Origin of the sequence: Streptomyces sp. NPDC051561, from assembly GCF_044454195.1 — a bacterium.
GTDB lineage: Bacteria > Actinomycetota > Actinomycetes > Streptomycetales > Streptomycetaceae > Streptomyces.
The window spans coordinates 56,415-114,085 of sequence record NZ_JBITDM010000011.1 but is presented as its reverse complement, the minus strand read 5'-3'; the positions used below and the strand labels follow the sequence as shown (position 1 = coordinate 114,085).

At 69.8% G+C, this 57,671-nt stretch carries 44 protein-coding genes (2 of these 44 cut by a window edge); 30 read left to right on the top strand and 14 right to left on the bottom strand.

Annotated elements, in window-relative coordinates; translation table 11 throughout:
• The 4 genes from ACIA73_RS24065 to ACIA73_RS24050 all read left to right on the top strand — a co-directional run.
• Positions 1 to 787, top strand: partial view of an MFS transporter gene (locus ACIA73_RS24065; protein ID WP_399440727.1) — the 3' portion only. It extends 533 nt beyond the left edge of the window; only the last 787 of its 1,320 coding nucleotides appear in the window; its start codon lies off the left edge, out of view; the stop codon is at positions 785 to 787.
• Positions 788 to 937: 150 nt separating this feature from the next.
• A complete protein-coding gene (locus ACIA73_RS24060) occupies positions 938 to 2,002 on the top strand; it encodes a Rieske 2Fe-2S domain-containing protein (protein ID WP_399440726.1) in 1,065 nt (354 codons plus the stop codon).
• Positions 1,999 to 2,160 carry a hypothetical protein gene (locus ACIA73_RS24055; protein ID WP_399440725.1) on the top strand — a complete coding sequence of 54 codons (162 nt, stop codon included), beginning with the start codon at positions 1,999 to 2,001 and terminating at the stop codon, positions 2,158 to 2,160. The genes ACIA73_RS24060 and ACIA73_RS24055 overlap by 4 nt, the downstream gene beginning before the upstream one ends.
• Positions 2,157 to 3,128: a PDR/VanB family oxidoreductase gene (locus tag ACIA73_RS24050; RefSeq protein WP_399440724.1), complete on the top strand. Its 972-nt coding sequence runs from the start codon at positions 2,157 to 2,159 to the stop codon at positions 3,126 to 3,128. Before ACIA73_RS24055 ends, ACIA73_RS24050 begins: the two co-directional genes overlap by 4 nt.
• Positions 3,129 to 3,143: 15 nt before the next feature.
• Here the strand turns inward: ACIA73_RS24050 and ACIA73_RS24045 are convergent, their stop codons facing one another.
• Complete coding sequence (locus ACIA73_RS24045) at positions 3,144 to 3,788, bottom strand: MerR family transcriptional regulator (RefSeq protein WP_399440723.1); 645 nt, start codon at positions 3,786 to 3,788, stop codon at positions 3,144 to 3,146.
• Between the two features lie 88 nt (positions 3,789 to 3,876).
• On the opposite strand from ACIA73_RS24045, the gene ACIA73_RS24040 reads away from it, so the two are divergent.
• Complete coding sequence (locus tag ACIA73_RS24040) at positions 3,877 to 4,392, top strand: DUF4188 domain-containing protein (protein ID WP_399440722.1); 516 nt, start codon at positions 3,877 to 3,879, stop codon at positions 4,390 to 4,392.
• Positions 4,393 to 4,984: 592 nt separating this feature from the next.
• On the opposite strand, the gene ACIA73_RS24035 is transcribed toward ACIA73_RS24040, so the two are convergent.
• The 3 genes from ACIA73_RS24035 to ACIA73_RS24025 all read right to left on the bottom strand — a co-directional run bounded on the left by ACIA73_RS24035 (position 4,985) and on the right by ACIA73_RS24025 (position 9,013).
• Entirely contained in the window at positions 4,985 to 6,514 is a 1,530-nt protein-coding gene (locus tag ACIA73_RS24035; RefSeq protein WP_399440721.1) for a helix-turn-helix domain-containing protein, read from the bottom strand.
• 106 nt (positions 6,515 to 6,620) lie between these two features.
• Positions 6,621 to 8,000, bottom strand: a complete 1,380-nt coding sequence (locus tag ACIA73_RS24030) for an FAD-binding oxidoreductase (protein WP_399440720.1) — start codon at positions 7,998 to 8,000, stop codon at positions 6,621 to 6,623.
• A gap of 86 nt (positions 8,001 to 8,086) precedes the next feature.
• A complete protein-coding gene (locus ACIA73_RS24025; RefSeq protein WP_399440719.1) occupies positions 8,087 to 9,013 on the bottom strand; it encodes a virginiamycin B lyase in 927 nt (308 codons plus the stop codon).
• A gap of 186 nt (positions 9,014 to 9,199) precedes the next feature.
• On the opposite strand from ACIA73_RS24025, the gene ACIA73_RS24020 reads away from it, so the two are divergent.
• Positions 9,200 to 10,069, top strand: a complete 870-nt coding sequence (locus ACIA73_RS24020; RefSeq protein WP_399440718.1) for an LLM class flavin-dependent oxidoreductase — start codon at positions 9,200 to 9,202, stop codon at positions 10,067 to 10,069.
• On the opposite strand, the gene ACIA73_RS24015 is transcribed toward ACIA73_RS24020, so the two are convergent.
• On the bottom strand, positions 10,066 to 10,698 hold the full coding sequence (locus ACIA73_RS24015) for a hypothetical protein (RefSeq protein ID WP_399440717.1): 633 nt from the start codon (positions 10,696 to 10,698) through the stop codon (positions 10,066 to 10,068). The genes ACIA73_RS24020 and ACIA73_RS24015 overlap by 4 nt on opposite strands.
• Before the next feature lie 391 nt (positions 10,699 to 11,089).
• Here ACIA73_RS24015 and acnA point away from each other — a divergent pair, with 391 nt between their 5' ends.
• The 3 genes from acnA to ACIA73_RS24000 all read left to right on the top strand — a co-directional run bounded on the left by acnA (position 11,090) and on the right by ACIA73_RS24000 (position 17,482).
• Positions 11,090 to 13,801 carry an aconitate hydratase AcnA gene (gene acnA / locus ACIA73_RS24010; protein ID WP_399440850.1) on the top strand — a complete coding sequence of 904 codons (2,712 nt, stop codon included), beginning with the start codon at positions 11,090 to 11,092 and terminating at the stop codon, positions 13,799 to 13,801.
• 175 nt (positions 13,802 to 13,976) lie between these two features.
• On the top strand, positions 13,977 to 15,677 hold the full coding sequence (locus tag ACIA73_RS24005) for an ABC transporter ATP-binding protein (protein WP_399440716.1): 1,701 nt from the start codon (positions 13,977 to 13,979) through the stop codon (positions 15,675 to 15,677).
• On the top strand, positions 15,674 to 17,482 hold the full coding sequence (locus tag ACIA73_RS24000) for an ABC transporter ATP-binding protein (protein ID WP_399440715.1): 1,809 nt from the start codon (positions 15,674 to 15,676) through the stop codon (positions 17,480 to 17,482). The genes ACIA73_RS24005 and ACIA73_RS24000 overlap by 4 nt, the downstream gene beginning before the upstream one ends.
• A gap of 97 nt (positions 17,483 to 17,579) precedes the next feature.
• Here ACIA73_RS24000 and ACIA73_RS23995 read toward each other — a convergent pair whose 3' ends face one another.
• The 3 genes from ACIA73_RS23995 to ACIA73_RS23985 all read right to left on the bottom strand — a co-directional run bounded on the left by ACIA73_RS23995 (position 17,580) and on the right by ACIA73_RS23985 (position 23,801).
• Positions 17,580 to 18,527, bottom strand: coding sequence for an FG-GAP repeat domain-containing protein (locus ACIA73_RS23995; protein WP_399440714.1), 948 nt, complete (start codon positions 18,525 to 18,527; stop codon positions 17,580 to 17,582).
• A gap of 285 nt (positions 18,528 to 18,812) precedes the next feature.
• On the bottom strand, positions 18,813 to 19,742 hold the full coding sequence (locus ACIA73_RS23990; RefSeq protein ID WP_399440713.1) for an FG-GAP repeat domain-containing protein: 930 nt from the start codon (positions 19,740 to 19,742) through the stop codon (positions 18,813 to 18,815).
• Between the two features lie 177 nt (positions 19,743 to 19,919).
• Positions 19,920 to 23,801 carry a GH92 family glycosyl hydrolase gene (locus ACIA73_RS23985; protein WP_399440712.1) on the bottom strand — a complete coding sequence of 1,294 codons (3,882 nt, stop codon included), beginning with the start codon at positions 23,799 to 23,801 and terminating at the stop codon, positions 19,920 to 19,922.
• Positions 23,802 to 24,220: 419 nt separating this feature from the next.
• Between ACIA73_RS23985 and ngcE the strand changes: the two genes are divergently transcribed.
• The 13 genes from ngcE to ACIA73_RS23920 all read left to right on the top strand — a co-directional run bounded on the left by ngcE (position 24,221) and on the right by ACIA73_RS23920 (position 41,903).
• On the top strand, positions 24,221 to 25,654 hold the full coding sequence (gene ngcE, locus ACIA73_RS23980; RefSeq protein WP_399440711.1) for an N-acetylglucosamine/diacetylchitobiose ABC transporter substrate-binding protein: 1,434 nt from the start codon (positions 24,221 to 24,223) through the stop codon (positions 25,652 to 25,654).
• A 99-nt stretch (positions 25,655 to 25,753) separates the two neighbouring features.
• Positions 25,754 to 26,758 (top strand): carbohydrate ABC transporter permease, encoded by a 1,005-nt coding sequence (locus tag ACIA73_RS23975; protein ID WP_399440710.1) that lies wholly within the window; start codon positions 25,754 to 25,756, stop codon positions 26,756 to 26,758.
• 28 nt (positions 26,759 to 26,786) lie between these two features.
• Positions 26,787 to 27,692: a carbohydrate ABC transporter permease gene (locus tag ACIA73_RS23970; RefSeq protein WP_399440709.1), complete on the top strand. Its 906-nt coding sequence runs from the start codon at positions 26,787 to 26,789 to the stop codon at positions 27,690 to 27,692.
• A gap of 257 nt (positions 27,693 to 27,949) precedes the next feature.
• Positions 27,950 to 29,230 (top strand): extracellular solute-binding protein, encoded by a 1,281-nt coding sequence (locus tag ACIA73_RS23965; RefSeq protein WP_399440708.1) that lies wholly within the window; start codon positions 27,950 to 27,952, stop codon positions 29,228 to 29,230.
• Positions 29,231 to 29,297: 67 nt separating this feature from the next.
• Positions 29,298 to 30,245 carry a carbohydrate ABC transporter permease gene (locus tag ACIA73_RS23960; protein WP_399440707.1) on the top strand — a complete coding sequence of 316 codons (948 nt, stop codon included), beginning with the start codon at positions 29,298 to 29,300 and terminating at the stop codon, positions 30,243 to 30,245.
• A complete protein-coding gene (locus ACIA73_RS23955; protein WP_399440706.1) occupies positions 30,245 to 31,123 on the top strand; it encodes a carbohydrate ABC transporter permease in 879 nt (292 codons plus the stop codon). Before ACIA73_RS23960 ends, ACIA73_RS23955 begins: the two co-directional genes overlap by 1 nt.
• Before the next feature lie 259 nt (positions 31,124 to 31,382).
• The gene (locus tag ACIA73_RS23950) at positions 31,383 to 32,606 is read left to right on the top strand and encodes an ROK family protein (protein ID WP_399440705.1); all 1,224 of its coding nucleotides are present in this window, start codon (positions 31,383 to 31,385) and stop codon (positions 32,604 to 32,606) included.
• A 121-nt stretch (positions 32,607 to 32,727) separates the two neighbouring features.
• Complete coding sequence (locus ACIA73_RS23945; RefSeq protein WP_399440704.1) at positions 32,728 to 33,837, top strand: sugar ABC transporter substrate-binding protein; 1,110 nt, start codon at positions 32,728 to 32,730, stop codon at positions 33,835 to 33,837.
• A 193-nt stretch (positions 33,838 to 34,030) separates the two neighbouring features.
• Entirely contained in the window at positions 34,031 to 34,849 is an 819-nt protein-coding gene (locus tag ACIA73_RS23940; protein ID WP_399440703.1) for an ATP-binding cassette domain-containing protein, read from the top strand.
• Entirely contained in the window at positions 34,846 to 36,159 is a 1,314-nt protein-coding gene (locus ACIA73_RS23935) for a sugar ABC transporter permease (RefSeq protein WP_399440702.1), read from the top strand. The genes ACIA73_RS23940 and ACIA73_RS23935 overlap by 4 nt, the downstream gene beginning before the upstream one ends.
• 236 nt (positions 36,160 to 36,395) lie before the next feature.
• Positions 36,396 to 38,315 (top strand): 1-deoxy-D-xylulose-5-phosphate synthase, encoded by a 1,920-nt coding sequence (gene dxs / locus ACIA73_RS23930; protein ID WP_399440701.1) that lies wholly within the window; start codon positions 36,396 to 36,398, stop codon positions 38,313 to 38,315.
• A 258-nt stretch (positions 38,316 to 38,573) separates the two neighbouring features.
• The gene (locus ACIA73_RS23925; protein ID WP_399440849.1) at positions 38,574 to 40,079 is read left to right on the top strand and encodes an amino acid permease; all 1,506 of its coding nucleotides are present in this window, start codon (positions 38,574 to 38,576) and stop codon (positions 40,077 to 40,079) included.
• A gap of 99 nt (positions 40,080 to 40,178) precedes the next feature.
• Positions 40,179 to 41,903: an ArnT family glycosyltransferase gene (locus ACIA73_RS23920; RefSeq protein WP_399440700.1), complete on the top strand. Its 1,725-nt coding sequence runs from the start codon at positions 40,179 to 40,181 to the stop codon at positions 41,901 to 41,903.
• Here ACIA73_RS23920 and ACIA73_RS23915 read toward each other — a convergent pair.
• The gene (locus ACIA73_RS23915; RefSeq protein ID WP_399440699.1) at positions 41,824 to 42,234 is read right to left on the bottom strand and encodes an NTP pyrophosphohydrolase; all 411 of its coding nucleotides are present in this window, start codon (positions 42,232 to 42,234) and stop codon (positions 41,824 to 41,826) included. The genes ACIA73_RS23920 and ACIA73_RS23915 overlap by 80 nt on opposite strands.
• A 108-nt stretch (positions 42,235 to 42,342) precedes the next feature.
• Between ACIA73_RS23915 and ACIA73_RS23910 the strand changes: the two genes are divergently transcribed.
• A complete protein-coding gene (locus tag ACIA73_RS23910) occupies positions 42,343 to 43,464 on the top strand; it encodes a hypothetical protein (RefSeq protein WP_399440698.1) in 1,122 nt (373 codons plus the stop codon).
• A gap of 154 nt (positions 43,465 to 43,618) precedes the next feature.
• Here the strand turns inward: ACIA73_RS23910 and ACIA73_RS23905 are convergent, their stop codons facing one another.
• Positions 43,619 to 45,751 (bottom strand): 3-hydroxyacyl-CoA dehydrogenase NAD-binding domain-containing protein, encoded by a 2,133-nt coding sequence (locus ACIA73_RS23905; RefSeq protein ID WP_399440697.1) that lies wholly within the window; start codon positions 45,749 to 45,751, stop codon positions 43,619 to 43,621.
• Entirely contained in the window at positions 45,748 to 46,971 is a 1,224-nt protein-coding gene (locus ACIA73_RS23900) for a thiolase family protein (protein WP_399440696.1), read from the bottom strand. Before ACIA73_RS23900 ends, ACIA73_RS23905 begins: the two co-directional genes overlap by 4 nt.
• 613 nt (positions 46,972 to 47,584) lie before the next feature.
• On the opposite strand from ACIA73_RS23900, the gene ACIA73_RS23895 reads away from it, so the two are divergent.
• From ACIA73_RS23895 to ACIA73_RS23870, 6 genes are all read left to right on the top strand, one after another.
• Positions 47,585 to 48,778: a hypothetical protein gene (locus ACIA73_RS23895; RefSeq protein WP_399440695.1), complete on the top strand. Its 1,194-nt coding sequence runs from the start codon at positions 47,585 to 47,587 to the stop codon at positions 48,776 to 48,778.
• A 373-nt stretch (positions 48,779 to 49,151) separates the two neighbouring features.
• Positions 49,152 to 50,669, top strand: coding sequence for a glycoside hydrolase family 3 protein (locus tag ACIA73_RS23890; RefSeq protein WP_399440694.1), 1,518 nt, complete (start codon positions 49,152 to 49,154; stop codon positions 50,667 to 50,669).
• 86 nt (positions 50,670 to 50,755) lie between these two features.
• Positions 50,756 to 51,400 (top strand): DUF1796 family putative cysteine peptidase, encoded by a 645-nt coding sequence (locus ACIA73_RS23885; protein ID WP_399440693.1) that lies wholly within the window; start codon positions 50,756 to 50,758, stop codon positions 51,398 to 51,400.
• 56 nt (positions 51,401 to 51,456) lie between these two features.
• On the top strand, positions 51,457 to 52,296 hold the full coding sequence (locus tag ACIA73_RS23880; protein ID WP_399440692.1) for a PIG-L deacetylase family protein: 840 nt from the start codon (positions 51,457 to 51,459) through the stop codon (positions 52,294 to 52,296).
• A complete protein-coding gene (locus ACIA73_RS23875; RefSeq protein ID WP_399440691.1) occupies positions 52,290 to 53,075 on the top strand; it encodes an ABC transporter ATP-binding protein in 786 nt (261 codons plus the stop codon). The genes ACIA73_RS23880 and ACIA73_RS23875 overlap by 7 nt, the downstream gene beginning before the upstream one ends.
• The gene (locus ACIA73_RS23870; RefSeq protein ID WP_399440690.1) at positions 53,072 to 53,977 is read left to right on the top strand and encodes an ABC transporter permease; all 906 of its coding nucleotides are present in this window, start codon (positions 53,072 to 53,074) and stop codon (positions 53,975 to 53,977) included. The genes ACIA73_RS23875 and ACIA73_RS23870 overlap by 4 nt, the downstream gene beginning before the upstream one ends.
• On the opposite strand, the gene ACIA73_RS23865 is transcribed toward ACIA73_RS23870, so the two are convergent.
• From ACIA73_RS23865 to ACIA73_RS23855, 3 genes are all read right to left on the bottom strand, one after another.
• Complete coding sequence (locus tag ACIA73_RS23865) at positions 53,968 to 55,260, bottom strand: HRDC domain-containing protein (RefSeq protein ID WP_399440689.1); 1,293 nt, start codon at positions 55,258 to 55,260, stop codon at positions 53,968 to 53,970. The two genes, ACIA73_RS23870 and ACIA73_RS23865, sit on opposite strands and share 10 nt — an antisense overlap.
• A gap of 168 nt (positions 55,261 to 55,428) precedes the next feature.
• Positions 55,429 to 56,094 (bottom strand): LuxR C-terminal-related transcriptional regulator, encoded by a 666-nt coding sequence (locus ACIA73_RS23860; RefSeq protein ID WP_399440688.1) that lies wholly within the window; start codon positions 56,092 to 56,094, stop codon positions 55,429 to 55,431.
• 297 nt (positions 56,095 to 56,391) lie between these two features.
• A complete protein-coding gene (locus ACIA73_RS23855; RefSeq protein WP_399440687.1) occupies positions 56,392 to 57,087 on the bottom strand; it encodes a DUF3000 domain-containing protein in 696 nt (231 codons plus the stop codon).
• A gap of 93 nt (positions 57,088 to 57,180) precedes the next feature.
• On the opposite strand from ACIA73_RS23855, the gene hemE reads away from it, so the two are divergent.
• Positions 57,181 to 57,671, top strand: the 5' end (the start) of a protein-coding gene (hemE, locus tag ACIA73_RS23850) for a uroporphyrinogen decarboxylase (RefSeq protein WP_399440686.1). Its footprint extends 574 nt past the window's final position; only the first 491 of its 1,065 coding nucleotides appear in the window; it begins with the start codon at positions 57,181 to 57,183; its stop codon lies beyond the right edge, outside the window.

Below are 57,671 nucleotides of genomic sequence, written 5' to 3'. Positions count from 1 at the left end.
GCTGAGCGTGGTGCTGCTCGGCGTCGGCCTCTTCGTACGACTGAAAGTCACCGAAAGCCCGCTCTTCAAGGAATCCCAGGGCAAGGAATCCCAGGGCAAGGAAGCCCACGCCGGAGAAGCACCGCCCAAGCAGGACGCCAAGGACTCCGCCTCCGCCCCCGCCCAGCTCCCCCTCCTCGAACTCCTCCGCAGGCCCAAGCCGGTGATCCAGGCCTGCTGCGTCGGCATCAGCGCGTTCACCGCCCAGTCGCTGCTGACCGGCTTCATGATTTCGTACGCCGTCACCCACGGCTACACCCGCTCGCAGGTCCTCACCGCGGTCACCCTCGCCTCCGTGGTCGCCCTCTTCGTGCTGCCCACCGCCTCCGCGCTCTCCGACCGGGTCGGCCGCCGCCCCGTGGTGCTCGCCGGAGCGGTCGCCTCCGCCGCGCTGGCCTTCCCGGTGATCGCACTCGTCGACTCCGGGTCGCCCGGACTGCTGATCCTGGCGCTCTGCCTGGGCCACGGAGTCGCCCAGTCCACGATGTACGGCCCTCTGGGCGCACTGCTCTCCGAGATGTTCGGCACCCGGGTCCGCTACACCGGTGCCTCGCTCGGCTACCAGGGCGCCACCCTGATCGGCGCCGGTTTCTCCCCACTGATCGCGAGCAGCCTGCTCGCCGCGTACGACGGCAGCAGCACTCCGCTCGCCCTGCTGCTCTGCGGCGGCGCCGTCATCACCATCGTCACGCTCTGGACCATGCGCGAGACCAGCGATCAGGCCCTGATCGACGACGGCGTGCGGTAGCCCCGCGGGGGAGTGCCCGCCGCTGCCCCCTTTCCGTATGCCGGAAGCGCCCTTGCCCGGCCCGGCCGCGATTCACGAAGCTGCGTGTGCCGGGCCCGCACCCCTCGCAGGACGGCAACTCCCCGCCACCCACTCCCCGAAGGGGCCCCCGTGCCGCACGTCACCCACTTCGCGCGCAACCAGTGGTACGTAGCCGCCTACGCTCACGAGGTCGGCCGGGAGCTCCTCGGCCGGACCTACCTCGGCGAACCGGTCGTCCTCTACCGCACCGAGGACGACCACACGCCCGTCGCGCTCGCCGACCGCTGCGTCCACCGCCGCTTCCCGCTCTCCGAGAGCCGCCTCGAAGGCGACCGCATCATCTGCGGCTACCACGGCTTCACCTACGACACCACCGGCAGCTGCGTCTGGGTCCCCGGCCAGAAGCGCGTCCCGCGCACCGCCCGGGTCGCCTCCTACCCGGTCGTCGAACAGGACGCCCTGATCTGGATCTGGATCGGTGACCCCACCCTCGCCGACCCGCAGCGGATCCCCCGCGCCCGCCACCTCGCCGACCCTGCCTGGACCACCGTCACCGGCATGGAACCCATCGACGGCGACTACGGCCTCCTGGTCGACAACCTCATGGACCTCTCCCACGAGACCTATCTGCACGGCGGCTACATCGGCACCCCCGAGGTCGCCGAGACCCCCATCACCACCGAGGTCGACGAGGACGCCGGAATCGTCCGCGTCAGCCGCCGCATGGACGACGCCGAATGCCCGCCCTTCTACGCCCGTTCCACCGGCATCGAGGGCCGCATCACCCGCTGGCAGGACATCGAGTACTTCGCCCCCTGCCTCTACCTGCTGCACAGCCGCATCGCCCCGGTCGGCGTCCTCCCCGAGCCGGACGGCACCGACCCGAACGCGTTCCACACCGAGATCACCTACGCGATCACGCCCGCCGGCGAGGGCAAGGTGTACGACTTCTGGGCGGTCTCCCGCGACTTCGCCACCGACGACACCGCAGTCACCACCTTCCTCCGCGACTTCAACCACACCGTCGTGATGCAGGACGTCGACGCCCTCAACCTCCTCCAGCGCACCCTGGCCACCGAGCCCGCCGGCTACCAGGAGCTGAGCATCAACATCGACACCGGTGCCCTGGCCGCCCGCCGCATCCTCGCCCGTCTGGTGGAAGAGGGCGCCAAGACGGTCGAGTCCGTCCAGTGACCGCCGCCGCCACCGGTACGGGCAGGATCTACCGCGTCCACTGGCTCCCCGGCACCGACCGCCTGCACGGAACCTGCCACTGCGGCGCCGAGCACACCACACAGGACCCCATCGAGATGTGGGACTGGATGCTGGCCCACCCCGAAGGACACCGATGAGCACCACGCCCGAAATGCAACTAGTGGTATCAGAGACCGAGTTGATAGCCGAGGGCGTCCTCGCCCTCACTCTCCGCCTCCGCGAGCCGTACGGTGCCGAGCTCCCCGCCTGGCAGCCGGGCGCCCACATCGACCTGGTCCTGGACCCTTCCCGTGACCTGGTCCGCCAGTACTCCCTGTGCGGAGACCCCGCAGACCGCCGCAACTGGCACATCGCCGTACTCAACGAGCCCGCCGGGCGGGGAGGTTCGGCGTACGTCCACGGAAAGCTCACCCAGGGCAGCACCCTCATCGCCCGCGGCCCCCGCAACCACTTCCCGCTCCACCCCGCCCCCCGCTACCGCTTCATCGCGGGCGGCATCGGCATCACCCCGCTGCTCCCGATGCTTGCCGAGGCGGAGGCGCAGGGCGCCGACTGGACGCTCCTCTACGGCGGACGCACGCGCCAATCCCTCGCCTACGCAACCGAACTGACGGACCGTTACGGCAGTCGGCGCATCCGCATCGCCCCTCAGTCCGAAACCGGCCACCTAGACCTGTCCGCAGCCCTCGCCGACCCCACGCCCGACACCCTGATCTACTCCTGCGGCCCCGCCCCGCTCCTGGACGCGCTCACCGCCCACCACGCCACCACCTGGCCACCGGGCACCCTGCACCTGGAACGCTTCCAGCCCAAGGAGGCCGCCGAGCAACCCACCGACTCCACCTTCGAGTTGACCCTCGCCCGCTCCTCCAGGACCCTCACCGTCGCGCCCGGGGCGTCCATCCTTCAGACGGTCCGCGCGGCCGGTGTCGACGTGCTGTACTCCTGCACCGAGGGCACCTGCGGCACCTGCGAGACCGACGTTGTCGAAGGCGTCCCCGACCATCGCGACTCGGTGCTCACCGATGAGGAGCGCGAGAGCGGCGAGACCATGCTCATCTGCGTCTCCCGCTGCAAGGGCCCCCGCCTGGTCCTCGACCTGTAGCGCACCTCACGTCCCCTACAGCCCGTACCTCCGCGCCGACTCCTCCTCCTGTGCCAGCCGGTGCAAGGCGTCCAGCGCCGGCCGGAAGAGGATGGCCGCCGCGACCGCGGTCTCGACCCGCTCCGCCTCCGAGTGCCGCGTCTCCACGAAATCGAGATCGCGGATCGCCGCACGATGCATCAACTCGGCGTACGGTGCCATGAGTTCGGCGTCCCACGGATACCCGAGCCGGATCAGCGTGGCCACCGCCACCACCAGTGAACGGTGCACCGGAGACAGTGCGCCTATCTCCCGCGCGGACTCCCAGCCGAGCCGCTCCAGCAGCCGGTCCACCTCCGTCCGCGCGGCCACCGTGGCCTCGTCCTTGTCGTCGTCCGGCTCCGCCCCGTGCGGCAACTCCCAGAGTGCCGCACCCATCCGGATCGAACGGCCGAGGGACTCGTCGTCGACGTGCCCCAGCACCTTCTTCGCCGTCGCCACCGGCAGCCGCCCCACCTGGAGCAGCGCCCGCACCAGCCGCAGCCGCCGCAGATGGCTCTCGTCGTACTCCGCCGTGGTCGCGCTGACCCGGTCGCCCGGCGCCAACAGCCCCTGCCGCAGGTAGTACTTGATCGTCGCGAGGGACACCCCGCTGCGCTCACTCAACTCGGCCAGTCGCACCCTTGTACCTCTCCTTGGGGAGTGCCACTATCCAACCATGCGCTTCTTGGATAGCGCAGGTATCCAACCATCCACCACGGAGGGCAGCATGGCCGGCAAGATCCCCATGGGCCGTACCACCGCAGCCATCGAGGGCGATGCGGTAGTCCTGCTGATCGGTATGCGTATCAACCACTTCTGGGCGGTGCACCACTGGCTGCCGGTGATGCTGTCCATGTTCCGCATGCTGGGCGAGCTCAAGAAGGACCGCAGCAAGGGGCTGTTGAACCAGATCCTCCTCACCGCCTCCCCGCGCACCTACTACGTAGTCCAGTACTGGGAGTCCAAGGACAAGCTGTACTCCTACGCCACCTCCCCGGAGATGTTCCACCACCGCGTGTGGAAGTACATCAACGGCAAGGAACGCCGCGGCAAGGTCCCCGGCCACGTAGGCCTGTGGCACGAGTCCTACATCTCGCCCGAGGGCTCGTACGAATCCATCTACGCCTACATGCCCCCCTTCGGCATGGCGGCGGCCACCGGCGTCCTCCCCCTGGAAAAGCGCGGCCGCAAGGCATCGGACCGCTTCGCGCACCGGGCCGGCAAGGCGGAGGCACCGCAGTAGCCGGTCCGTCGTCGTGCGAGGCCGATGAGTGGGCTCGCCGTCATCGCCACGAGGCGAAGAGGGAGGGGTCCCGATGTGTGGCGCGGTGGAGCTGAGCCCGGCCCCCTCGGACGGTGGCCCGGCACGGGCGGAGCCGGTGGACGAGGCAGGGTTGCGCCGAGTGCTCGGAGACCCGGCTCTCGGCTGGTTCGTGACGAGAGTACGCCGACGGCTGGAGTTGGAGCAGCCGCTCACTGGAACCGTCTCACTGGCCGCCCCGACAGGCCCGCAACGGGCTACGGCAGAAAGGTTGTTGGGTCGGTCCCCGGGCAGCGGGCGCTCTCTCCCCGCCGGACTCGCCCCGGTGGTGACCGCGCTCATCGGCCCCGCCACCCTCCTCGCCCAGGCTCGCGCCCGCGACCTGAGGAGAGCGCCGGTGAGGCCGGCTGATCTCTGCCGGGTCAGTGATGAGCCGCCACATCATCCACGGCAGGGAAACGGCGCCCCTGCTCCAGGGACGCCGCCGACGGCGAGCCGGGCCCTCCCGCACGCCAGCCCCGCAGTCCATGTCCAACACGCCCATGGCCAGAGCTCGTTACCCTGTGCACCCGGGTCAGATGTCCCGGAAGATCTCGATCTGTGCGCCCACCGAGTTGAGGCGCTCCGCCAGGTCCTCGTAACCCCGGTTGATGACGTACACGTTCCGCAGCACCGACGTGCCCTCGGCCGCCATCATGGCCAGCAGCACGACCACGGCCGGGCGCAGCGCCGGCGGGCACATCATCTCGGCGGCGCGCCAGCGGGTCGGGCCTTCCACCAGCACCCGGTGGGGGTCGAGGAGTTGGAGGCGGCCACCGAGGCGATTGAGGTCCGTCAGATAGATCGCGCGGTTGTCGTAGACCCAGTCGTGGATGAGGGTCTGGCCCTGGGCGGTGGCGGCGATGGCCGCGAAGAAGGGGACGTTGTCGATGTTCAGGCCCGGGAAGGGCATGGGGTGGATCTTGTCGATCGGCGCCTCCAGCTTGGAGGGGCGGACCGTGAGGTCGACCAGGCGGGTACGGCCGTTGTCGGCGCTGTACTCGGCGGAGCGGTCGTGGTTGAGGCCCATCTCCTCCAGCACCGCGAGTTCGATTTCGAGGAACTCGATGGGGACCCGGCGAATGGTCAGCTCGGATTCCGTGACGACGGCGGCGGCGAGCAGGCTCATCGCCTCGACCGGGTCCTCGGAGGGGGAGTAGTCGACGTCGACGTCGATCTCCGGGACGCCGTGCACGGTGAGAGTGGTGGTGCCGACGCCCTCGACCTTGACGCCCAGTGCTTCGAGGAAGAAGCAGAGGTCCTGGACCATGTAGTTGGAGGAGGCGTTGCGGATGACCGTCGTGCCGTCGTAGCGGGCGGCGGCCAGCAGCGCGTTCTCGGTGACGGTGTCGCCGCGCTCGGTCAGCACGATCGGGCGGTCGGGGCCGGCCGACTTCTCGACCTCGGCGTGGTAGATGCCCTCGGTGGCGGTGATGTCCAGGCCGAAGCGGCGCAGGGCGATCATGTGCGGCTCGATGGTGCGGGTGCCGAGGTCACAGCCGCCGGCGTACGGCAGTTTGAAGCGGTCCATGCGGTGCAGCAGCGGACCGAGGAACATGATGATCGAGCGGGTGCGGCGGGCCGCGGCCGCGTCCATCGAGCCCATGTCGAGCTTGGCCGGCGGGACGATTTCGAGGTCCTTGCCCTCGTTGACCCAGCGGGTGCGGACACCGATGGAGTTCAGTACCTCCAGAAGGCGGTACACCTCTTCGATCCGGGCGACCTTGCGCAGGACGGTGCGGCCCTTGTTGAGCAGGGTGGCGCAGAGGAGGGCGACGCAGGCGTTCTTGCTGGTCTTGACGTCGATCGCGCCGGAGAGGCGCCGGCCGCCGACCACTCGAAGATGCATCGGACCCGAGTACCCCAGCGACACGATCTCACTGTCGAGGGCTTCACCGATTCGGGCGATCATCTCAAGGCTGATGTTTTGGTTGCCGCGCTCGATACGGTTCACCGCACTCTGGCTGGTGCCGAGAGCGTCCGCGAGCTGCGTCTGGGTCCAGCCCCGGTGCTGACGTGCGTCACGGATGAGCTTGCCGATGCGTACGAGGTAGTCGTCTGCCATGGGGGAAGGCTATCTCAGATATGAGATGACAACCCACTCGAAGGGGCCGGAGGGGTGACGGGCCTGGCGGCCCGTCAGTTCGCTCCGGAGGTTTCTGGCGGGACGGTCAGTCCGCCAGGGGGGCGATGTTGCGGTTGAAGCGGAAGAGGTTGTGGGGGTCGTAGTGGTGCTTGAGGCGCGCCAGACGGGTGTAGTCCGCTGCCTCGTAACCGCTCCTGGTCTGCGACTGAGTGGCCCGCTCGCCGTCCCCGAACTCAAAGAGCAGTGCGCTGCCCCGGGTCCACGGCGCCAGCGCCGTCTTCAGCCGGTGCTGGGCGGCGCGGCTGCGGGCGAGGTCGTCCGCGCCGTCGAGGGGTGTGAGGAGTTGCACAAGGTACGCCGCGTCCCGGTGCCCCACCGCCCCGCCGTCGGCGGGCCCGCGCGAGAACGCCCCGCCCAGGTGACGTACCCCCAGCACGCACATGATGTCCGCGTCCGGGCCCGTCACCTTCAACACCTCGCCGAACGCGGCCTCGTCCAGCGCGTCGAGCAGCACACTCGTGCCGGCGTAGGCGTGCGGGAAGGGCGGCTCGCGGTAGATGTGACCGGACTCGGTGTACGGCATGTCGGCCAGGTCGTCCACCAGTCGCGGCGCCACCGCGCGCAGCGGGGCCACCAGCCGCTCACCCTCCTCGGCGGGGCCGTTGAAGACGATACGGATGTGCGCGATGTACCGGCCGCGCAGGTCGTCGGGGAGCTGGGGCATGTCGGGGTACGGGACGAAGCCGATGGACGAGGTCAGGGTCTCCGGGACGGTCCGCGACCACTCGGCGTACACCCGCGCCAGCTCCGCCGCGTGGACGCCGTCGAAGAGCAGCCCGCCGCCGTAGATCCGGGCGACCGGGAAGAGGCCGATCTCGACCGCCGTCACCACCCCGAAGTTGTGCCCGGCCCCGCGCAGGGCCCAGAAGAGATCCGGGTCGCTGGAGGCGTCGACCGTCCTCAACTCGCCGTCTGCGGTGACGAGTTCGACGGTACGGACATGGTCGGCCGCATGGCCGAACTCGCGGCCCAGCAGCCCGATGCCACCGCCGAGCAGGTACGAGACCGCGCCCACCCCGGGGAACGACCCGTTCAGCGGTGCGAGTCCGAAGCGTCCCGCCTGCTCGACCACCTGCCCCCACCCCACCCCCGCCCCGATCCACGCGGTGCGCGCCTCGGCGTCGATCCGGATGCCGTCCAGCTCCTTGGTGCTGATCAGCACTCCGCCGTCGGCCGCGACCGACAGGCCGTGCCCGGTGGCCTGCACCGCGACGGGCAGCTGGTGCCCGGCCGCGTACCCGACGGCGATCCGCACCGCCTCGGCGTCGTGCGCGGCCACGATCACATCGGGCCGGTGCCGGTACGCCAGTTGGAACCCGGCGAGCTCCGCCTCGTAACCCTCGTCGCCCGGGAAGAACACCGGGCTGCCGGTGCGGGGGAAGTCCTTGGCGGTGACCTTGGTCATGAGTGTGCAGCTCCTCAACCGATCGTCGGTGCAACGGCGTTGTGCCTTCAGCGCCACTGTCCCCCTCGTATGGGACACCTCGCGTCCTACGCGAGCGCGATCCGCGCCAGCTTCCCGATCTCCAGCGCCACCCACACCGCGCCGTCCGGACCGAGCGTGATGCCGTGCGGCTCGCAGGAGGGGGAGGGGAGGTCGTAGGAGTCGATACGGCTGCCGTCGGCGGTGATCCGGCCGACCCGGTTCGCACCCCACTCGGTGAACCACAGGGCGCCGTCGGCGCCGGTCACCAGGGCGTGCGGGCGGGCGGCGCGGTCCGGCAGCGGGAACTCGTCGATCCTGCCGGTGGCATCGATCCGGCCGATCTGCCCGGCCAGGATCTCCACCCACCAGATCGCCCCGTCGGGACCCGCGGCGATGCCGACCGGACCAGCTCCGGGCGTCGGCAGCGGGTGGATCTCGATGGAGCCGCCGTCCAGGCCGATGGAGCCGACCGCATTGGCCTGGTTCAACGTGAACCACATCCGGTCACCGTCCGGACCTGCGACGATGGCCGACGGGAAGCCACCGGTGACCGGCAGTTCGAACTCCGTGACCTCGCCCTCGGCTGTGATCCGCCCGATCCGGTCGGTGTGGAACTCGGTGAACCACAGGGCGCCGTCGCCACCCGCCGCGATCCCGTAGGGCCCGGCCCCGGGGGTCGTCGGAGCGAAGGCGCTGACCGTGCCGTCCACGGCCACCCGGCCGATCCGGTGCCCCTGGAACTCGGTGAACCACAGTGCCCCGTCGGGTCCCGGCACGATCACCGTCGGATTGCCGTCGCCCGCAGCCAGCGGGTACGAGGTCACCTCGCCGCCCGTCACCGGGATCCGGCCGACAGCGCCTTCGTGCACCTTGGTGAACCACAGCGCACCGTCCGGCCCGGCGGCGACCCCGTACGGCCCCGCCTTGCCGTCGGACACCTCGAACTCGGTGATCCGCACGCGGGGGCGGTCGGACGAAGCGTTACGTGACATGAAGTGCGACTCCTCGGAGAGAACGGGGGCGGGATGCCGGACGGGTGGAGGGGGTGCCGGACGGGATGGAGACGGGACGCCGGACAGGACACAGGTGATCGTCACGGACCCCGACTCAGCTTGACATAAGGACAGTTGCCCTTGATTCCTGTTGCCCCCGAATCGGTGGGCGGGCACGATGCCCGGATGCGCTTCTCCGTGAACATCCCCTGTTTCGGCGACTTCGCCGACCCCCGTACGGTCGCCGAACTCGCGGCAGCCGCCGAGCAGGCGGGCTGGGACGGCCTCTTCGTCTGGGACCACGTGCAGCACCGCGCCCACGGCCACCGCCCGTTCGGTGACCCCTGGATGCTGCTGACCGCTGCCGCCCTGGCCACCAGCCGGATCAGACTCGGCACCCTGGTCACCCCGGTCGCCCGCCGCCGTCCACAGGAACTCGCCCGCCAGGTCGCCACCCTGGACTCCCTGAGCAACGGCCGGGTGATCCTCGGTACGGGTCTGGGCGGGCCGGTCGCGGACGAGTTCGCCGATTTCGGCGACACCGCCGGGCCCGTGGAACTCGCCGAGCGCCTCGACGAGGGCCTCGATCTGCTCCAGCGGTACTGGACGGGCCGGCCGGTCGACCACGAGGGCCGCCACTACACCGCGCGTGACGTGACCCTGCTGCCGGCGACCGTGCAGCAGCCCCGGCCGCCGGTGTGGGTCGCCGGATTCTGGCCGAGCAAACCGCCGATGCGCCGGGCGGCCCGCTGGGACGGGGCGGTTCCGCTCTTCGAGACCGCCAAGCACGGCCTCGTACCGGATCTGGGGGAGTTCCAGGAACTGGTGGGTTACGTGCGCAAGCACCGGGTGGCGGAGGCTCCGACCGCGCACCCCTTCGAGTTCGTCCTCGGCGGTGCGACGCCCGGGGACCCGGCGAAGGCGCGTGCGGTGATCGGACCGCTGGTGGACGCCGGGGCGACCTGGTGGGACGAGCGGCAGGACCAGCGCAACGAGGACCTGGACCGGCTGGGCCCGGTCATGCGCAGGGTGGAGCAGGGGCCGCCCCGGTTCTAGGTGCGCCGTTCCGTCCGCGGCTCGGTCGTCGCCGACCCACGCCGACGCCCGTACGCGTACGCGAGGACGCCGAGCATCGGGCCCCACAGGACCAGGGGGGCGTAGGAGGCGTAGAAGTAGAAGGATTCCCAGCCGCCGGCCCTGCTCGGGAAGTCGGCGGGCAGCGGATCGCCATTGGTCTTGGACCGGGTGAGGGTGGTGACGGTCGCGATGACGGTGAAGACCAGGGTCAGGACTGTCGCCCCGATCGTGGCCGGGACGACCGCGGCGGCTGTCGGTACCCGCCGCCCGCGCAGCCACGGCACCCAGCGCGGGAACACCTCGCCCCAGCGGGCGACCAGCCCGACGGCCGCGAACGCGAGGACCTCGGAGAAGAGGGTGAGGAAGACGATGTAGCCGTTCATCGCCCAGTCTTCGATGGCCCCGCCACGTTTGTCCTCGGCGAACAGCACGCCCAGGCGCCAGATTCCGGACGGGAGCACCACCAGCGGCACGGCGTAGGCGACCCGGCGGGCCCAGCGCGGTACCCCTGCGGCGGGCTCGTGAGCCGCACGCCACGCCCGCCGCAGGCGGCCCTCTCCGCGTGGCGCGTGTGCCGGTTCTTCGCCTGTCGTGGTCGGCCTGGCCATGGACATCTGCGCTCCCTGGGTCCGCGGGCCGGTTCGGGCCCGCGCTTCGAGATTCACAGCCGACGAGGCCGGTCAGGATCCTTCCGTGTAAGGAACCGCCTCCGCCGGGCGGGGGAGAGCGACTCCGACTGCTCCACCCCGGGGGCCGGTGTCGAACGCCTGGAGCGAAGGTCGAAGGGCACTGGGCATGACCGCGCGGCGGCCATGCACTAGAGTTATCTCGACATCGAGATATCTACCCAGCGCGCCGCAGTCGCCACTTCTCGGTAAGGGTTACCTAACTAAGCCTTACCTTAGCGGGTCTTCCCGGAGTCGTGGCGGCAGGATTGCTGTATTGCGGTAGAACGCGCACTTTTTTTGACGCGCACATTTTGAACGAATGGAGACTGTCGTGTCGGCGAACAGCTTCGACGCCCGCAGCACGCTGCGCGTGGGTGACGAGTCGTACGAGATCTTCAAGCTGGACAAGGTCGAGGGCTCCGCGCGCCTCCCTTACAGCCTGAAGGTCCTGCTGGAGAACCTGCTCCGCACGGAGGACGGTGCGAACATCACCGCCGACCACATCCGTGCGATCGGCAGCTGGGACTCCCAGGCGCAGCCCAGCCAGGAGATCCAGTTCACGCCGGCCCGCGTGATCATGCAGGACTTCACCGGCGTGCCCTGCGTCGTGGACCTCGCCACGATGCGTGAGGCCGTGAAGGAGCTGGGCGGCGACCCGGCGAAGATCAACCCGCTCGCCCCGGCCGAGCTGGTCATCGACCACTCCGTCATCGCCGACAAGTTCGGCACCGCGGGCGCCTTCCAGCAGAACGTGGAGCTGGAGTACGGCCGCAACAAGGAGCGCTACCAGTTCCTGCGCTGGGGCCAGACCGCCTTCGACGAGTTCAAGGTCGTCCCCCCGGGCACCGGCATCGTCCACCAGGTCAACATCGAGCACCTCGCCCGTACGGTCATGGTGCGCAACGGCCAGGCGTACCCCGACACCCTCGTCGGCACCGACTCGCACACCACCATGGTCAACGGCCTGGGCGTGCTGGGCTGGGGCGTCGGCGGCATCGAGGCCGAGGCCGCGATGCTCGGCCAGCCGGTCTCCATGCTGATCCCGCGCGTCGTCGGCTTCAAGCTGACCGGCGAGCTGCCTGCCGGCACCACCGCCACCGACCTGGTGCTCACCATCACCGAGATGCTGCGCAAGCACGGCGTCGTCGGCAAGTTCGTCGAGTTCTACGGTGAGGGCGTCGCCGCCACCTCCCTCGCGAACCGCGCCACCATCGGCAACATGTCGCCGGAGTTCGGCTCGACCGCCGCGATCTTCCCGATCGACGACGAGACGCTGAAGTACCTGCGTCTGACCGGCCGTGACGCCCAGCAGGTCGCGCTCGTCGAGGCGTACGCCAAGGAGCAGGGTCTGTGGCTGGACCCGGCCGCCGAGCCCGACTTCTCCGAGAAGCTCGAACTCGACATGTCGACGGTCGTCCCCTCGATCGCCGGTCCCAAGCGCCCGCAGGACCGCATCGTGCTGGCCAACGCCTCGCAGCAGTTCGCGCAGGACGTCCGCAATTACGTCGCGGACGACATGGAGGCCGGCAAGGAGTCCTTCCCGGCGTCCGACGCCCCGGCGACCAGCAACGGCGTCCCGTCCAACCCGGTCACCGTGACCGCGGCCGACGGCTCGACGTACGAGCTGGACCACGGCGCGGTGACGGTCGCGGCCATCACCTCCTGCACCAACACCTCGAACCCGTACGTGATGGTCGCCGCCGCGCTCGTCGCGAAGAAGGCCGTCGAGAAGGGCCTGACCCGCAAGCCGTGGGTCAAGACCACCCTCGCCCCGGGCTCCAAGGTCGTCACCGACTACTTCGACAAGGCGGGGCTCACCCCCTACCTCGACAAGGTCGGCTTCAACCTGGTCGGCTACGGCTGCACCACCTGCATCGGCAACTCGGGCCCGCTGCCCGAGGAGGTCTCCAAGGCCGTCAACGACCACGACCTGGCCGTGACCTCGGTGCTCTCCGGCAACCGTAACTTCGAGGGCCGGATCAACCCCGACGTCAAGATGAACTACCTGGCGTCGCCGCCGCTGGTCGTCGCGTACGCCCTGGCCGGTTCGATGAAGGTCGACATCACCAAGGACGCGCTCGGCACCGACCAGGACGGCAAGCCGGTCTTCCTCGCCGACATCTGGCCGACCGAGGCCGAGGTCAACGACGTCGTCGCCAACTCCATCGGCGAGGACATGTTCAACAAGTCCTACCAGGACGTCTTCGCGGGCGACGCCCAGTGGCAGGCCCTCTCGATCCCCACCGGCAACACCTTCGAGTGGGACAACGAGTCCACCTACGTCCGCAAGCCCCCGTACTTCGAGGGCATGACGATGGAAACGACCCCGGTCGAGGACATCGCCGGTGCGCGCGTACTGGCCAAGCTGGGCGACTCGGTCACCACCGACCACATCTCCCCGGCCGGTGCGATCAAGGCCGACACCCCGGCCGGTCAGTACCTCACCGAGCACGGCGTCGAGCGGCGCGAGTTCAACTCGTACGGCTCGCGTCGTGGCAACCACGAGGTCATGATCCGCGGCACCTTCGCCAACATCCGCCTGCGCAACCAGATCGCGCCGGGCACCGAGGGCGGCTTCACCCGCGACTTCACGCAGGCCGACGCCCCCGTGTCGTACATCTACGACGCCTCGCAGAACTACCAGGCCGCCGGTACCCCGCTGGTCATCCTGGCGGGCAAGGAGTACGGCTCGGGCTCGTCCCGTGACTGGGCCGCCAAGGGCACCGCGCTGCTCGGCGTCAAGGCCGTCATCGCCGAGTCGTACGAGCGCATCCACCGCTCGAACCTCATCGGCATGGGCGTCCTGCCGCTCCAGTACCCGGAGGGCGCCACGGCCGAGTCGCTGGGCCTGACCGGCGAGGAGACCTTCTCCATCACGGGCGTCACCGGCCTCAACGACGGTGGCATCCCCCAGACGCTGAAGGTGAAGGCGGGCGACGTCGAGTTCGACGCCAAGCTGCGCATCGACACCCCCGGCGAGGCGGACTACTACCGCAACGGCGGCATCCTGCAGTACGTGCTGCGTTCGCTGATCCGCAGCTAGTCGCGGGCCGCTGACACGCGAAGGGCCGTGCTCCTCGACAGAGGGGTGCGGCCCTTCGCCGTGCGGGGAACGCCTGATTGAGTACCAGAATTCTTAGGCTAGCCTTACCTCTGCTCGTTGAGGTCATCGGGCGTTGAGGTCATCGGGCGTTGAGGCTGTACATCGGAGGAACACAGTGGCGGCGACCGTCCTGACAGGGCGAGACGTACTGAGACGTTCCTTCGCGGGCCAGCGGCGCGAACTCGCGCTCGGCAGCGTGCTGGGGGCCTCGCACCAGGCGGCCGAGGCACTGGTGCCCGTCGTCATCGGCCTGGTCGTCGACCGTGCCGTCGGGCAGAGCGACGGCGGGCTGCTGCTGTGGTGGCTGGCCGCGCTGGCCGTGCTGTACGTCGTCCTCTCCTACAGCTTCCGCTTCGGCGCCCGCGCCTGGGAGCGCTCGGCCGAGAAGGCCGCGCACAAGCTGCGCGTCCGGCTGGTCGACCGTGTCGTCGACCCGCGGGGCGGCGCCACCGAAGGACGCCTGCCCGGCGCGCTGACCAGCATCGCGACCGAGGATGCCCGACGGGTCGGACTGGTCACCATGGCGTCGATCGTGGGTGTCGCGTCCTTCACCGCCGTCCTCGTGAGTGCGGTGGTGCTGGTCCGGATCTCGGTTCCGCTCGGGCTGGTGGTGCTGCTGGGGACGCCGTTGCTGCTGTGGCTCGGGCATCTGCTGGGCAAGCCGCTGGAGCGGCGCAGCCACGGTGAGCAGGAGAGTGCGGCCGATGCCTCGGGCACGGCCGCCGACCTGGTCGCCGGGCTGCGGGTGCTCAAGGGCATCGGTGCGGAGTCGGCCGCGCTCGCGCGCTACCGGGGGACCAGCCGCGACGCGCTCGCCGCGACGCTCCGGGCGGCACGGGCGCAGGCCTGGCAGGGCGCGGTGATCCTGATGCTGACCGGGGTCTTCATCGCGCTGGTCGCGTACGTCGGCGGACGGCTCGCCGCGAGTGGTGACATCAGCATCGGTGAGCTCGTCTCGGCGGTCGGCCTGGCGCTCTTCCTGCTCGGACCGCTCTCCAGCACGTCGTGGATCGCGGCGAAGTTCGCCCAGGGGCGGGCGTCCGCGACGCGGATCGCGGAGGTACTGGGGGCACCACCCGCGGTGCCGGGCGTCCGGGAAGAGCCGGACTTGCGGCCGGACTTCGCCGGGCGGATACGGCTGGAGGGCGTGACCCACGGCAGCCTCACCGCCGTCGACCTCACCGCCGAACCCGGCGAACTGCTGGGCGTCGTCGCGCCCGACCCCGCCGATGCCACCGCCCTGCTGGACTGCCTGGGACGGCGCGGCGACCCCGGGAGCGGTCACCTCGCCCTCGACGGCGTCCGGTTCACCGCTCTGGACCCGGCCCGCATCCGTACCGCCGTCCTCGTCGCCGACCACGACGCCGACCTCTTCGAAGGCACCGTCGCCGAGAACATCGCCGCCGCCGCACCCTCGGGCCGCGACCTGGGCCCCGCCCTGGCCGCGTCCGGCGCCGACGAGGTCGCCGAGACCCTGCCGCAGGGCACCGCCACCCCTGTCACCGAACGCGGCCGCTCCCTCTCCGGCGGCCAGCGCCAGCGCGTCGCCCTGGCCCGCGCACTCGCCGCCGACCCGCCCGTACTCGTCCTGCACGACCCGACCACCGCCGTCGACGCGGTCACCGAAGCCAGGATCGCCACCGGGGTGCGGGACGTCCGCCGGGGCCGGACCACCGTCCTCGTCGTCACCAGCCCGGCCCTGCTCGCCGTCACCGACCGGGTCCTCTTCCTCGAAGGCGGGCGCGTCACGGACACCGCCGCGCACACCGAACTCCTCGACCGCTACGACACCTACCGCACGGCGGTGCTCTCATGACCAGCTCGCTGACCAGTCCCGTCGAGGAGACGCAGGAGGTACGGGAGACGGCCGGCACCGGGCTGCTGCCCGTCGCCTCCTCCGCCCGCACCCGCGCCGCAGTGCGTGAACTGGCCCGCCCGTACCGGCTGCTGGCGCTCGGCGGCTTCGGCACGCTCGTCGTCGCGACCGCGATCGGGCTCCTCACTCAGCCACTGCTGGGCAGGATCGTCGACCTCGCGGCAGGCCGGCCGGGGGGCGTCGACTCGATCACGGTCGTCGTACTGCTCCTGGTGGCCGTCGCGGTGGTGCAGGGCGTGCTCACCGGGATCGGGGTCTCACGCATCGCCCGGCTCGGCGAGACCGTGCTGGCCCGGCTGCGGGAACGATTCGTCGAGCGGGTGCTCGGGCTGCCGCTGGAGCGGGTCGAGCGGGCGGGGTCGGGCGACCTCACCGTGCGGGTCACCGGCGATGTGTCGCTGGTCGCGGACGCCGTGCGCTCGGCGCTGCCGGAGCTGGCGCGCTCGGTGGTCGCCATCGTGCTGACGCTCGGCGCGCTGGCCGTCCTGGACTGGCGGTTCCTGGTGGCCGCGCTGCTCGCGGTGCCCGTGCAGGCGTACACCGCGCGCTGGTACCTGCGGGGGGCGGTGCCCCTGTACGCGGAGCAGCGCGTCGTCACCGGCAAGCTCCAGCAGCAGCTGCTCGCCACCATCGGCGGGGCCACCACCGTACGGGCGCTGCGCCTGGAGCAGGACCACACCGCGCGCGTCACCAGGCGTTCGCGGGCGGCCGTCGACATCACCATGCGGGGCGTCAGGCTGGTCCTCAGCTTCTACTGCCGTCTGCACGTGGGGGAGTTCATCGGCCTGGCCGCCGTCCTCGGCGTCGGGTACTGGCTGGTCCGCGACGGCTCGGCCTCGCTCGGTACCGCGACCGCCGCCGCACTGTACTTCCACAGCCTCTTCGGGCCGATCAACGCGGCACTCGTCCTGCTCGACGACGCCCAGAAGGCCACCGCGGGCCTCTCCCGCCTCGTCGGTGTCGCCGATCTGCCGCTGCCCGAGGAGCCCGCCAGGCCCGCCGCCCCGCAGGACGCCTCCGTCACCGTGACCGGCCTCGTCCACGCGTACCAGGACGGACACCGGGTCCTGCACGGCATCGACCTGACCCTGGCCCCCGGCGAACGCGTCGCCCTGGTCGGGGCGAGCGGCGCCGGCAAGACCACCCTCGCCAAACTCGTCGCCGGCATCCACCGGCCCACCGAGGGCACCGTCCGGCTCGGCGGCGTCGACCTCGCCGCTCTCGGGCCCGCAGCCGTACGCCGTTCGATCGCCCTGGTCACCCAGGAGACCCATGTCTTCGCCGGCCCCCTCGCCGAGGACCTGCGCCTCGCCAAACCGGACGCCACCGACGCCGAACTCCGTGCGGCACTCGCCCGGGTGGATGCCCTGACCTGGGCCGAAGCCCTCCCCGACGGCCTCGGCACGGTCGTCGGCGACGGCGGCCACCGCCTCACCAGCGCCCAGACGCAGTCCCTCGCGCTGGCCCGACTGGTGCTCGCCGACCCGCCGGTCGCCCTCCTCGACGAGGCCACCGCGGAGGCGGGCAGCACCGGCGCCCGCGCCCTGGAGAAGGCCGCCGCCCGCGCGGTCGAGGGCCGGACCGCACTGATCGTGGCGCACCGCCTCACCCAGGCCGCCACCGCCGACCGCGTGGTCGTCCTTGATGCCGGACGGGTCGTCGAGAGCGGGACCCACGACGAACTCCGGGCGGCAGGCGGGCGGTACGCGGCGCTGTGGGAGGCGTGGGCGGGGATGCGGGGCTGACGTACAGCCGCCGAACGCGGCGAAGGGCCGCACCTCCGGACTCCGGAGGTGCGGCCCTTCATAGGGCCTGACGGAGCGGAACCCGAGCCCGACGGGATCAGAACATCAGCCGGTAGCCGTTCATGCCACCACTGGCGATCTTCACCGCGGGCTTGTACGGCGCCACGGCCTTGCCGGTGCCCGAGGCGCGCCACAGAGAACCGTCGTTGCCGCGCCCGACCAGGTCGACTTGGCCGTCGCTGTCGAGGTCGCCCGCGCCGACGAGCAGGTTGAAGTTGTTCCAGCCCTTGCCGATCTGGGTGCGGGCCTTGAACGGGGCCTTGTAGCTGCCGGTGCCCTGGTACAGCCACAGCACGCCGTTGCGGTCGCGGGCGACCATGTCGGCCGTGTTGTCGCCGGTCAGGTCGCCGACGCCGGCGATCTGCGTGTACTGGCCCCACCCGGCGCCGATCTTGATGCGCGAGGTGACCCGGCCGTCGGTGTAGCCCAGGTAGAGCCACAGGACGCCCTGGGCGTCGCGGGCGACGAGATCGTAGCCCTGGCTGCCGGCCAGGTTGCCGGGGGAGAACACGCGGTTGTACATGTTCCAGCCGCCGCCGACGTGGATCGCCTCGGTCTCTCCGTCCGGCCAGGAGTAGAGGTGACCGGCCTTGTCCCAGCCCCAGAGCCCGGTGGCGACCCCGTCGCCGTCGTGGTCGGTCTGGGACGCCGCCTTCATGTCCCCCCACGTGTCGTTGGCGAACTCACGGGGGTTGTAGCCGCCCTTGAAGGTCGGCGTGTACAGGTAGAGGTTATTGCCCGAGACGGCCACCAGGCGCTGGATCACGCCCGCGGCTCCGGGAGCGGCGGCCGCCCGGGGAGCCGCGAGGCGGGCCTGCGGCGGTGCCTGGAGCTTCGTCTGCGGAATCTTGGCGTGCGGCGCCGGGGTGTCCCCGGCGTGTGCGGCACCCGCGGTCGTCCCGATCAGCGCGGCCGCGAGCGCGGCGACGGCGGTCCGGGAGAGGGCGCGGCCGCGCTTGGCGGTGCGGGAGGAGTGGTCAGCCATGCGTGGCTCCGGTCATGAAGAGTGGGGGGGGGGGGGGGGGGGGGGGGGGGGGGGGGGGGGGGGGGGGGGGGGGGGGGGGGGGGGGGGGGGGGGAGGGCGGGGGCGGGGGGGGGGGGGCGCGGCGCCCCCCCCCTGCCTCCCCCCCCCCCCCCCCCCCCCCCCCCCCCCCCCCCCCCCCCCCCCACGACTCGAACAGAATGTGTACACACCATGGTCATGTATCAACTGGTGTGGCGGTAGGGGTAGTTGACGCGCAATATCGCAACGCCTCGTCAGCCCGCCCGATCAGAACATCAGGCGGTACTTGTTCCAGTTCTCCGCGCTGATCTTCACGCCGCCCTTGAGCGGGGTCGTGGCGTTGGCGTTGCCCGAGTAGCGCCACAGCGCGCCGTCGTTGCCGCGCGCGATCAGGTCGGCGGTGCCGTCGAGGTCGACGTCACCCGCGCCGATGATGTTGTTGTGCATGTTCCAGCCGGTGCCGGCCTTGATGCGCGGGCCGAACGGGGCCTTGTAGTCGCCGGTGCCCGGGTGCAGCCACAGGAAGCCGGTGGCGCCGTCGCGGCCCAGCACGTCGGCCTTGCCGTCGCCGGTCAGGTCACCGAGGCCGAAGATCTGGTTGTAGTTCCAGCCGTCGCCCACGCGGATGCGCGAGGTGGACTTGCCGTCGCCGTAGCCCAGGTAGAGCCACAGGACGCCGTTGGCGTCACGGCCCAGGATGTCGTACGCCGAAGCGCCGCCGAGGTTGCCCGGGGAGAAGACGCGGGTGTACATGTTCCAGCCGCTGCCGACCTGTGTGAACTCGGTCTCGTTCGGGCCCGAGTGGTACTGGTAGCCGGCGTTGTCCCAGATCCAGGCGGACTCGGCCGTGCCGTCGGCATCGTTGTCGACCTGGGCGCCGGCCTTGACGTTGGTCCAGCCGGTGCCGGCGATCTCGCGCGCGTCGTAGCCGCCCAGGCCGTTCGGCAGGTGGGAGTAGAGGTCGTCGCCCTCGGAGGTCATCAGGGCCTGCGCCACCGAGACCGCGGCCGGAGCGGCGGCGCGGAGGTTGCCCTTCGGCTGCGCCTTGGCCGGAGCCACGGCCGACTTCTTGAGGGTGGGCTGCGGGTTCTCCGCAGCGTGGGCGCCGGACATGGTGCCCACGAGGGCCGCGGCGATGGCCGCGACGGTGATACGGGACAGGATGCGCCCGTTCTTACGGCCGTTTGTTGTGGCCACGCGTTAACTCCAAAGTCATGAAGAAGCCGTGCTGCACCGGAACGGGTACAGCACGGCTTCAGCAGGTTCAGTTCACGGTATCTTCACATGCCAACTGTCTTGCGAGCACGGTAATTTGAGACCTGTGATTTCCCTGTGACGAAACGCGGACACTGTGGCGAGCGCTATGCCCCGGTATCAGGACAGTAGTTCCACTTCTGCCAGCGTCCCTGTGCTCCCTCCCTGTGCGGTCGGCACCAGTCGGTAGTGCGGGTACGTCCCCGGGTCGGCCACCGTGAAGACCCGGGTCTGCCGGTCCCAGGCGAACGACTCCTTCGCGCGCTGGTCCAGCACGTCCCACTTCTCGCCGTCCCTGGAGCCCTGGAGCACCCACCCGGTGGGCGCCTTGGTGTGATCGGCGGAGGTGAGGGTGTACTGGAGGGCACGCGCCGGGGCGGGCAGCGGGAGCTCTGTCCGAGGGGCCAGCGCCGCCTCGGTGGAGGAGGAGTTGTCGAACAGCGGGCCCTGCGCGGTGAGGGTGTCGGCGCGCGGGTCCGGCGCCTTGTCGTCCCGGGTGATGGAGACGGGGGCCGCCCCCTTCCCCGAGCCCCACGCGGTCGGGCGGTCGCCCATCGCGAAGTCCAGGGTGCCGCCGCGTGCGAGGAGGTCGTGCGGGAGCGCGGTCGAGTTCCAGGCCTTGCCGTTCACCTTCAGGCCCTGGACGTAGATGTTCTTCGCACTGTTCTTCGGGGCGCGGATCACCAGGTCACGGCCGTTGTCCAGGTGCACGGTCGCCTTGGTGAAGAGCGGCGAGCCGACGGCGTACTCCCCACTGCCCATGACCAGCGGGTAGAAGCCGAGCGCGGAGAAGAGGAACCAGGCCGACTGCTCGCCGTTGTCCTCGTCGCCGTGGTAGCCCTGCCCGATCTCGCTGCCGGTGTAGAGGCGGGAGAGCACCTCGCGGACCTTCTCCTGGGTCTTCCAGGGCTGGGAGGCCGCGTTGTACATGTAGGTGGCGTGGTGGGCGACCTGGTTGGAGTGGCCGTACATGCCCATCCGTACGTCACGGGCCTCGGTCATCTCGTGGATGACGCTGCCGTACGAGCCCGTGAACTCGGGGGAAGCCGTCTCCGGGGTGGCGAAGTAGGTGTCCAGCTTCTTGCCGAGGCCGGAGCGGCCGCCGTAGAGGTTGGCCAGGCCGCGGCTGTCCTGCGGGGCGGTGAAGGCGTAGCCCCAGCCGTTGGTCTCCGTGTAGTCGTAGCCCCAGACGCGCGGGTCGAACTTCTCGGAGGGGACCCGCCAGTCGCCCTTGAGGTCGCGGCCCTGGAAGAAGCCGGCCTCGGAGTCGAAGAGCTTCACGTAGTTCTGCGCGCGGTTGAGGAAGTAGGCCGACTCCTCCTTGTAGCGGGCCTTCTTCGTCTTCTTGTGGAGGGCCTCGCCCATCTTCGCCAGACCGTAGTCGTTGAGGTAGCCCTCAAGGGACCAGGACAGACCCTCGTGGGTCTTGGTCGAGGCGTAACCGAGGAACGGCGAGGTGTCCATGCCCTTGCGGCCGACGCCGGAGAAGGGCGGCAGGACGGTGGCGTTCTTCAGCGCCGCCTCGTAGGCAGCCGTCGCGTCGAAGTCCACGCCCTTGACGTACGCGTCGGCGAACGCGACGTCCGAGGAGGTGCCGGTCATCAGGTCCGCGTAACCCGGCGAGGACCAGCGCGAGATCCAGCCGCCGTCCTTGTACTGCTGGACGAAGCCGTTGACCAGCTTCCCCGCCTTCTTCGGCGTGAGGAAGGAGTACGCCGGCCAGGTCGTCCGGTAGGTGTCCCAGAAGCCGTTGTTGACGTACACCTCACCGTCGACGATCTTCGCGCCGGTGTGGGTGGGGGTGTCCGGGCCGGTCTGCGGGGAGAACGGGCTGGCGTACCTGGTCTTCGAACCGACCTTCTCGTGACCGGAGTTGGGGTAGAGGTACAACCGGTAGAGGCTGGAGTAGAGGGTGGTCAGCTGGTCGTGGCTCGCACCCTCGACCTCGACCCGCCCCAGGATGTCGTCCCAGGCCCGCTGCGCCCGGTCGCGGACCCGCTCGAAGCGGGAGTTCGCCGGGAGCTCGGCGGCCAGGTTCTGCTTGGCCTGGTCCACACTGATGAGTGAAGTCGCCAGGCGCAGGGTCACCTGCTTGTCGGCCGACGGTTTGAAGCGTACGTAGCCGGTGACGTCCGCGCCCCCGCCGCCGCTCAGCTTGCCGCTCGCGGTGACCTCCGTGTCGAAGACCCCGTACACGAAGAGCCTGGTGGCGCCGGTGGACAGGCCGCTCTTGACGTCGGAGAAACCGGTGAAGGAGCGGGTCGCCGGGTCGAGGGTGAGGCCGCCGTCGTTGGAGACGTTGTCGAAGATGATGCTGGCGTCGTCACCGGGATAGGTGAATCGCATCATCGCCGCGTGGTCGGTCGGCGTGATCTCGGTACGCAGACCGTTCTCGAAGGTCACCCCGTAGTAGTGCGGCTTCGCGGTCTCCTTCTCGTGGCGGAAGGGGAGCGCGCGGGCCGTGCGGGAGGCGTTCGGGGTGCCGGCCGCGACGGACGGCATCACCTGGAAGGTCTGCCGGTCGCCCATCCAGGGGCTCGGCTCGTGGCTCGCGCTGAAGGCCTGGAGGGTGGGGAGGTTGTCGCTGTTGTTGCCGCGCGCGTAGTCGTACAGCCAGCTGGTGGAACCGGCGTTGGTCACCGGCGTCCAGAAGTTGAAGCCGTGCGGAACGGCGGTGGCCGGGATGTTGTTGCCACGCGAGAACGAACCGCTGGAGTTGGTGCCCCGGGTGGTGTTCGCGTAGTCCGAAGGATTGGCCGGCCGCTTCTGCGGCGCCTTCTCGGCAATCCGCACGTCGTCCAGCCAGCCGCGGAACTTCCCCGGACCCTTCGGGTTGTCGTACGCCACCAGAATCCGGTCGACGGTCTTGCCGGCCGCCACCGCGCCGATGCGCGACTCCTTGTGGTTCCACTGGTTCGCGTACAGCGTCTTGGACGCGCCCTGGCCCTGTGGGGACATCACCGCGCCGTGCTGGTCGAGGGCGCGCAGTTCACTCAGATAGGTGCCATCGGTGAAGGCCAGGTCCACCGACACGTTCGTGGCCGGGTAGTTGAGGTCGGTCTCCTTGCCGTCCTCGCCCGCCGGCAGCGACGGGAAGACCCGGTAGGACAGCTCGGTGTTCCGGCCGACGCGGGTGTTCACGTCGAAGACCTTGTTGTACGAGTAGGCCCGGCCGTCCGCCTTGTGGGTGCCCGCGTACCGCAGCGCCCGCTTGCCCGTGAAGCCCGCGCCCGACTTGGCGGTGGGGGAGCCCGAGGGGCCGCGGTCCACCTGGCTGCGCATGTCCTCGGGAATCGGCGACGAGGTGTCCCCGTTCGAGAACTGCACGTCCGCGAGCTGGAGGATGGGAGCCCCCGCGTTGCGGGTGATCTCCAGCCGGAAGTGCTGGTACGCGGTGTCGTTCTCGAAGGCGTACGACTTGGTCTGGAAGCGGGACGTGAAGGTCTCGTCCTTGCGGGTGTCCAGCGTCTTCCACGTCTTGCCGTCGATGGAGCCCTGGAGGGTCCAGTCCTTCGGATCGCGCTCTGCGGCGTCGTTCGCCGACGTCAGCGCGTACGACACGACCTTGACCGGCTCGTCCAGGTCGAACTCGACCCAGCCCATCGGCAGGAAGCTCAGCCACTTGCTGCCCGGGGTGATGTCGACCAGGTTCTCCTTGACCTCACCACCCGCCGCGTTCTCGGCGCTGGCCCGGAGATTGGTGACGCGGTCGGTGACATTGCCGGGGATGCCCGCCGTGTCGCCGCCGTCCACCCCCGAGGCCCGCTTGCGCCCCTTCGCATCCGTTTCGACGGTGTTGCGCCAGGTCGGTGCCGGTTCGTCCGCCTCGAAGGAGGAGCTGAACCCCTGTGCCGGCGCACCGGGCCGGGCGGGTGGTGCCGGTGCGGCGACGGCTGCCGACGGCGCCAGTGCGGACAGCGCCAGGGCGCCCACCACAAGGCTCGCGAGAGCCGCCGCCGCGCTCCCGCCAGGTCTGGTTCTGAGTCTCGCGCTGCGCTGCATCCGGCAGGCTCCTTTTACTCGGACAACGTTGTCATGAGCTTTCGTACCCCCAGTAGTGAGTCAAGTGTCCAGTGATGTCAAGGGTGTTGTGAAGAGACCCGTTGGACAAAAGTGGCCCGAGATATCCAAGAGGTCTCAACTCGGGAAAGAAGCCTGCTCAACCTTGCTTTCGATCTTGCCCAGTTGGAGGGAAGTGGACTATACCTATCGGCGTCTGCAGTGCCGGAGTAAACCGGTGCGGACCAGGGGGTACGGGGGAACAACGGGGCGGCACGGGAAGCCCCTTCGCGCACCCGTATATCCCGCTGATCATTCGAGTCGACCGACCGCGGTGGCGGGGCCCTTCGCCCGGGAACGCATTCTCGTGCGGGGCAACTCCCTTACACCGCCTGAGTCCTGAAGAGGGCGAGGACTTGAGCATGGGACCCACCAACGTCAACCGTCGTGACGTACTGAAGCGAACGGCAGCCGCCGGTCTGCTCGCAGTGCCCGCAGTCGGTGCCCTCAGCTCCTGCGCGAGCGGTGGCGGCAAAGACGACAAGAAGGCCGAGAAGGGCACCAAGTCCGACAAGAACCCGCTCGGGGTGAAGGAGGACGCCGCGCTGTCGGTGCTCATCTTCAACGGCGGATACGGCGACAAGTACGCCCAGTTCGTCACGGACATGTACACCAAGCAGTACCCCAAGGCCAAGGCCGACCAGAAGCCGACGCAGAACATCGCCACCCAGGTCCAGCCGAAGATCGTCCGCGGCAAGCCCTCGGCCGACGTGATCAACAACTCCGGCGCCGACGACATGAACATCGGCAAGCTGGTCACCAACAAGCAGGTCGCGGACTTCACCGAGCTGCTCGACGCCCCCTCCTGGGACGACCCCAAGGTCAAGGTCCGCGACGTACTGTCGCCCGCCATGCAGGCGATGGGCGCCTTCGGTACCAAGGGCTGCTACCAGCTGAACATCGCCATGACGGCGTACGGCAACTGGTACTCCGACCGCATGCTCAAGGAGACCCTCGAAGTCGAGTACCCCAAGACCTGGGACGCGATGATCGAGGTCTGCAAGAAGGCCAAGGCCAAGGGCATCCAGGGCTGGAGCTACCCCGGCGGCCACCCCCGCTACATGCTCTTCAGCATGTACGGCATGTTCGCCCAGGCCGGCGGCCGTCCGGTGCTCGACGCCATGGACTACCTGGAGCCGAACGCCTGGAAGCACGACGCCATCAAGTCCGTCTTCGAGGCGTTCGAGGAGCTCGTCGCCAAGAAGTACGTCCTCACCGGCTTCGACAGCAAAGAGGGCCACAAGGAGATGCAGGCCGCCTGGACCAAGGGCAAGTGCGTCTTCATCCCTAACGGCTCCTGGGTCGAGAACGAGTCCAAGGACACCACGCCCAAGGGCTTCCAGATGGCCGTCGGCGCGACCCCCTCGCTCGGCAGCGGCGACCCCATGCCGTTCGGCACGCTGTACGCCCCGCCCGGTGAGCCCTTCATCGTTCCCGCCAAGGCGGCGAACGTCCAGGGTGGCCTGGAGTGGATGCGCATGATGTACAGCAAGGAAGCCGCCCAGAACTTCTTCAAGGAAGTCGGCTCCATTCCCGCCGTCAAGGGCGCCATCGACGGCATGACGCTGCCGCCGGGCACCGACAGCGCGCAGAAGGCCATCGCGGCGGCCGGCGACAACATCGTCATCCCGTTCTTCAAGGAGTGGTACAGCGAGCTCTTCGACGAGGACTTCAACAATGTGATGGGCAAATTCATGATGGGCGACATGTCGACCAAGGAGGCCCTGGACACCATGCAGAAGGCCGCCGACCGGGTCGCCAAGGACCCCGACATCACCAAGGTCAAGAAGGCCTGAAAGAAGCAGGGTTGACGCGGACCCGGATCTCGGCGGGTCCGCATCGAAGTACATGACACACGCCCGCTTGCGTGTGTGAACGGGTGAAATCGGAGCGGCATGAGCATTGAGACACGGGCCGTAAAGCCCCCCAACCGGCTGTTGTTCCTGCTGGCAGTTCTCCTGCCGCCCCGATTCACCCCGGAGCGGGTGCGCTACGACCGCAGATACCGCACGCTCGACAAATACCGTTTCATCGCGGGATTCCTGGCGATACCGCTGGGTTTCTACGTCATTTTCGTCATCTCGCCGTTCATCCAGGCGATCTTCTATTCGTTCACCAACTGGTCGGGCGGCTCGGTCGCCGATTTCATCGGCTTCGACAACTACGTCAAGATGTGGAACGACGAGCGGTTCTGGGACTCCACGACCACCAGCCTCACGCTGCTGCTGATCGTCCCGCTGATCACCCTCGTCCTCGGCATGTTCTTCGCGTACATGATCACCGCGGGCGGCAGGCACCGTAAGGGCCAGGCCATCTCGGGCGTCGCCGGCTCCTCGGTCTACAAGGTCGTCTACTTCTTCCCGCAGGTCCTCTCCGTCGCGATCATCGCGGTGGTCTGGGGGCGGGTCTTCAACACCAACAGCGGCCTCATCAACGGCGGTCTGGACAAGATCGGCATCACCGGGCCCGCCTGGCTGGGCGGCGAGTACAGCCTCGCCCTGATCGCCGTGCTCACCGTGATCAGCTGGAGCTTCGTCGGCTTCTACGTGGTGCTGTTCTCGGCGGCCATGGGCGGCATCCCCAAGGACATCTACGAGGCGGCACTGCTGGACGGGGCCGGCCGGGGAACCACGTTCTTCAAGGTCACCCTGCCGCTGACCTGGGACACCGTAAGGACCGGCTGGATCTACATGGGAATCCAGGCCCTCGACTCCTTCGCGATCGTGCTGGTGATGATGCCCGAGCACGCCCTGAAGGTGACCCCGGTCTTCCTCTACGAGCGGTTCCGCGAGGGCCAGTACGGCTACGCCACGGCCATCGGCGTCGTACTGCTGCTGCTCAGCGTGGCGTTCTCGCTGACCGTCATGCGGGTCGGAAACCGCGACCGGATCGAATACTGAGAAGCGAAGACCTGGGAGTCACCGCACCATGACGACACTCGACGCCGGGGCCCGCTCCGACGGTTCCGCCGCATCCATGCCCGCCGCCGCGCCCAAGCCGGCCCGCGAGGGCACCACCCTCAATGTCTTCTCGCACGTCTTCCTCGTCCTGTGGGTGGTGATGGCGGCCGGCCCGCTGATCTGGGTCGCGCTCACCGCCTTCCGCTCCTCGGGCGAGATCCTCGACAACCCGATGGGTCTGCCCTCGTCCCTGCACTGGGAGAACTTCTCCAACGCCTGGACCAAGGCGAACATCGGCGGCTACGCCATCAACTCGCTCATCATCCTGGCCGGTTCGCTGACCGGGACCATGCTGCTCGGCTCGATGGCCGCCTATGTGATCGCCCGCTTCACCTTCCCCGGCAACAAGGCGGTCTTCCTGCTCTTCGCGGGCGGCATGATGTTCCCGGTGATCCTGGCGCTGGTCCCGCTGTTCGCGGTGATGGAGAACTTCCAGCTCCTGGACACCAGGCTCGGTCTGATCATCGCGTACATCGCCTATTCGCTGCCCTTCACCACCTTCTTCCTGACCTCCTTCTTCCGCACCCTGCCCACCGGTGTGCAGGAGGCCGCCATGGTGGACGGGGCCTCCCACACCCGTACCTTCTTCCAGATCATGCTCCCGATGGCCAAGCCGGGACTGGTCAGCATCGGCATCTTCAACTTCCTCGGCCAGTGGAACCAGTACCTGCTTCCGCTCCTCCTCAACAACGAGAACGAGAGCAGTTACGTCCTTCCCCAGGGCCTCGCGGCACTGGCCGTCGCGCAGGGCGCCCGGGGCGACTGGGGTGCGCTCTTCGCGGGCCTGACCATCGCCATGGTGCCGGTGCTGGTCGTGTACGCCGTCTTTCAGCGGCAGGTACAGGCGGGGCTCACCGCGGGTGCCCTCAAGTAACTCGCGAGTACCCGAGTGCGCAGGACCGGACGTCGCCCGAGCATGCCGGGCGACGTCCAAGTGACTTGTTAAGGAACCTTTTTGAAGGCTCATTTCGGCTTGGACACGAAAGTGGTCTAGGCCTGTTGCGTCTTCGCGGAGGCTGAGTAGTGTCTGCGCCACGGAGCAGCGGGGAGATCTTCGCCGAGGCCGGTGGGTCCGGGGCCGACCCCGGGAAGAGACAGCAAGTCGACACTGATGTCGAAGGGTTGGACAGCATGAGGAATCGAGTACTGACCGCTGGTGCGGCAACACTCGTGATGGCACTGGGGCTCACCGCGTGCGGTGGCGACGGTGACGGTGGTGGCGGCGAGGGCAAGGGCAAGACGATCAAGGTCGTCGCCGCCGACTACGGCGACAAGGCCTCCAACGCCTCGAAGATCTTCTGGGACAAGGTCGCCAAGGACTTCGAGGCCGCCAACGCCGGCTACAAGGTGGACGTCCAGGTCATCAACTGGAACGACATCGACAAGAACGTCAAGAACATGATCGCGGCCGGCAACGAGCCCGACATCCTGCAGACCGGTGGCTACGCCGACAAGGTCGCCGACGACCTGCTCTACAAGGTCGACGACGTGCTGTCGCCCGCCACCAAGGCCAACATCGTTCCGGCGTTCGCCAAGGCGGGCGAGGCCAACGGCGCCGCATACGGCATCCCGTGGGTTTCCTCCAGTCGGGTGCTCTTTTACAACAAGAAGGTCTTCAAGGACGCCGGTGTCGCCAAGGCGCCCACGACGTGGGCCGAGGTCGCCGACGCCGCGAAGAAGATCAAGGACAAGAAGGCCGCGGACACCCCGTACGCCCTCCCGCTCGGACCCGAAGAGGCCCAGGGCGAGACCATGATGTGGGAGATGGGCAACGGCGGCGGCTTCACGGACGGCTCCGGCAAGTACACGCTCAACAGCGCGGCGAACGTCGAGACCTTCAAGTGGCTCCAGGACAACCTGGTCAAGCCCGGCCTGACGTACCCCAACCCGGCCAGCACCGACCGCAAGACGGCCTTCGCCGACTTCTCGGCGGGCAAGGTCGGCATGATGAACGGTCACCCGAGCGTCGTCCAGATGGCCACCGAGGGCAAGGTCGACTACGGCGTCGCCACCATCCCCGGCAAGAGCGGCCCGCTGACCAACACCCTCGGCGTGGCCGACTGGACCATGGCGTTCAAGGACGGCAAGGCCGAGAAGGACGCCGTCAAGAAGTTCCTCGACTTCACGTACACCAAGAAGAACCTGGTGGCGTTCGCCGAGATGTACAACTTCATGCCGGTCACCACGGACGCGGTCGCCGAGATGCAGGGCAACCCCAAGCACGAGTCCCTGAAGCCCTTCTTCGAGGCGCTGCCGACGGCGAAGTTCTACCCGGTCAACGACACCGCCTGGGACGTCATCTCCGCCGAGATCAAGAAGACCGGCGGCAAGGCCGCCAGTGACGACCCGCAGACGGTCCTGGACGACCTCCAGAAGAAGGCGGAGGACGCGGCGAAGTCCGCCAAGAAGTAGCCTCCGCCGAGTAACGCGCCGCTCAGGCCGTTCGCTTCGTACGTCGCACTCTCTCCCAGGAGAAACCGTGTCACTCAAGGCCCCTCCGTCCCCCGCCGAGACCGGCGGGGGACGGGGCGGGCGCGCCACCAGGCCGGTGAGCCGCCGCAGCGGACTGGCCAGGCTCGGCCCGCTGCCCTGGATTGCGCCCGTCATTCTGCTGATCCTCTTCGTGGTCGTCTGGCCGGTCGTCGAGCTGGTCCGCACGTCGTTCCTCAATGTCTCCATCTCCGGCAAGGTGCGCGGCAGCGCCGGGACCGACAAGTACGAGAAGCTCTTCTCGGAGAGCGACCTCGGGGCCGTCCTGCTCTGGACGGTGATCTGGACGGTCGTCGTCGTGGTCTGCACGATGCTGATCTCGCTGGCCCTCGCCCAGCTCTTCAACCAGAAGTTCCCGGGGCGTACCGTCACCCGCTGGGCGCTCATCGCCCCCTGGGCCGCGTCGGTCCTGATGACCGCCATCGGCTTCAAGTGGATGCTGAACCAGACCGCCGGTGTGCTGAACACCGTGATGATGGACCTCGGTCTCATCGACGGACCTCAGGACTGGCTGGGCACCGCGTCCACCGCCTGGCCGTGGATGATGGCGGTCGCCGTCTTCGTGTCGCTGCCCTTCACCACGTACACCCTGCTCGCCGGACTCCAGACGATTCCCGGTGAGGTGTACGAGGCCTCGCGCATCGACGGCGCCGGGACCTGGCAGACCTACCGCTTCATCACGCTGCCGATGCTGCGTCCGGCGTTCCTGATCGGCGTGGTCATCAACCTGATCAACGTCTTCAACTCCTTCCCGATCATCTGGGCCATGACCCAGGGCGGCCCCGGCTACGACACCTCCACGTCGATGGTGTTCATGTACAAGCTCAAAGAGACCGACATCGGGGAGTCGGCCGCCATGTCGGTCGTCAACTTCGTCCTGGTCGTGGTGCTCGTGCTGATCTTCCTGAAGGTCAGCCGCTGGAACGAGGAGGACTGATGGCCACCGCTACGGCCGCCCGGCCGAAGACGACGGGCCCCTCCCGCAAGCCCCCCAAGCGCACCTTCCGGCCGCGCACCCTGGTGATCGCCGTGGTCGCATGGGGGATCGCGGCGCTCTTCCTGGCTCCGTACCTGGAAATGATCATCACCGCGCTGCGTCCCAAGTCGGAGCTGCGCGACCGCACTTACCTGCCCTCGTCGCTGGACTGGTCGAACTTCATCGACGTCTGGAAGGAGTCCGAGCTCGGGCAGAACCTCCAGGTCACCCTGCTGGTGGCGGGCGGGGCGACGGTCCTGGTGCTGTTGGTGGCGCTGCCGGCGGCGTACTACACGGCGCGGATGAAGTTCCGCGGGCGGAAGATCTTCCTGCTGCTGGTGCTGGTCACCCAGATGTTCCAGCCGACCGCGCTGCTGATCGGTCTGTACCGCGAGTTCTACCAGCTCGGGATGCTCAACTCGATCTGGACGCTGATCATCACCAACGCCGCGTTCAACCTCGCCTTCGCGGTCTGGATCCTGACCGCCTACATCGGCTCCATCCCCGCGGAACTGGAGGAGGCGGCGATGGTGGACGGCACCAGCCGCTTCGGGGCGATGATCCGGGTGACGCTGCCGCTGGCGCTGCCCGGCGTGGTCACCGCCCTCATCTTCACGTTCATCACGACGTGGAACGAGTTCGCGATGGGGCTGACCCTCACCACCGACCCGGCCAGCCAGCCGCTGACCGTCGGCATCAACAACTTCATCGGTGCCTACACGGTGCAGTGGAACTATCTGTTCGCCGCGTCCGTGGTGGCGATCGTGCCGGTCGTCATCCTGTTCGCCTTCATCGAGCGGCACGTGGTGTCCGGTCTGACCGCGGGATCGGTGAAGTAGCCGCCCCACGTGCGGGTTTCTGGCCGATGTCTGGCTGATTCCCGTACGGTACGAAGCGCCCGTCGACCCCCGGTCGACGGGCGCTTCCGCGTACCGGCACCCTTGGAGGTGGACCCTCTTCGCTCAAGGTCTTGACGGGAGCAGGGAGCAAAGTCTCTGCTTAGGGTTCACATGTTGGAAGAACGGCGGGGCCTCACAGTCGCGGCCCCGGAGCGGACGGCCGTCGTGCCGCCCGCCGGGATCAGGAGTGGATGAGTCGATGGAGACTCCGGGGTCGCAGACGTCTCTGCACCGGGCCAACCTTGAGCGGGTCGTGCGCGCGGTGCGCATGGCGGGCTCGCTGACCCAGGCGGAGATCGCGAGAAGTACCGGTCTCTCCGCGGCCACGGTCTCCAACATCGTGCGCGAGCTGAAGGACGGCGGGACCGTCGAGGTCACCCCGACCTCGGCGGGTGGCCGACGGGCCCGCAGCGTCTCGCTCAGCGGGGACGCCGGTGTGGTGATCGGCGTCGACTTCGGCCACACCCATCTGCGCGTCGCGGTCGGCAACCTGGCCCACCAGGTGCTCGCCGAGGAGTCCGAGCCGCTGGACGTCGACGCCTCCGCGGCCCAGGGCTTCGACCGTGCCGAGCAGCTGGTCAAGCGCCTGATCGAAGCCACCGGCATCACTCAGGACAAGGTGATCGGCGTCGGCCTCGGCGTCCCCGGACCCATCGACGTGGAATCCGGACGGCTCGGCTCCACCGCCATCCTGCCGGGCTGGCAGGGCATCAACCCCAGCGAGGAGCTCTCCGCCCGACTGGGAGTTCCGGTGTACGTCGACAACGACGCCAACCTCGGCGCGCTCGGCGAGCTGGTCTGGGGCGCGGGCCGCGGCGTGAAGGACCTCGCCTACATCAAGGTGGCCAGCGGCGTCGGCGCGGGCCTGGTGATCGACGGGCGCGTCTACCGGGGCCCCGGCGGCACGGCCGGCGAGATCGGGCACATCACCCTGGACGAGTCGGGCCCGGTCTGCCGCTGCGGCAACCGCGGGTGTCTGGAGACCTTCACCGCGGCCCGCTACGTGCTGCCGCTGCTGATGCCGGGCCACGGCCCCGACCTGACCATGGAACGCGTCGTTCAGCTGGCCCGGGAGGGAGATCCGGGCTGCCGCCGGGTGATCGCCGACGTGGGCCGCCACATCGGCAGCGGCGTGGCCAATCTCTGCAACCTCCTCAACCCCAGCCGGGTCGTCCTCGGCGGTGACCTCGCCGACTCCGGTGAGCTGGTCCTGGGCCCGATCCGGGACTCGGTCTCCCGGTACGCGATCCCGAGTGCGGCGCGCCACCTGAGCGTGCTGCCGGGGGCCCTGGGCGGCCGTGCGGAGGTGCTGGGCGCCCTGGCGCTCGTACTGAGCGAGATGGGGGACTCGACGCTTCTTGACACGTCCCGGACGGCCAATTCTTCTGGTACGGACCAACGTTCGGCCCCCGCCTTCACTTAGATAACGAATGGCACCGTTGTCATCTCGTTAAGGGTTTACTCCTTGACGCTATGGCGACGCGCGAGTTGACTTCCTGACACCTCGGCCGCAACGACGCGGCCTCGTCAGGGAGGCAACTCACATGAACGCAATGACGCGTCGCGTCGTCATAGCCACGGCCGCCATCTCGATGGCCGTATCGCTTTCCGCCTGTGGCAAGGCGGGCGAGGGCGACAAGGGTGACGGCGGCAAGGACAGCGGCGGTATGGGCAAGACCATCGGTCTGCTGCTGCCGGAGAACAAGACCACGCGCTACGAGACCTTCGACCGCCCCATCATGGAGGCGAAGATCAAGGCGCTGTGCTCGGACTGTGACGTCAAGTACAACAACGCCGCGCAGGACATTGAGACCCAGAAGAAGCAGTTCGACGCACTCATCACCCAGGGCGTCAAGGTGATCATCCTGGACGCGGTGGACTTCAACGCCACCAAGTCCTGGATCGCCACCGCCGCGAAGCAGGGTGTGAAGGTCGTCGCGTACGACCGCCTCGCTGAGGGCCCGATCTCCGCGTACGTGTCGTACGACAACGAGAAGATCGGCACCCTCCAGGGCGAGGCCCTGGTCAAGGCCCTGGGCGAGAAGGCCAAGGACTCCAACGTCGTCATGATCAACGGGTCCCCGACCGACCCGAACGCGGGCTTCTTCAAGAAGGGCGCGGAGACCGTCCTGAAGAAGGACACGAAGAAGATCGTCTACTCCCAGGACATTCCGGACTGGTCCCCGGACGAGGCGAACAAGAAGATGGGCGCCGCCATCGACTCGCTCGGCAAGGACGGCTTCCAGGGCGTCTACTCGGCCAACGACGGCATGGCCGGCGGCATCATCACCGCGCTGAAGAAGCAGGGCATCAAGGTGCCGGTCGGCGGTCAGGACGCGGAGCTCGCGGGTCTCCAGCGCGTCCTGTCGGGTGAGCAGGCCTTCTCGATCTACAAGCAGATCAAGCCGGAGGCTGAGACCACCGCCGAGATCGCCGTCAGGATCCTCAAGGGTGAGAAGTTCGACGACCTGGCCCCCACCAAGGTCGACAGCATCTCCGGCGAGTTCAAGGCAACCCCGTCCAAGCTCTACGATGCGCAGGTCGTCACCAAGGACAACATCGCGGACACCGTGATCAAGGACGAGGTCTACAAGGCGTCCGACATCTGCACGGCCGACTTCAAGAAGGCCTGTGACGCGGCGGGTATTAAGTAACTCACCTTTCTGGTAAGTGAGTTGAGGCGCGCCCTGTGCGCCGACCGGCCCGCACCCCCGAGCCGGCCCGTACCGAGAAGGTCCTGCGCCCCGCCCCCCCCGCATGGGCGGGGCGCAGGACCGCCCGTCCAGCCCTCGTGCCCCCCTCTGTGCACCCTGCACCACCATCCCCGCCGGTCAGGCGGCGAAGGAGATGATTCACGTGTCCGCTACGCCCGTGCTGGCGTTGCGCGGAGTCTCCAAGCGGTTCGGCGCCGTTCAGGCGCTCACCGACGTAGACCTGGAGATCCAGCCCGGCGAGGTGGTCGCCCTGGTCGGCGACAACGGCGCCGGAAAGTCCACCCTCGTCAAGACGATCTCGGGAGTTCACCCGATCGACGAGGGCACCATCGAATGGGACGGCAAGCCCGTCCACGTCAACCGTCCGCAGGACGCCCAGAACCTCGGCATCGCCACCGTCTACCAGGACCTCGCGCTCTGCGACAACCTCGACGTGGTCGCCAACCTCTTCCTCGGCAATGAGATCCGCCGCGGCTCCGTCCTCGACGAGATCGCGATGGAGAAGCGCGCCAAGGAACTCCTGGACACCCTGTCCATCCGGATCCCGAGCGTCCGTATCCCGGTCGCCTCGCTCTCCGGCGGTCAGCGCCAGGTCGTCGCCATCGCCCGCGCGCTGGTCGGCGACCCGCAGGTGGTCATCCTCGACGAGCCGACCGCGGCACTGGGCGTCGAGCAGACCGCCCAGGTCCTCGACCTGGTCGAGCGGCTGCGTGAGCGCGGCCACGGCGTCATCCTCATCAGCCACAACATGGAGGACGTGCGTGCCGTGGCGGACAAGGTGGCAGTGCTGCGCCTGGGCCGTAACAACGGCGTCTTCGACGTCAAGACGACCTCCCATGAAGTGATCATTTCCGCCATCACCGGCGCCACGGACAACGCCGTGACCCGCCGCAAGGCGCGTACCGACCAGGCTTCGGCCGTGGCCACGGCAACGAAGGAGGACGCGAAGTGAGCGACCTCGCCAAGACCCCCGAGAAGAAGACCCCCGAGCAGGCCACGGCTCCGGAGCCGGCCGCCGCGGCAGGCCCTGCGGGCCCTGCGATCGACCCCCGCCTCCTGGTCCGCGAAGAGGGTTTCAAGGGCTACCTCACCGAGTTCACCCGGAAGGTGCGTGGCGGCGAGCTCGGTTCGCTGCCCGTCGTGGTGGGCCTGATCGTCATTGCCATCGTCTTCCAGACCCAGAACAGCAGCTTCCTCTCCGCCAGTTCCCTTGCCAACATCGCCGTCTACAGCTCCGGCATGGGCATCATGGCGGTCGGTATCGTCTTCGTCCTCCTGCTCGGCGAGATCGACCTCTCGGTCGGCTCCATCGCGGGCGTCGGCGCAGCGATCTGGGCGGTGCTCCAGGTCTCCAACGGCTGGAACGGCTGGGTCGCCATCGCCGTAGCGCTGGTCGCGGGCCTCGCCCTCGGTCTGCTGAATGGTTTCTTCTTCGCCAAGGTCGGCGTCCCGGCCTTCGTGGTCACCCTGGCCGGCTTCCTCGGCTGGAGCGGCTTCCAGATCTGGCTGATGGGCAAGGAAGGCTCGATCAACACCCCGTCCGGCAGTTTCGTCGAGAACCTGACGAGCTACTACTTCGAGGACAAGTTCGCCGCGTACGGCCTCGCCATCGCTGCGATCGCGCTCTACGGCCTCTCGCAGTTCCTGGACAGCAAGCGCCGCCGGGCAGCAGCTCTGCCCGCCCGCCCGACCAGCGAGATCGCTCTGCGCACCGGCGTCGTCGCGGTGCTCTGCCTGGTCGTCGCGTACGTCCTGAACGAGCCGCAGGGCGCCCGCGGCCTGCCGCTCGCCCTGGTCCTCTTCCTCGCGGTCCTGGTGATCGCAGACTTCGTTGCCCGGCGCACCACATTCGGCCGCCAGGTCTTCGCAGTCGGTGGCAACGCGGAAGCCGCGCGTCGTGCAGGTATCAGCGTCGACCGGATCAGGATCACCGTCTTCGGCTTGTCCGGTCTGCTCGCCGCCTTCGGTGGGCTCTTCCTCGCCAGCCTTTCGGGAGGCGCAACGAAGAGCATCGGTGCGAATAACACCCTGATGCTCGTCATCGCCGCCGCCGTCATCGGCGGTACGAGCCTCTTCGGTGGCCGGGGCAAGGTCTGGTCCGCACTGCTCGGCATGATCGTGATTCAGGCCATTCAGCAAGGCCTGAACATGCTCGGCATGGCGAGCGAGATCCAGTACATGATCACCGGCGCCGTTCTCCTCGCCGCCGTCGTCATCGACTCGGTCTCCCGCCGTACGCAGAAATCCGCAGGTCGCGCCTAACGGCATGCCCTTCGGATCAGTCCTGGGCCCTAACAGTCCATGACCTCGTGCCCGGCACCGACACTCCGGTGCCGGGCACTTGCGTGCGTCGAGTCACCCGTGCGGGTGACGCACATCGCACAGCCCGCCGACCGGCGCCGCGCGCGGAACATTAGACTCGCTGGATCGGCACGAACGTCCAAGCACCTGCATCACCGCATGTGCACGCTCGCCAGTTCAACCGCTAGGAGGCACGGGTGGCCCTGCTGACCCGCATCAAGGGACCGCGCGACCTGGACCGGCTGTCCCCGGAGCAGCTCGACCAGCTGGCCGCGGAGATCCGGACCTTCCTGGTCGACGAGGTGTCCAAGACCGGCGGACACCTCGGCCCGAACCTGGGCGTCGTCGAGCTGACCATCGCGCTGCACCGGGTCTTCGAGTCGCCCAAGGACAAGGTGCTCTGGGACACCGGTCACCAGAGCTACGTCCACAAGCTGCTCACCGGCCGGCAGGACTTCACCCGGCTGAAGATGAAGGGCGGCCTCTCCGGCTACCCGGCCCGTGCCGAGTCCGCGCACGACATCATCGAGAACAGCCACGCCTCCACCGTTCTCGGGTGGGCCGACGGCCTCGCCAAGGCGAACGAGGTGCTCGGCAAGGACGACGCGGTCGTCGCCGTCATCGGTGACGGCGCCCTGACCGGCGGTATGGCCTGGGAGGCGCTGAACAACATCGCCGTCGCCAAGGACCGCCCGCTGGTCATCGTCGTCAACGACAACGAGCGCTCCTACGCGCCCACCATCGGCGGCCTCGCCAACCACCTGGCCACCCTGCGCACCACCGACGGCTACGAGCGCTTCCTGGCCCGCGGCAAGGACATCCTGGAGCGCACCCCGGTCGTCGGCAGGCCGCTCTACGAGACGCTGCACGGCGCGAAGAAGGGCCTCAAGGACTTCATCGCCCCGCAGGGCATGTTCGAGGACCTCGGCATCAAGTACGTCGGCCCGATCGACGGCCACGACATCGAGGCCCTGGAGTCCGCCCTCCAGCGCGCCAAGCGCTTCGGCGGCCCGGTCATCGTGCACTGCCTCACCGAGAAGGGCCGCGGCTACCAGCCCGCCCTCGCGGACGAGGCCGACCGCTTCCACGCCGTCGGCAAGATCCACCCCGACACCGGCCTGCCCATCGCCTCCTCCGGCGTCGACTGGACCTCGGTCTTCGGCGAAGAGATGGTCAAGCTCGGCAAGGAGCGCAAGGACGTCGTCGCGATCACCGCGGCCATGCTCCAGCCGGTCGGCCTGGACAAGTTCGCCAAGGCGTTCCCCGACCGGGTCTACGACGTCGGCATCGCCGAGCAGCACGGTGCCGTCTCGGCGGCGGGTCTCGCGACCGGCGGCCTGCACCCGGTGTTCGCCGTGTATGCGACATTCCTCAATCGTGCCTTCGACCAGGTCCTGATGGATGTCGCCCTCCACAAGTGCGGTGTGACGTTCGTACTTGACCGGGCCGGCGTCACCGGAACCGACGGCGCCTCGCACAACGGCATGTGGGACATGTCGATCCTCCAGTGCGTCCCGACCCTGCGGATCGCCGCCCCGCGCGACGCCGACCAGGTCCGCGCCCAGCTGCGCGAGGCCGTCGAGGTCGAGGACGCCCCGACCGTGGTCCGCTTCTCCAAGGGCGCGGTCGGCCCGGCGGTCAAGGCCGTCGGCAAGGTCGGCGGCATCGACATCCTGCGCAAGCCCGTCACCGACGTGGCCCGCCCCGACGTCCTCCTCGTCTCGATCGGCGCGCTCGCCCCGATGTGCCTGGAGATCGCCGAACTCCTCGACGCCCAGGGCATCTCCTCCACGGTGGTCGACCCGCGCTGGGTCAAGCCGGTCGACGAGGCGATGGCCCCGCTCGCCGAGCAGCACCGGGTTGTCGTCACCGTCGAGGACAACTCCCGGGCCGGCGGCGTCGGTTCGGCCATCGCCCAGGCGCTGCGGGACGCGGACGTCGACGTACCGCTGCGCGACTTCGGCATCCCGCCGGTCTTCCTGGACCACGCCTCCCGCAAGGAGGTCATGGCCGAGATCGGGCTGACCGCGACCGACATCGCCCGCCAGGTCACCGGCCTGGTCGCGAAGATCGACGGCCGGCTGGAGCGCGCGACGGCCGAGGCGGCCCGCGACTGACACCCGTATGACCTGCGCACCCGTATGACCTGCTAAGAGGCCCTGGCCGGGGGATAAAACCTGGTCAGGGCCTTTTCGTATGGCTTCGTCCTATTGGGTGAAACCGATACGCGGCCCCTCGTGGTCCCGGAGGTGTGATCACCATCATTGCGGAGACTCGCTCACTCAAGAGTTGGGCGACGGCCGACAGGCGGAGGTGCGCCGGTGAGCACAGCACAAGATCCCACCAGCAAGAGCAGCAGCAAGAACCAGAACGGAATGTTCCGGACCAAAACGGTTGAGCAGTCGATCAGCGACACCGAAGAGCCGGAACACGCACTGAAGAAATCCCTCTCCGCCCTGGACCTCACGGTCTTCGGCGTCGGTGTCATCATCGGCACCGGAATTTTCGTCCTGACCGGCAAGATCGCCAAGGAGACCGCGGGCCCTTCCGTGGCCCTCGCGTTCATCGTGGCGGGCGTGGTGTGCGGCCTCGCGGCGCTCTGTTACGCCGAGTTCGCCTCCACCGTCCCGGTCGCCGGGTCCGCGTACACCTTCTCGTACGCCTCCCTCGGTGAACTGCCCGCCTGGATCATCGGCTGGGACCTGATCCTCGAACTGGCCCTCGGCTGCGCGGTGGTCGCGGTCGGCTGGTCCGGCTACATGCGCTCACTGCTCGACACCGCCGGGTTCCACCTCCCCGACTTCCTCTCCGGAACCCACGACGGGAAGTTCGGCTTCGACCTGCTGGCCTGCATCCTGGTGCTGGTCATCACCGCGATCCTGGTCGCCGGAATGAAGCTCTCCTCCCGGGTGACCGGCATCATCGTCGGCATCAAGGTGACCGTCGTCCTGCTGGTCATCATCGTCGGCGCCTTCTTCATCACCGGCTCCAACTACAAGCCGTTCATCCCGCCGTCGGAGCCGACCGAGAGCGGCAGCGGCCTCACCGCCCCGCTCATCCAGGTGCTGTTCGGCTTCACCCCGACCGCCTTCGGCGTCATGGGCATCTTCACCGCCGCGGCGGTCGTCTTCTTCGCCTTCATCGGCTTCGACATCGTCGCCACCGCCGCCGAGGAGACCCACAACCCGCAGCGCGACGTCCCGCGCGGAATCCTCGGCTCCCTGATCATCTGCACACTGCTGTACGTCGCCGTCTCGATCGTCGTCACCGGCATGCAGAAATACAGCAGCCTCTCCACCGACGCCCCGCTCGCCGACGCGTTCAAATCGGTCGGCCACCCCTTCTGGGCAGGCGTGATCAGCTTCGGCGCGGCCGTCGGCCTGACCTCGGTCTGCATGATCCTGCTCCTCGGACAGTCCCGGGTCTTCTTCGCGATGAGCCGTGACGGCCTTCTCCCGAAGACGTTCTCGCACGTCCACCCCAAGTTCGGCACCCCGTACCGCTCGACGATCCTGCTCGGGGGGATCGTCGCCGTCGTGGCCGGCTTCACCTCCATCGACGAACTCGCCGAACTGGTCAACATCGGCACCCTCTTCGCCTTCGTGGTGGTCGCCATCGGCGTCGTCATCCTGCGCCGTCAGCGCCCCGACCTGCCCCGGTCCTTCAAGACCCCGCTCGTTCCGCTGGTCCCGGCGCTGTCGGTGCTGGCCTCGCTGTGGCTGATGCTCAACCTGCCGACCGAGACCTGGCTGCGGTTCGGGATCTGGATGGTGCTGGGCGTCGTCGTGTACTTCGTCTACGGCAAGAAGCACAGCAAGCTGGGTCTCGGGGCGGCCGGCCGGGGGAGTGGCGACACCACCCGCCGGGGAGCCGATTCCTGACCGCACTCCCGACCCCCTCCCCGACATAAGTACGACCATCTTTCCGGCCCTGTGGACGCGCCCCGACGGCGATCCGCGGGGCCGGATACTTTGGGGCACATGAACATCACGCAGCCTCCGACGACCCGGACCGGTGGCGTGCCCCGAGGGGCCGCCACCGGCACCGACCGGGCCGCCTACTGGCTGCGCACCCTCCCGCTCCTGGCGCTGCTCGCAGCCGTCACCCGCGTCCCGTCCTTCCTGCACCCCCTCTGGAACCCCGACGAGGGCTTCCTCGCCGTCCAGGCACGTCAACTCGCCGCAGGCGGGGTCCTGTACGACACGGTGGTCGACCGGAAACCGCCGCTCGTCCCATGGCTGTACGAAGCGGTGTTCGCGCTCTTCGGCGACGACTCGCTGCTCCCCCTCAAACTCCTCGCGGTCCTGGCGCTGTTCGCCACCGCGGCCCTGCTGGCCTCCCTGGCCCGCCGGCGCTGGGGCGACCGCTCGGGGACCGTGGCGGGTGTGCTCTTCCTGCTGATCTCGGTCGGGATGCCCCCGGAGGACACCCAGGCGGCATCCTTCGGCCTGTTCATGCTGCCGTGCACGGCTCTGGCGGTGTGGTGCGCGGACCGCGGGGCCTGGACCTGTGCGGGAGTGGCGGTCGCGGCGGCCTTCCTGGTGAAACAGACGGGCGGGGCGGTCCTGGTCCCGGTGCTGTGGCTGATCTGGAGGACGGCGGGCGCGAGCCCCGGGGGCGCGGTGCCCGGGGGAGCGGTGGAGACGGGTGGGGGGCAGGGGTCCGGGGGACTGTCCGGGGCCCGATCGGGAGCGCGGCCCGAGGCGTCGTCCGGGGAACGCCCGGGCTCGCGCCCGTCGGCCCTCCTTCGCACCGGCCTCGGATTCGCCGTTCCAGTGGCGGCGGTCGCCCTGGTGACCGGCCCGTCCGGTTTCCTCTTCTGGGTGGTCACGGGCTCCGGTTCGTACGCGGATCTCACCGGTGCGGGACTGCACGCACTCGGCCGGGGACTCGGCAACACGCTGATCCTCGCGGGTGCCTGCATCGGCCTGCTGATCCCCCTGCTCCGCCGTCCGAAGGCCCCCGGCGCGGATCTGTGGATCTGGCTGGCCGCCTCCGCCGTCGCCGTCATGACCGGCTTCCACTTCTTCGGCCACTACTACCTGCAGCTCATGCCGCCGCTTGCCCTGCTGGCCACCGCAGCCCTCAACGCCCTCCCACACCGTTGGACGACGCTCTCTCTCGCCCTCACCGCGGCCACCTGCGCAGGCTTCCTCGTCTGGGGATTCCTCGCCCCCCGGCCGGAACTCGCGCACGCCGGCCGTCTCGCCGACGCCATCCGCTCCCGCACCGCCCCCACCGAGCGCGTCCTGATCTGGGGCATGCACCCCGAGACGTACTGGCTGGCCGACCGCACGCCGGCGAGCCGCTACCTGACCGCCGGCCTGCTCACCAACTTCAGCGGCGGCCGGGGCGACGGAGCGGCGGTAGGCGAACCGTACGGAGTCGAAGGCAGCTGGGACCACTTCCGTGCCGAGCTCGCCGCGCACCCCCCGGCCCTGATCGTCGACGACTCCCGTGGCAAGCCGTACACCCCGGACCGGTTGCCGACCCTGCGCAAGGTGCTGGAGCGGGACTACGTACCCGCCGGGACGATCGACGGAGCGGTTCTCTACGTACGGTCGGGCACTTCCCGGTCGGGCACTTCCCGGTCGGACGCCGCCCGGTCGCGGCCGGGCCCTGCCGTCAGGCCCGTACGGTACGAGGCCCCACGCACTGCGCCCCGTACTCCTCCACCCGTCGTCGCAGTTCCCGGTCGGCGGTGACGACGATGCAGTCCTCGACCGTGCGCTCCGCGACCACCGCCACGATCCGGTCGTCACCACTGCCGGGCGCGGAGACCACCCGTACCCCCGGCACCGATTTCACGCCGCGGGCCGCGCCCTCCACGACGAGCACCACATCGACCGGCCCGGGCCGGCCGGCGACGCCCTCGGTGGCGTACACGGGCAACCGGTCGCGCAACCGTTCGGCGGCGCCGCGACGGTCCTTCCACCAGCCGTCGGGCACGGAACCGACTACGTTGGCCGCGTCCACGACCACCAGGGTGTGCGTCGGCTCGGTGGGCGCCGGCTCCGCAGGAGTCAGGGATGTCATGAGAACCAGCCTCCCACGTCCCGGATGTCCCACCGGCGGCCTATTCTTTACTCGGACAATCGAACCAGTGAACGAGCTGGTCGGGAATCGGAAGGTGGCTGCCACGTCATGGTGACGGGTACCGCAGGAGTAGCCGCGGCGAAACGGGCCATCGCCCCGTTGGCGGGCAGCAGCTGGCTGCTGCGTGGCAAGGACGGCAGGCTCAGCGCCTACGCCACCACGGAGGGCGGCCTGCTCCGCTGGACCGAGGCCCGCCCCGGCGGCCCCGGCTGGCAGGGCCCGGAATTCTTCGAGGCGAAGTCGGTCGAGGGACTGGCGGTCGCCCAGGGCCCCGACGGCTTCGTCCACGTCGTCGGCCGCGGCAAGGACAAGGCCGGTCTCCCGGACTACACGCACGCCACCCAGTACCAGTCCGGCCGCCCCTTCGGCTCCTGGCACTCCCTGGGCGGCTACCGCTACCCCGACCCCGCCCAGACGGCGAAGCTCGGCAATCCGGCGGTGGCGGTCGGCGCCGAGGGCGCGGTCCACGTCTTCATGCGCAACGCCTTCGGCGGCGTCCTCATGCGCTGCCAGGCGGCGAGCGGCAAGTGGGGCGGCTGGCAGGACCTGATCGGCTCCCGTGCCGAGGACGAACTGGTCGCCACGGCCACCGAGTCCGGCCTGATCGAGCTCCTCGGCGTCAAGAAGGACAAGACCGTCCTGCGCTGGGCCCAGGAGAAGCCGGGCGCGAAGTTCCCGCCCGTCGCCGTCATCCCCTTCACGGTCACCGCCGGCACGGTCACCGCCCTGGAGACCTCCCCGGACGCCTTCACCTACTACGGGCTCGTCCCGACCGCGGACACCTCCTCGGCCCCCTCCGCGGAACTCACCGCCTTCCGCCCCGAGCCCCCCGCCGCCATGGACTCCACGCCCCTGGGCGGCACCCCCGCCACCGAACCCCCCACCCGCCCGGCAGCCCTGCGCACCCCCGTCGACGGGCACGACTGCACCGTCCTCGCCCACCGCACCGCCACCGGCCGCCCCGCTCTCGCCGCCTGTCCCACCCGCACCGAGGACGAGGGCCTCTGGTGGACAGAGACCGGCCCGGAGTGCGTGGGCTCCCCGGCACTGGCGCTGGACGCGGCGGGGCGGGTGGTCATAGCGGCGATCGCCACGGACGGCACCCTGCGCCTCGCACGCCAGCGCATGGACGAAGCGGGCCTGTCCCTGGCCGCCTGGGAGACCCTCTGACCTCTCGCCCGGCACAGCCGGGTACGGCACAGCGCCCGGCGTAAGCCGTGTGGACAAGCGCCACGCGGGAGCCGGGTATCGCAAAGGGCCGCGTGAAAGGGACAACTCCCTTTCACGCGGCCCTGGTTGCTTCGGTCGAGCAGGTTGCGGCAGGTTACGCCGGGACGCTCGCCACACCGGCCGCCAGGAACTTCTTCCCGGTGACCCGCTCCGAGTACCCCTCCCGGTCCAGGTACGGCGTGATGCCGCCCAGGTGGAAGGGCCAGCCCGCGCCCGTGATCAGGCACAGGTCGATGTCCTGGGCCTCGGCGACGACACCCTCGTCGAGCATCAGGCCGATCTCCTGGGCGACCGCGCTCATGACGCGGTCACGGACCTGGTCCTCGGTGAGGACGGAGTCGCCCTGCTGGAGCAGAGCCGCGACCTCGGGGTCGAGGACCGGTGCGCCCGAGTCGTAGACGTAGAAGCCGCGCTTGCCGGCCTTGACCACGGCGGCCAGGTTCGGGGAGACCGTGAAGCGCTCGGGGAAGGCGCGGTTCAGGGTCTCCGAGACGTGCAGGCCGATGGCCGGGCCGACCAGCTCCAGCAGCACCAGGGGCGACATCGGCAGGCCGAGGGGCTCGACCGCCTTCTCGGCGACGGCGACCGGGGTGCCCTCGTCGATGACGTTCTGGATCTCACCCATGAAGCGGGTGAGGATGCGGTTGACGACGAAGGCGGGGGCGTCCTTGACCAGGACGGCCGTCTTCTTCAGCTTGCGGGCGACGCCGAAGGCGGTGGCCAGCGAGGCGTCGTCGGTCTTCTCGCCCCGGACGATCTCCAGCAGCGGAAGGATCGCGACCGGGTTGAAGAAGTGGAAGCCCACGACCCGCTCGGGGTTCTTCAGCTTCGAGGCCATCTCGGAGATGGAGAGCGAGGAGGTGTTCGTGGCGAGGATCGCGTGCGCCGGGGCGACGGCCTCGACCTCGGCGAAGACGGTCTGCTTGACCGACATCTCCTCGAAGACGGCTTCGATGATGAAGTCGGCGTCGGAGAAGCCCTCGGCCTTGTCCAGCACACCGGAGACCAGGGCCTTGAGGCGGTTGGCCTTGTCCTGGTTGATGCGGCCCTTGCCGCGCAGCTTCTCGATCTCCATGTGGACGTAGCCCACACCCTTGTCGACCCGCTCCTGGTCGATGTCCGTGAGGACGACCGGGACTTCGAGACGGCGCAGGAAGAGGAGGGCGAGCTGGGAGGCCATCAGGCCCGCGCCGACGACGCCGACCTTGGTGACCGGGCGCGCCAGGTTCTTGTCCGGGGCACCGGCCGGGCGCTTGGCGCGCTTCTGGACCAGGTTGAAGGCGTAGATGCCGGAGCGCAGCTCGCCGCCCATGATCAGGTCGGCGAGGGCCTGGTCCTCGGCGTCGAAACCGGCGGACAGGTCGCCGGACTTGGCGGCGGCGATGATGTCCAGCGCGCGGTAGGCGGCGGGGGCCGCACCGTGCACCTTGGAGTCGGCGATGAAGCGGCCGCGGGCGACCGCCGCGTCCCAGCCCTCGCCGCGGTCGAGCTCCGGGCGTACGACCTCCAGCTCACCGCGCAGGACCGCGGAGGTCCAGATCAGCGACTGCTCCAGGAAGTCGGCGCCCTCGAAGATCGCGTCGGCGATGCCGAGCTCGAAGACCTGCTTGCCCTTGAGCTGGCGGTTCTGGTTGAGCGAGTTCTCGATGATGACCGAGACGGCCTTGTCGGCGCCGATCAGGTTCGGGAGCAGCACACAGCCGCCCCAGCCGGGGACCAGCCCGAGGAAGACCTCGGGGAGGGAGAAGGCGGGGAGCGACGAGGAGACCGTGCGGTAGTTGCAGTGCAGGCCGACCTCGACGCCGCCGCCCATCGCCGCGCCGTTGTAGTAGGCGAAGGTGGGGACCGCGAGGCCCGACAGGCGGCGGAAGACGTCGTGGCCGCCCTTGCCGATGGCGAGCGCGTCCTCGTGGCGCTTGAGGAGCTCCACGCCCTTGAGGTCGGCGCCGACGGCGAAGATGAACGGCTTGCCGGTGATGCCGATGCCGACGATGGAGCCCTCGGAGGCCTCCTTCTCGACCTGGTCGACGGCGGCGTTCAGGTTCGCCAGGGACTGCGGGCCGAAGGTGGTCGGCTTGGTGTGGTCCAGGCCGTTGTCGAGGGTGATCAGCGCGAAGTTGCCCGCGCCGCCCGGGAGGGCGAGGTGGCGTACGTGCGCCTGGGTGACGACCTCGTCCGGGAACAGCTCGGCTGCGCCCTTCAGGAGCTCAGTGGTGGTGGTGCTCACTTGTCGTCGCCTCCGTTGAAGTGCGGGTTCTCCCAGATGACCGTTCCACCCATGCCGAAGCCGACGCACATGCTCGTCAGGCCGTAGCGGACGTGCGGCTGCTCCTCGAACTGGCGGGCCAGCTGGGTCATCAGACGTACGCCGGAGGACGCGAGGGGGTGACCGAAGGCGATGGCGCCGCCGTACTGGTTCACCCGCGGGTCGTTCTCGGGGATGCCGAAGTGGTCGAGCATGGCCAGCACCTGGACGGCGAAGGCCTCGTTGATCTCGAACAGGCCGATGTCGTCGATGGTCAGCCCCGCCTTGGCGAGGGCCTTCTCCGTCGCCGGGACCGGGCCGATGCCCATGACCTCGGGCTCGACGCCCGCCCAGCCGTAGGAAACCAGACGCATCTTGACCGGCAGGCCCAGCTCGCGCGCGACGTCCTCGGCGGCGATCAGGGAGGCGGTGGCGCCGTCGTTGAGACCTGCGGCGTTACCGGCCGTGACGCGGCCGTGCGGGCGGAACGGCGTCTTCAGGCCGGCCAGCGACTCCAGGGTCGTACCCGGGCGCATCGGCTCGTCGACGGTGGCCAGGCCCCAGCCCGTCTCACCGGCCTCGGCGTTGGTGCGGCGTACCGACACGGGTACCAGGTCGGCCTGGATCTTGCCGTCGGCGTACGCCTTGGCAGCCTTCTCCTGCGAGCGCACGGCGTACTCGTCCGTGCGCTGCTTGGAGATGCCCGGGTAGCGGTCGTGCAGGTTCTCGGCGGTCATGCCCATGAACAGGGCGGACTCGTCGACCAGCTTGTCGGAGACGAAGCGCGGGTTGGGGTCCACGCCCTCGCCCATGGGGTGGCGGCCCATGTGCTCGACGCCGCCCGCGAGAGCGATGTCGTACGCACCGAAGGCCACGCCGCCCGCCACGGACGTCACGGCGGTCATCGCGCCGGCGCACATGCGGTCGATCGAGAAGCCGGGGACGGTGGTCGGCAGACCGGCCAGGATGCCGGCGGTACGGCCGAGGGTCAGGCCCTGGTCGCCGATCTGGGTGGTCGCGGCGATCGCGACCTCGTCGATACGGGCCGGGTCGAGGTCCGGGTTGCGGCGCAGCAGCTCCCGGATCGCCTTCACGACGAGATCGTCGGCCCGGGTCTCGTGGTAAATGCCCTTCGGGCCCGCCTTGCCGAACGGGGTGCGGACGCCGTCGACGAAGACGACGTCCCTGACGGTACGAGGCACGATGGCTCTCCTCCAGGGTGCGGGGTGGCGCGGGTGCGCTGCTGCCGTTGCGCGGATACGCCGAGGTGGGCGCACCGCACGTCCCCATGCTACTTACGAGTAACCAGGCTGCCCACCCTTCTCGGCCGGAGCGGCGAAGGTCACATTCGGGAATCGGCCCGAAGGTGGCCGCCGCGACGCCGATCCATGGTCCACCGACTCGGCCGGCGGCGTGGTTCGGTCGCCGGATTCGGGCGTGGCGGTGAGTTCGCCAGGGGGGTACCTGGCGGCCACCGGGAGGAGGGGCGTTGTTTGCGGGTTGTGACGAATGCGGGCCGGGCGGCGCGGGCGCGCGGGCCGGTGCTTCGGGGGTGGGTGGCGGAAAGTGTGCGCCGTGGGAGAGGTGGCGGGCGGTTCGGTGGCCCGCGGGGGGAGGTGTGACCAGCGGATCCTTCGGGTCGAACTGCCGTTCCCGGTGAGGGATTCGGAGGCGTTCCGGTTCCCTTTTCCAGCTGGAAAATTGGTCTGGACCATACCGATCGGTAGGCCTTAGAGTCGGCTCAAGATCACGTGCCCTCGGGTCGTGAACCCCCTCACGTCCTCTTTCCTGCGTGCCTGCTGATGGGAAATGATCTTGATCGAATTAGTCGTGGTTCTGAGGGCCGAGGACGCCGCCCTCGACTTCCTGTCCGTCCTCTCCGGGGCGGGAGCCGGCCCGGAAGGTGACGCAGCGGGCGGCGAGGTGCGTGTGCTGTGCTGCGATACGGAGCGCTGGCTCACCCTGCCGCCCGGCGGCACCCTCGCCGAGCGGCTCGCCCCACTCGCTCCAGAGGTACGTCAAGCGGATGCCCCGGCCGTCTCGCCGGGCCCCGGGAAGCTGGCGGAACTGCTGACCGGAGCCGTGGCCGGCCGCAGCGCCCGGGTGTGGACCCACTCACCCGCCGACAACCGCCGCGAGCGCGGACGCCTCGGCCGGGACGTCGCCGCCGCGGACCACGGCCTGCCCGTCCGGCACGCCGTCGGGTACTCCCCGTACCTCCAGTTCGTCAGTGACGAGGAGCGCCCGCTGGACCGGGCCGGGGTCACCGCGAAGCTCGACTTCGTCAACCGGTACTGCGGCCCGCTGCTGAGCACCGAAGCGTCCGAGTCGGTGATCTACACCGCCCGGGTCCCGGCCACCGAACGCTTCTTCACCATTGAGGGGCCCCGCGAGCGGGAGGGGCTGTTCGCACTGCTCGCGAGCCTCGGCGAGGAGGCCGCCACGGTGGCCGACCCGTGGGAGTTCGAGAGCTCCGTCTACGAGCGGACGCGGCTGGACGCCACCACCGCCTGGATCGCCGGGCACCGGCTGCCCGGGGAGGGGCCGCTGGTCGAGGTGGGGGCCTGTGAGGGAGCGCTCACCGTGCGGCTCGCCGCCAAGGGATACCGGGTGGCGGCGACCGAGCCCAACCCGCTCTTCCGGGACCGGCTCGCCGCGCGGGTCGCCACCGGTGCCGATTCGGTGCGCGTACACCCGGACGACCTGGAGGGGCTCGCGGCCTCGCCCCGGCTGCCGGGAGCGGCGTACCTCCTGATCGAGATGCTCTACTACGGGCAGCGCCTCGACCTCCTCGACACCTTGCCCACCGATCTCGTGCTGCTCGCCCTGGAGCCCGCCGCGCTGGCGGAACGGGTCCGGCCCTGGCTGGCCGGCGCCTCCGGCTGGGAGCAGGTCGACGAGACCGTGCTGGTCGCCCCCACGCTGGAGACGGTGTGCGGCGGCCGGGCCTACCTCAGCAAGCGCGGCAGTACGGGAATCGCCCTGCGCCGCACGGGCGACAGGGACTGACGGCTCCGTCCGGCACCCGCCACACCACGTGCCCGCCGTGCTTCCCGGTGTCGTGAAGCGGGGCGGTGGTGTGCGCCCGCACATAGGACGCGGGCGGCGTACGGGTGACGCGTGGGCGCTCAGGTACGGGTGACGCGTGGGCGCCCACGTACGGGTGACGGGTACGCGGGAAGCCCCCCGGCGGGGCGCGGACTGCGGGTCCCGTGCTCCGGCGCGCCCCCTCCTCACCCTTTCTTCTCTCCTCCCTCCGCCACGCCCCCTCCATGCCGGGGCGCGGCCCGCCATGTCGCCGGGCCGCCCCGGGTGCCCCGGGCGCCCGGGTTCCGGCTGCTCGCCGACCGACCTCCCCCCCCTTCCGGAAGGTGTTCCCGACATGAGTTCTCTCGTATCTCTGGTGAACGGGTGCCTGATGCCCGCCTATGACGGGCGGACCCCGCCCGACTGGATCAAACGCGCCCTCGATCACGGACTCGCAGGAGTGGGCCTCTTCGGCACCAATCTGCTGCCGCCGGGCGGCCCTCTCCGGCACGACATCGTCGATCCGCTGCGTGCGGTGCGGCCCGATGCGCTGATCGCCCTCGACGAAGAGGGCGGCGACGTCACCCGGCTCGACTACCACCGGGGCAGCGTCCACCCGGGCAACCACGCCCTCGGCGCGGTGGACGACACCGCGCTGACCAGGGAGGTCGCCGAGGCCATCGCCGACGACCTGGTGGAAACCGGCATCAACCTCTGCCTGGCCCCCTGCGCGGACGTCAACTCCCGTCCGGCCAACCCGATCATCGGCGTACGTTCCTTCGGTGCCACCCCCGACCTGGTCGCCCGGCACACCCGGGCCTTCGTGTCCGGCCTTCAGGGGCGCGGGGTGGCCGCCACCCTCAAGCACTTCCCCGGGCACGGCGACACCGGCGCGGACTCGCACGACTGGCTGCCGGACATCCCGCGCTCGCTCGACGCGCTGCGCACCCTCGAACTTCCGCCGTTCACGGCGGGCGGCGCGGCGGGGGCCAGGGCCGTGATGACCGGCCACATCAGACTGCCGCAGGTCGACGACCTGCCCGCCACCCTCAGCCGCCGCATCGTGACCGGGCTGCTGCGCGAGGAACTCGGCTACGACGGCGTCGTCATCAGCGACGCACTGGAGATGGCGCCGATCCGCGACCGCTGGGGCTTCGGCGGAGCCGCCGTGCTCGCCTGGTCGGCGGGCGTCGACCTGGTACTGCTCGGCGCGACGGACGGCGAGAAGCTGCTTCCCGAAGTGTACGAGGCGGTGGAACGCGCCCTGCGTGAGGGGGAGTTGACGGTCGACCGGCTGGAGGAGGCCGCAGCTCGGGTCGCGGCCCTGCGCGCTTGGGCGGACCCCACGGCGCTCGCAGGGCAAGGGGCGGGCCGGGCGGCGAGGGCGTCCGGGGATGCAGATGCCGGTACCGGTATCGGTCTTGTCGCCGCGCGGCGGGCCCTGACCGGGGTGGCGCTGCCCGCGCTGCCCCTGGCCGGCCCGGTGCACGTCCTGCGGCTCGGCGCGGGCACCAACATGGCGGTGGGGGAGGCCCCTTGGGGTCTCGCCCCGTGCCTGGAGCGGCTCGGGCGGCTCGCCTCCGCGGTGGAGGTGGATCCGGGAACCGACCCCTTCGCCATCCCGCTGCCCGGCGACGGCGAGGGGCCCCTGGTGGCGGTCGTACGGGATGCCGTGCGCGATCCGTGGCAGCAGGAGGTGCTGGCGGCCCTGCGCGCCCGGCGGCCCGGCCTGCTCACGGTCGAGATGGGACTGACGCCCGTGCCGCCCCCACAGGCCCCGACCCTGCTGACCCGAGGTGCCGGACTCGCCAACGCCATGGCGGCGGCCGAGCACCTCACCGGCCGGCGCTGGACGGGCTCGCTCCGCGCCTGAGGGGGCCGGAACCACACCTCCGTACCCCCACAGCCCCGACGTCCGCCGAACACGGCCCCGACGTCCGCCGAACCCGCGGAGACCACGTGACCCCAGCACCACCCCCGTACGACACCTGCGTCGGCCTCGGCTACCACTGCGAGTCCACCCACCAGATCCGCCGCATCACCGGTGACGAGCGCGCCCACTTCTTCGACTGGCTCGACCTGGACTTCGAATCGGTGCTCACACTCCTGGAGAGCGACTTCAGGGACGTGCTGCTGCCCGGAAGCTCGGAACCCTTCAGCGACGGACTCTGCGCGCACGACCGGGGGACCGGCATCCGCTTCTTCCACGACTTCAGGCCTCAGCCCGGCCGACCCCTCTCCCAGGCCGACGTCGACGCCCAACTCCCTTCCGTAAAAGCCAAGTTCGCGCATCTCGCAGAGCGCTGGCGCGAGCTGACCGGCTCATCGCGACGGGTGCTCTACGTCCACCACGACGCCTTCGACGAACTCACCGACTCCGACCTGGGCCGACTGCACCGACTCCTCGCCCGCCGCCACCCGGGCCACCGTTTCGCCCTGCTCTGGCTCCGGCGCACCGCACCGCACAGCGTGGCCGCACTGCCACCAGGCACCGCCTGGGACACCGTCCCCGAAGTGCCCGGCCACTGGCAGGGCGACGACACCGCCTGGGACCGCGTCTTCGCCGCCCTGGACCCGCGCACGCTCTGGCCCGCCGGGCCCTGACACCGCCGCACCACCGGCCCGCCCCACCCCACTCCCACCCCACCCGAGGAGCCCCCGTGCCCATCACTCCGCCCCCCTGGGACACCGTCGTCCTCTCCCCGCACTTCGACGACGCCGTCTTCTCGCTCGGCGGCCTGCTCGCCACGCTGCCCGGATCCGTCGCGGTCGTCACCGTGCACGGCGGGGCCCCCGAGCCCGGCGCGCCCGTCTCCTGGTGGGACGGCGTCTGCGGGTTCTCCTCCGCCCACGAGGCCCACCGGGCCCGGGTCGCGGAGGACGCCGCCGCCTGCGGCAGGGTCGGCGCGGCCCAGGTGGTGCTCGACCACCCCGACGGCCCGTACGCCCAGGGTGCCGAACTCACCGGCCTGGACGCCTTCCTCAAGGAACTCCCCACCACCACGCAGGTGTTGGTCCCGCTCGGCAGCAACCAGCCCGACCACGAGAAGGTCCGGCTGCGCGCCATGAGCGTGCTCGCCGGACTCGGCGCCCCGCTGCCCCTGGTGTACGCCGACCTCCCTTACACCGGACATCTTCCCGAGTGGGCCACCGACGCCGCGAGCGCCCGCCTCGCCGAGAGCCCGATGTGCGGACTCGCCTACCAGGAACTGCTCCGCACCCACCGCACCACCGTTCACCACGACCTCCGGCTGACGGACGCCCAGTGGGCCGCCAAGCGCGAAGCCGTTCAGTGCTACGGCTCCCAGCTCGCCCCACTCGCCGCCGACCACGGCAACTTCCTGGCCCGCACCGGCCCGCTGCGCGCGGAACTCGTCTGGTCGCTGGACCGGTCGGAGCCCTCGGACCGGTCGGAGCAGACAGAGCAGCCGGAGCACCCAGAGCAGCCGGAGCAGCCGGAGCAGCCGGAGCACCCGGAGCAGCCGGAGCAGCAGTGCTGAGCGCCGCCGCTGCCTCCTCCGACGACCCCCGCCCCCCAGTCCTCGTCGCGAACGCCCTGGTCAAGGAGTACGCCCGCGGTCGCGCCGTCGACGGCGTCACCCTCACCGTCCGGGCGGGCGAGCGCCTGGGCCTCCTCGGCCCGAACGGTGCGGGCAAGACCACCACCCTGCTGATGTGCCTCGGCGCGGTCGAACCGGACGACGGCAGCGTGGAGATCCTCGGCCACCGGCTGCCCGGCAGCAGGGCCCGCGCCATGCAGGGCGTCGGCTTCGTCGCGGGCTATCTGCCGCTGCCCGACCGGGTGCGGGTCAGCGAGTACCTGCGTCTGTACGCCGATCTGTACGGCCTCCGGGACCCGCGCACCGCGGTGGCCGAGGCGCTGGAGAGGTTCGGTATCGGACATCTCGCCACCGCCATCGGCACCCAGCTCTCCAGCGGCCAGCGCACCCTGGTGGGCATCGCCAAGGCGGCCCTGCACCGCCCCCGGCTGCTGATCCTGGACGAGCCCACCGCCTCCCTGGACCCGGACATCGCGCTGCGCGTCCGTACCGCCCTGCTCGCACTGTCCGCCGAACGCGGCACCGCCCTCCTCGTGACCAGCCACGACATGACCGAGGTGGAACGGCTCTGCGAACGCGTGGTGTTCCTGCACGGCGGACGCATCGCGGCCGACGGCGCACCCGCCGAAGTGGCCCGCACCTTCGGCCGCGAAGACCTCGAAGGCGTCTTCCTCCACCTGGCAGCGGAACGCGACCGAGAAAGGGCCTCCACCCCATGACCAGCCCCACCAGCCCTTCCCGCCCCACCAGCCCTTCTCCCCCCACCGCCCCGGCCACCCCCGCTCCCCACGAAGGCCCCGCCCTCCGCACCCCCGCCGCCGCCTCCGCCCACCGGGTGCTCGCGGTGGCCCGCCGCCACTGGCTGGTGCTCAAGCGCAGCCCGCACCGCTTCTTCGACGTCCTGGTCTGGCCGCTGGTCGACACCCTGCTCTACGGATCGATCGGCCTCTTCGCCGCCGAAGCCGCCGGGGACGGGCCCTCGGCCACCACCACGGTGGCCGTCTACCTGCTCAGCGGAACGGTCCTGTGGCACCTCGTCCACCAGACCCAGATCTCGCTCGCCACCGGCTTCCTGGAGGAGACCTGGTCGCGCAATGTGCTGGGCCTGCTGGCCACCCCGATGCGCGACTGGGAGTACCTGGCGGGCGTCGGCGTCTTCGCCCTGGGACGCACTGCCGTGAGTACCGTCGCGGTGGCGGCCCTGGCCTTCGCCGCGTACGCCTTCGACGTCACCCGGCTCGGCCTCGGCCTGATCCCGGTGGCCGCCCTGCTGCTCGCCTCCGGCTGGGCGGTGGCGCTGCTGGTGGTCGGCCTGGTGCTCCGGTACGGCAGTGGGGCCGAGGCCCTGGTCTGGGGCGCGCTGTCGGTGGTGATGCCGCTCTCGGGCGTCTTCTACCCGATCACCACGCTGCCCGCCGTGCTCCAGCCGGTAGCCCAGATCCTGCCGACCACCCATGTGTTCGCGGTCGGCCGGACCCTGGCTTCCGGGGGCGAGGTGCCCTGGGGCGAACTCGCGCTCGCTACCGGTGGCACGGGCGTACTGATCCTGCTCAGTCTGCTCGCCCTGCGCCGCATGCTGCGCACCTTCCGCAAGCGCGGACTGGTGACCCGCTACTCCTGACCGGCGGGCTGCGGCTGCGCCGTCAGCGCCTCCACCAGGAGCGGGGTGACCAGGTCGATCTGCCACTGCCGTGCCCCGTACGAGGCCAGCGACTCAGCCACCTTCTCCGTGGAGGCCGGCTTCGGCGGCTCCCAGCAGACCCGGCGCACCGTGTCCGGGGTGATCAGGTTCTCCTGCGGCATGTTGATCTCCTCGGCCTTCGCCGAGACCGCGGCCCGCGCCGCGGACAGCCGGGCCGCGGCCACCGGGTCCTTGTCGGCCCAGGCGCGGGGCGGTGGCGGGCCCGCCACCGCCTGGCCCGGCTGCGGAAGCTCGATGTCGGGCAGCGCCTTGGCACGGTCGATCGCGGCCTGCCACTGCTCCAGCTGACGACGCCCCATCCGGTGCCCGAAACCGGGCAGCGCGGCCAGCACGCCGACGTTCAGCGGCACGGCCAGCGAGGCCTCGACGATCGCGGAGTCGCTCAACACCTTGCCGGGGGAGACGTCGCGCCGCTGGGCGATCGCGTCCCGGGCGTTCCACAGCTCCCGGACGACCGCGAGCCGGCGACGGCCGCGCACCTTGTGCATCCCGGACGTACGACGCCACGGGTCCTTGCGCGGCGGGGCCGGCGGTGCCTCGGCGATGGCCCTGAACTCCTGGAGCGCCCAGTCGAGCTTGCCCTGCCGGTCCAACTCCTTCTCCAGCGCGTCCCGCAGGTCGACCAGCAGCTCCACGTCCAGTGCGGCATACCGCAGCCAGGGCTCGGGGAGCGGGCGGGTGGACCAGTCGACGGCGGAGTGGCCCTTCTCCAGGGCGTATCCCAGCAGATTCTCGACGATGGCGCCGAGGCCGACGCGGGGGATGCCCGCGAGGCGTCCGGCCAGCTCGGTGTCGAAGATGCGAGTCGGGATCATGCCTATTTCCCGCAGACACGGGAGGTCCTGGGTGGCTGCATGCAGCACCCACTCCGCGTCCTTGATTGCCTCGCCGAGGCCGGAGAGGTCGGGACAGCCGACCGGGTCGATCATGGTGCTGCCCGCGCCTTCACGGCGCAGTTGTACGAGATAGGCCTTCTGTCCGTACCGGTAGCCGGACGCGCGCTCGGCGTCCACGGCCACGGGGCCGGTTCCGGCGGCGAATGCCGCGATCACTTCGTCGAGGGCCTCCTGCGTCGCCACGACGGGGGGAATGCCCTCGCGTGGCTCCAGCAACGGGATCGGCGCCGGTTCGACGTCGTCCGGGGGGCCGCCCCCGGTGGTTCGCAGGTCTGCTTCTGCTGCGGTCTCTTGGGCGTCGGTCACCCGCCAAGGGTATCTGTGTATGACAGGAGCCCGACGACGGAACGTTCCGTCGTCGGGCTCCTGGTACCTGGAGGGCATGCGGCGAGCGGTCGGCCGGGTGCCTGGAGGTTCACCCGGGGATGGCCTCTACCGCCTGCGTCCTGCCGTATCCAGGTGTTGTCAGAGGGTTCAGTGAATGATTCCGGTACGCAGTGCCACCGCGACCATGCCCGCACGGTCGCCGGTGCCGAGCTTGCGCGCGATGCGTGCCAGGTGGCTCTTGACGGTGAGGGCGGACAGGCCCATGGAGACGCCGATCGCCTTGTTGGACTGGCCCTCCGCGACGAGCCGCAGTACTTCGACCTCACGGCCGGAGAGTTCGCGGTAGCCGCCCGGGTGGCTCGGGGAGCCCGGGGGACGGCGGTGCATGCGGGCGGCCGCCGCGCCGATGGGAGCGGCACCGGGACGGCCGGGGTGGTGGCCGATGGCGTTGCGGGTGCCGGTGACGACATAGCCCTTCACGCCGCCCGCGAGGGCGTTGCGAACGGCGCCGATGTCGTCGGCGGCGGACAGGGCCAGACCGTTGGGCCAGCCCGCTGCCCGGGTTTCGGACAGCAGGGTCAGCCCGGAACCGTCGGGCAGGTGGACGTCGGCGACGCAGATGTCGCGGGGACTGCCGACTCGGGGACGGGCCTCGGCGATGGAGGACGCCTCGATGACGTCACGAACTCCGAGGGCCCACAGGTGGCGGGTGACGGTGGAGCGGACGCGCGGGTCGGCGACGACGACCATGGCGGTCGGCTTCGTCGGACGGTATGCGCCCAGGCTTGCGGGCTGCTCAAGGAGAACGGACACCAGGCCTCCGGGGGAGTAACGGGAAGGCTCCGGCGGGAGGGTCAAGCCGGGGCGAACCGTGCTGGAAGGGTCAATGACCTCTTCGGCAGCAACCCCGCCCGCCTTTAGAGAAAGATCACGAATTGATGAGTAACAATTCGGGCAATTCGGATGGACGATCGATGAAGTCGCTGATCGGAGCGGAGAAGTGCGGAAGGCGGAGGGTCCGTCAGGCCCCTCCCGCACCTCTCCGTTCCGAGAGTCGGAGGGACTACTGTCCCGCGACTCGGACGGCCCCCCGCCCAGCCGCTCAGCCGCTCAGCGGGACTGCGGGCCGCGTCGCTGCGGCAGGGACACCACCCCGGGCAGCACCTGGAGCCCGGATTCCTGGCCGGTCAACGAGGCCGGTGGCAGGCCCGCGACCTGGCACAACAGATCGCACCAGGCGGTCAGATAGGACGCCGTGTCCGGTACGCCGCCGAGTCCCTCACGGGGTGTCCAGGACGCCCGGATCTCGATCTGGGTGGCGGGGCGCCGGTCCGAGAGCCCGCCGAAGTAGTGCGAGCCGGCCCGGGTGACGGTGCCGCTCGCCTCCCCGTAGGACAGCCCGCGTGCCTCCATCGCGCCGGTCAGCCACGACCAGCAGACCTCCGGGAGGAGGGGATCGGCGGCCATCTCCGGCTCCAGTTCCGCCCGTACGAGGGTCACCAGGCGGAAGGTGCCCTGCCAGGCTTCGTGCCCGGCCGGGTCGTGGAGCAGGACGAGGCGGCCGTCGGCCAGGTCCTCGTCACCGTCAACGGCCGCCGCCTCCAGCGCGTACGCGTAAGGGGCGAGGCGCTTGGGGGGCTTGGTCGGATCGACCTCGACCTCGGGACGCAGCCGGGCGGCGCGCAGGGCGTCGACCGCCTGGCGAAAGGGGAGCGGAGCGGTGTTCTCCTCGGTTCCTTCCCTGTTGTTGCTGCCATGCGGGTGACCGTGCGCGTCATCTGAAAATCGTCCCTGAGCCGGAGCCATGCGGGGAAGGGTAGGCGGAACGGGGCCCCTACAGCGGGAGAGACACCCTGCCCGGGGCGACCGCTTACGCCCGCGTGCGAAGATTTGGGCGTGATGGACAAGCACGCCTCGACGGCCCCCGCGCAGAGCAAGACGTACGACTCCGCCTTCCTGAAGGCGTGCAGGCGCGAGGAGGTGCCGCACACGCCGGTGTGGTTCATGCGTCAGGCGGGGCGCTCGCTGCCGGAGTACCTCAAGGTGCGCGAGGGCATTCCGATGCTGGACTCGTGCATGATGCCGGAGCTGGTCAAGGAGATCACCCTCCAGCCGGTACGCCGTCACAAGGTTGACGCGGCCATCTACTTCAGCGACATCGTCGTCCCGCTCAAGGCCATCGGCATCGACCTGGACATCAAGCCGGGCGTCGGCCCGGTCGTTGCCGAGCCGATCCGTACGCGGGCCGACCTGGCGCGGCTGCGGGATCTGGAGCCCGAGGACGTCTGGTACGTCCGCGAGGCGATCGGGATGCTGGTGGAGGAGCTGGGGGAGACCCCGCTGATCGGTTTCGCGGGTGCGCCCTTCACTCTCGCGAGCTACCTCGTGGA

Bases quoted from the DNA above. Each gene is read 5' to 3' on its own strand.
- ACIA73_RS24000 (WP_399440715.1), top strand. From the start codon at position 15,674: ATGACCAGCTCGCTGACCAGTCCCGTCGAGGAGACGCAGGAGGTACGG.
- ACIA73_RS23870 (WP_399440690.1), top strand. From the start codon at position 53,072: ATGACCAGCCCCACCAGCCCTTCCCGCCCCACCAGCCCTTCTCCCCCC.
- ACIA73_RS24025 (WP_399440719.1), bottom strand. From the start codon at position 9,013: ATGTCACGTAACGCTTCGTCCGACCGCCCCCGCGTGCGGATCACCGAG.
- ngcE (WP_399440711.1), top strand. From the start codon at position 24,221: ATGGGACCCACCAACGTCAACCGTCGTGACGTACTGAAGCGAACGGCA.
- ACIA73_RS23945 (WP_399440704.1), top strand. From the start codon at position 32,728: ATGAACGCAATGACGCGTCGCGTCGTCATAGCCACGGCCGCCATCTCG.
- ACIA73_RS23985 (WP_399440712.1), bottom strand. From the start codon at position 23,801: ATGCAGCGCAGCGCGAGACTCAGAACCAGACCTGGCGGGAGCGCGGCG.
- ACIA73_RS24040 (WP_399440722.1), top strand. From the start codon at position 3,877: ATGGCCGGCAAGATCCCCATGGGCCGTACCACCGCAGCCATCGAGGGC.
- ACIA73_RS23910 (WP_399440698.1), top strand. From the start codon at position 42,343: ATGGTGACGGGTACCGCAGGAGTAGCCGCGGCGAAACGGGCCATCGCC.
- ACIA73_RS23890 (WP_399440694.1), top strand. From the start codon at position 49,152: ATGAGTTCTCTCGTATCTCTGGTGAACGGGTGCCTGATGCCCGCCTAT.
- ACIA73_RS23915 (WP_399440699.1), bottom strand. From the start codon at position 42,234: ATGACATCCCTGACTCCTGCGGAGCCGGCGCCCACCGAGCCGACGCAC.
- ACIA73_RS23975 (WP_399440710.1), top strand. From the start codon at position 25,754: ATGAGCATTGAGACACGGGCCGTAAAGCCCCCCAACCGGCTGTTGTTC.
- ACIA73_RS24020 (WP_399440718.1), top strand. From the start codon at position 9,200: ATGCGCTTCTCCGTGAACATCCCCTGTTTCGGCGACTTCGCCGACCCC.
- ACIA73_RS23955 (WP_399440706.1), top strand. From the start codon at position 30,245: ATGGCCACCGCTACGGCCGCCCGGCCGAAGACGACGGGCCCCTCCCGC.
- ACIA73_RS24035 (WP_399440721.1), bottom strand. From the start codon at position 6,514: ATGGCAGACGACTACCTCGTACGCATCGGCAAGCTCATCCGTGACGCA.
- ACIA73_RS23950 (WP_399440705.1), top strand. From the start codon at position 31,383: ATGGAGACTCCGGGGTCGCAGACGTCTCTGCACCGGGCCAACCTTGAG.
- ACIA73_RS23855 (WP_399440687.1), bottom strand. From the start codon at position 57,087: ATGGCTCCGGCTCAGGGACGATTTTCAGATGACGCGCACGGTCACCCG.
- ACIA73_RS23925 (WP_399440849.1), top strand. From the start codon at position 38,574: ATGTTCCGGACCAAAACGGTTGAGCAGTCGATCAGCGACACCGAAGAG.
- ACIA73_RS23965 (WP_399440708.1), top strand. From the start codon at position 27,950: ATGAGGAATCGAGTACTGACCGCTGGTGCGGCAACACTCGTGATGGCA.
- ACIA73_RS24050 (WP_399440724.1), top strand. From the start codon at position 2,157: ATGAGCACCACGCCCGAAATGCAACTAGTGGTATCAGAGACCGAGTTG.
- ACIA73_RS23970 (WP_399440709.1), top strand. From the start codon at position 26,787: ATGACGACACTCGACGCCGGGGCCCGCTCCGACGGTTCCGCCGCATCC.
- ACIA73_RS24030 (WP_399440720.1), bottom strand. From the start codon at position 8,000: ATGACCAAGGTCACCGCCAAGGACTTCCCCCGCACCGGCAGCCCGGTG.
- ACIA73_RS24015 (WP_399440717.1), bottom strand. From the start codon at position 10,698: ATGGCCAGGCCGACCACGACAGGCGAAGAACCGGCACACGCGCCACGC.
- ACIA73_RS23995 (WP_399440714.1), bottom strand. From the start codon at position 18,527: ATGGCTGACCACTCCTCCCGCACCGCCAAGCGCGGCCGCGCCCTCTCC.
- ACIA73_RS23940 (WP_399440703.1), top strand. From the start codon at position 34,031: ATGATTCACGTGTCCGCTACGCCCGTGCTGGCGTTGCGCGGAGTCTCC.
- ACIA73_RS23920 (WP_399440700.1), top strand. From the start codon at position 40,179: ATGAACATCACGCAGCCTCCGACGACCCGGACCGGTGGCGTGCCCCGA.